Raw genomic sequence first — 54,515 nt, 5'->3', positions numbered from 1 at the left:
GACGAGGTCCGCGGACCTCGTTCGCTTCATTCCTTGCGTTCGAAGGTGCCGCTCTTGCCGCCGGACTTGAAGAGCAGGCGCACGCCGTCGATGACGATGTCCTTCTGCACGGCCTTGCACATGTCGTAGAGCGTCAGCGCGGCCGTGGAGGCGGCCACAAGGGCCTCCATCTCGACGCCGGTGGGGCCTGTCGTGCGCGCCTCCGCGGTTATGCGGATGACGTTCTCGGCCTCGTCCACGTCGAAGAGCACGTCCACGAAGGAGAGCGCCAGCGGATGGCACAGGGGGATGAGCCCGGCCGTCTGCTTGGCGGCCATGATGCCCGCGATCTTGGCCGTGGCCAGGGCGTCGCCTTTGGGCAGGGCCTTCTCGAGAAGCATGCCCATGGTGCGCGGCGAGAGGTGCACGGCCGCCCCGGCGCGGGCCACGCGCCGGGTGTCGTCCTTGCCCCCGACGTCCACCATGCGGGCCTCGCCCTTGTCGTCGATGTGGCTGAGCGCCTCGGAAGTCTCGGATGCGGACATCGGCAGCTACTCCCCGGACACCTTTTTGGCGGCCTTGTCGAGGAACTTCTTGACCTTGGCCATGGGTTTCTCTTCCTCGGCCCGCTCGAACTCGCGCAGGAGTTCCTCCTGCTTCTTGTTGATCTTCTTGGGAATGCGCACCGCGACCTCGACCAGGAGATCGCCGGACGCTCCGCCGGAGACGTGGGGAAGGCCAAGGCCCCTGAGTTGGAAGACCTCGCCGCTCTGGGTCCCCTTGGGGATGCCCATGGGCACGGAACCGTCCAGCGTGGGCACCTCGATGCGGTCGCCCAGAATGGCCTGGATGACGGAGATCTCGACCTTGACCACCAGATCCTGGCCCTGGCGGCTGAAGGTCTTGTCCTCGTCCACATACATGACCACGTAGAGGTCGCCCGAGGGACCGCCGTACATGCCGGGCTCGCCCTCGCCGCGCAGCCTCAGACGGCTGCCCGTGTCCACGCCGGCCGGAATGCGCACCTGCAGTTCGCGCACTTCCTGCACGGTGCCCTGGCCCATGCAGCGGGTGCAGGGATCGTGGATGATGGTGCCCTCACCCTTGCAGCGGGGGCAGGGCATGGCGATGCGGAAGAAGCCCTGGGACTGCTGCACCTGTCCGGTGCCCCGGCACTGGGGGCAGGTCTCGGGCGAGGTTCCGGGCTTGGCGCCGCTGCCGCCGCAGTCGGGGCACTTGGCCTTGCGCGGAATCTTAAGCGTGACCTCGCTGCCCTTGGCCGCGTCGTGGAACGACAGCTTCAGGTTGTAGCGCAGGTCGGCTCCTGCCGTGGGACGCGGTCCGCCGCCGCGGGCGGAAAAGCCGAAGAACTCGCCGAAGATGTCGGAGAAGGTGCTGAAGATGTCTTCGCTGGAGGAGAAGCCCGCGCCGAAGTCGCCGCCCTGGTGGCCGAAGCGGTCGTACTGCGCGCGCTTCTGCTGGTCGCGCAGGACCTCATAGGCCTCTGCGGCCTCCTTGAACTTGGCCTCGGCCTCCGCGTTGTCCGGGTTTCTGTCCGGATGGAACTCGAAGGCCAGCTTGCGGTAAGCCCGCTTGATCTCTTCCTCGGAGGACTCCCGGGTAACCCCGAGCACCTCGTAGTAGTCGCGCTTGGAAGCCATGCCTACTGCTTCTGCTCCTCAAGGAAGATGCCTGCCTCGGGAATGCTGTCGGCAGGGAGGACCTTGGCTGCCGCGATCTCGCGCAGTGCGGCCACGACTTCCTTGTTCTTGGTTTCGACCAGGGGGCTGTAGCCCTCCCGGTAGTTCTTGACCCGCTTGATGGCCATCTGGGTGATGAGGAAACGGTTGTCCACCCGCTCGAGGCAATCTTCGACGGTGATACGCGCCATGTGGGTACTCCTTGGGAAACAGAAAATAACGTGGAGAATCCCCCTGGCAAGGGGCTCTCCCTCATTTTTCCGAAAGACCGTTCGTTCGATTCTTCCGGCGAAAGCGGTTACTCCTACGTGATCCCCCCACCTGCGGTCAAGGGCACCCGCACACCCTGGGCAGCAGGCATCCCGGGCCAGGCGGTTCCGTCCCGAGGCACGGAAAAGCCCGCCGCGCGCGGCGAAGCCGCCGGACTTGCCCCTGCCTCTCTTTCCGGCTACAAGCCGCCTCGAATCCGAATCGTCCGCACCCGATCCTCCCTGCGCTCCCCAAGGCTGTCTTCCGTCCGCACCGACGGCGGCCCCTTGGGCGAAAACACCAGCGACTGAAGCATAGAGGCAGAAGCATCGGCCGCCCGAGACGGGAGACGGAGAAGCGCGCAAGCGTCCGCGGAGGCGAAGAGCATGGGAACCATCGGCAGACTCAACTACGTGCAGAAGCATTGCCTGGGCAGGACCGGCCTGTTCATGAAGGAGACCGGCCAACTCAGGGAGGGCGCGCGCCTGGGCATAGCCCTGTCCGGGGGCGTGGACTCCATGCTCATGACCAAGCTCCTGCTCCTGCGCCGCCAGATCGTCCCCTTCTCCTTCGAGCTCATGGTCCTGCACGTCAACCCGGGCTTCGACACGGCCTGCCACGCCCCCATCGCGCAGTGGTGCGCCGCGAACGGGCTGGCCGCGCACTTCGAGGTCATGAACATCGGCCCGGAGGCGCATTCCGAGAAGAACCGCAAGAAGTCGCCCTGCTTCTACTGCGCCTGGTTCAGGCGCAAGAAGCTCTTCGAGCTCTGCAAGACCTACCGCTTGAGCCATCTCGCCTTCGGCCACACGGGCGACGACCTGGTGGCCACGCTGTTCATGAACATGACCAAGACGGCGACCATGAAGGGCATGTCCGGGCGGTCCGAATACTTCGGCGGGGAGCTGACGCTCATCCGCCCCATGCTGCTCCTGCACAAGAAGGAGGTCATCAAGGCGGCCAGGGCCTGGGACCTTCCCGTGGTCAAGAACCCCTGCCCGTCCTCGGGCAGCAGCGAGCGGGCCGCCGTGGAGCAGCGCCTGCACGAGACGTTCGTCGAGCGCAAAACCTGGGAGAACGTCTTCCGGGCGGTCACCCGCTGGCAGCTTGACTCGGACCGTTTGATCCTCTAAACAAGTCGTGACGAGGCCCCGGCGAATGCGTCCGGCCCCCGCCCCTCGGGCAGGGTTGGCGACTACCAAGGAGCCATGATGCTTTCAAAAAAATATCAGGTTGTCATTTTCCGTGATGGCGTAGGCCAGTGCCGGAAACTTCGCTGCAGCGCCTGGATGGTCGTGGCGCTGCTTTTTTTTGTCGTCGCCCTGGCCGCGGGCAACGTTTTCCTCTGGCAGTACTACAGCCAGTATTCCTCCCTTGAGAGCAACCTTCTCGACTCCGAGAAGACCGTGCACGAGCAGAAGACCCAGCTGCTCTCCCTGGCCTCCAAGATCAAGAACATCGAGAAGGACCTCGGCCGCATCCGGACCTTCGACGCCAAGCTCAGGGTCATGATGAACACCGATCCGAACCAGCCGCAGGCCGTGGCCGCGCTCGGCGGTCCCGAGACCAACACCTTCTCCAAGAACTACCTGACGCTCTACCGCCAGGAACTGCTCGCCCGCAAGATGCACAGCTACCTGCACCAGCTCTCCACGGACACCCGCCTCGAGGAGGTCCGCCAGCAGGAGCTCATGCAGGACATCCGCAAGAACCGCGAAAGCCTGGCCTCCACGCCGTCCATCTGGCCCGTGGAGGGCTGGATAACCTCGCCCTTCGGCTACCGCACCTCGCCCTTCACGGGCACGCGCGAGTTCCACAAGGGCCTGGACATCTCCTGCCCCATGGGCTCGCCGATCTACGCCCCGGCCAAGGGCAAGGTCGCCTTCGCGGGCCGCGATTCCGGCTACGGCCTGTCCATCACCCTGGAGCACGGCGCCGGCCTCAGCACCAAATACGGCCACCTGCACCGCCTGGCCATCAAACCAGGGCAGACAGTCAGCCGCGGCGAGCTGATCGGCTACGCGGGCACCTCAGGCCGCAGTACCGGCCCGCATCTGCACTACGAGGTGCGGCTGAACGGCGTGCCGGTCAACCCCATGCGCTACATCCTGAACTGACCCGGGCCCCCATGCGGCCCGCCGGGCACTGCGCCCGCGTAAGCCTTTCGACTCCCCTCCCGCCCGGCCGGAGGGGAGTTCGTTTTTTGGCGCCCGCCCTCGGCGCGGGCGCTCCCGCCCGGCCAAATCCTTGACGGAGCGGCCGCCGCCAGGACGCGGGAGAAGTGCCGCCTGAAGTACGCCACGGCCGCGAGCCGCCCCCGAAGACCGCATGTTTCCGCCGTTGCGCGAAGCCGGGGCAGGCCGCGCCCGAGGCTTCACACGCGTGGTCCGCTTCTTGCTCGACAGTCGCGCGATGGACATCTTCAACTTCAACCCCGCCACCGTCTTCAGCTTCCTGCTGACCTTCATGCGTGTGAGCCTCGTGGTCTTCCTGCTCCCCTTCTTCGGCGGGCAGAGCATCCCCGTGACGGTCAAGGCCGCGCTGTGCATGGCCCTGACGCTGGCGCTGTGGCCGCAGTTGAGCTTTCCCGGCCAGGCCATGCCGGCCGACATCTGGGCGATCATGCTCATGCTCGTCGGCGAGCTGGTGCTCGGCATGCTCCTCGGCCTCGTGGTCCAGTTCATGTTCGCCGCCATCCAGATGGGCGGCGCCATCATCGGCTTCCAGATGGGCTTCACCATGGTCACCGCGGTCGACCCCATGTCCGGCCAGCAGGAGCCCGTGACCTCGCACTTCCTGTACATGGTGAGCCTGATGACCTTCCTGACCCTGGACGGCCACCTCTACCTGCTCTCCGGCCTGGCGCAGAGCTTCCAGCTCATTCCGCCCGGCGGGCTCATCATGTCCGGCCGCCTCGGCTACCGGGTCGTGGATCTTGCGGGCAGCATCTTCGTCATGGGCATCAAGGTGGCCGCGCCGGTCATGGTGGCCATGCTCCTCATCGACGTCTCCCTGGCGCTCATCTCGCGCGTGGCCCCGCAGATGAACCTTCTGTCCTTCGGCTTCCCGGTGAAGATCGGCGTGGGCTTCCTCTTCCTCGGCTTCACCTTCACCTACCTCTCGCGCTACGTGGGAGAATTCATCGCCGGCATCAACACGAGCATGGACGTGATCCTGCGCATGGCCGCAGGATTGAACGTCCACTAGGCGGCGGCGATGGCCCAGAAAGACCCGAGCAGAACAGAAGACGCGACCGCAAAGCGGGTCAAGAAAGCCCGCGATGACGGATCGGTCGCAAAAAGCCAGGAGTTCAGCAAAAGCATCCTCATGCTTGCCGCCACCGTGGGCTGCTACTTTCTCTTGCAGCACATGGGCAAGGAGATCATGAACCTCTACCGCTGGTTCTTCCAGGAGGGGCTCCTCAAGCAGCTCACCGAGCAGTCCGTCTATTCCATCTTCGTCATGGTCTCCGTCCGCCTGGCCGTGATCCTTCTGCCGATTTTCTTCCTTCTCGCGTTCGTGGCCTATCTCACCATGCGGCTTCAGGTGGGCAAGTTGTGGTCGCCCAAGGTCCTCGAGTTCAAGTTCAAGTTCCTGGACATCGCCTCCGGGCTCAATAAAATGATGCTCTCCCCCCAGACCTTCGTGAACCTGGGGAGAAGCCTGCTGCAGGCCGTGGCCGTGGCCCTGGCGCCCTACTTCGTGCTCAAGCACGAGGCCCCGAACCTCCTGCCGCTCTTCTACGCCAGCCCCTCGGCCATCGCCGCCTACATCCTGCAGCTGCTCTACAAGATGTTCACCTACGCGATGCTGCCCATGCTCATCATCGGCGTCATCGACCTCATCTACCAGCGCTGGAACTACAAGGAACAGCTCAAGATGACCAAGCAGGAGGTCAAGGACGAGCGCAAGCAGATGGAAGGCGACCCGGTCGTCAAGCAGAAGCAGCGCCGCAAGATGCTGGAGTCCATGGCCCAGCGCATGCTCGAGAAGGTGCCCAAGGCGGACGTGGTCATCACCAACCCCACCCACTTCGCCGTGGCGCTCCAGTACGACGCCATGACGGCTCCCGCCCCGGTGGTGGTGGCCAAGGGCGTGGACCACCTGGCCGAGAAGATCAAGGAGGTGGCCCGCGAGCACGGCGTGCCCATCCGCGAGAACCGGCCTCTGGCACGGGCATTGTATAAGCAGGTGGAACTCGGGGAAATGATCCCCGAAGAGATGTACCAGGCCGTGGCCGCGATCCTGGCCCAGATCAGGCGGGTCAAGCGCGGCGGCTAATTCCGGACGCGACGGAATACGAACAGGAAGGATGTCGGAAAAATGGCTTCATCGGACAAGTTCGCGGGAATGAACATCGACTACCAGAAGTTCGCCAAGCAGGGCGACATCATGCTCGCCGCGGGCGTGATGCTCATCCTGTTCATCATGCTCGTGCCGGTTCCCTCGATCCTGCTCGATTTCATGCTCACCATCTCCATCTCCATCTCCCTGGTCGTCCTGGTCACGACCATGTTCATGAATTCCCCCATGGAATTCTCCATCTTTCCTTCGGTCCTCCTGGTCACCACCATGCTCCGCCTGGGTCTGAACGTGGCCACCACGCGTCTCATCCTGCTGCACGGCAACGAGGGCCCGGACGCTGCGGGCTCGGTCATCCAGTCCTTCGGCGAGTTCGTGGTCGGCGGCAACTACCTCATCGGCATCGTCATCTTCCTGATCCTGTTCATCCTGAACAAGGTGGTCATCACCGCGGGCACCACGCGTATCGCGGAAGTCGCGGCCCGCTTCACCCTGGACGCCATGCCCGGCAAGCAGATGGCCATCGAGGCCGACCTGAACGCCGGGCTCCTCGACGAGAAGGAGGCCACCCGCCGCCGCGAGACCGTGCGCAAGGAGGCCGACTTCTACGGAGCCATGGACGGTGCCTCCAAGTTCGTCCAGGGCGACGTCAAGGCGGGCATCATGATCACCGGCGTGAACATCGTCGGCGGGCTCTTCATCGGCATCGTCATGAAGGGCATGAACTGGATGGACGCGGCCAAGACCTACACCCTGCTGACCATCGGCGACGGTCTGGTGGCCACCATCCCGAGCATCATCATCGCCACCTCGGCGGGCATCATCGTCTCCCGCGCCGCGGCGGAGGCGAAGATGGGCGAGGAATTCATCGGTCAGTTCACCATGCATCCGCGCGCCCTGCGCCTCGTATCCGTCATCCTGGTCATCTTCGGCATCGTGCCCGGCATGCCCACCATTCCCTTCCTGGGACTGGCGGGCCTGGTCTTCTTCGTCTCCAAGGTGGCCGCCAAGAACGTCGCGGAGATGGATACCGACTCCAAGGACAAAAAGAAGGAAGCTCCGGCCCTGGACACTCCCGAGGAGGTCCAGGCGCTCCTGCCCCTGGACGCCCTGGAACTCGAGGTGGGCTACGGCCTCATCCCGCTCGTGGACGAGGAGCAGAACGGCAACCTGCTGGCGCGCATCCGCTCCATCCGCCGCCAGTTCGCCCTGGACATGGGCGTCATCGTTCCGTCGCTGCACCTGCGCGACAACCTGCAGCTGAACCCGGGCCAGTACTCCGTGCTCATCAAGGGCAACGAACTGGCCACGGCGGAGATCCTGGTGGATCACCTGCTGGCCATGGACCCGGGCGACGTGAAGCACCGCATCAAGGGCGTGGAGACCCGCGAGCCGGCCTTCAACCTTCCGGCGCTGTGGATCCCCGACAGCCAGAAGGAAGAGGCCATGCTCGCCGGCTACACCGTGGTCGATCCTTCAACGGTCATCGCCACGCACCTTACCGAGGTCTTCAAGCGCAACCTGCACGAGTTCCTCGGCCGCCAGGAGGTCCAGGCGCTGCTCGACAACCTGCACAAGCGCGCGCCCAAGGCCGTGGACGACCTCATCCCGAACATCATGCACCTGGGCACCGTGCAGAAGGTCCTGCAGAACCTGGTCAAGGAGAACATCTCCATACGCGATCTCCTGACCATCGTCGAAGCCCTCGCCGACTACGGCCCGGGCATCAAGGACCCGGACCAGCTCACCGAGTACGTGCGCTCGCGCATGGGCCGCACCATCGTCAAGCAGTACCAGGCCAAGGACGGCACCCTGCCCATCCTGACCCTGGACCAGGGCATCGAGCGGCTCCTGCAGGAATCGCTGCGCCAGACCGACCAGGGCGCCTACCTGGCGCTCGACCCCTTCAAGGCGCAGCAGATCATTCAGGCCATCAACCGCGTCACGGAAGCGGCGCTGGTCCACGACGGCCAGCCGGTCCTGCTGACCTCACCCGTAATCAGGCCTCACTTGGCCCAGATTGTGCTTAGATTCATCCCGACGCTGCCCGTGGTCTCCCAGGCCGAGATCCCGGCGGAAATCCGACTGCAAACCCTGGCCGTGGTGGATCTGAACAATGCGGGTTAAGACCTTTCGCGGAAAGAACACGAAGGCGGTCCTGGAACAGGTCAAGCGCGAGCTCGGCCCCGAAGCGATCATCCTCTCCACGCAGAGCAGGCGCGAGAACGGCATCTGTTTCTGCGAGGTCATGGCCGCGGTGGAGCAGGATGCCGGACAGGACGCGCCGTCCGCCACGCAAAGCCTCGCCGGGGGCTCCCCGGCGTCGGAAGCGGAGGACGTCATGAGCCTCAAGCGCGAGTGGAGCCAGATAAAAGACGTGCTTCTCGGCCTGGCCGGCGACCGCATGGACCTCTCCCTGCTCTCCCCCAGGCAGCAGCAGGGCCTGCGCTTCCTGGAGGAGGACGGCGTGGAGCGGCAGGTGATCATCCGCCTCTTCGCGCGACTCTCCCGCGATCGTCATGCCTCCCTGCTGCAATCGCTGGGCGAGGTCGTCGGCGTCAGACCGCTGACGCCCGGCGCCTATCCGCAGAAGATCCAGGCCCTGTCCGGCCCGAGCGGCGTTGGCAAGACCACCCAGCTCGTGCGCATGGCCCTGGCCTGCCAGAAGGCCACCCCCAAGGCGGGCATCTGCCTGGTCAACGCCGACTGCGACCGCGGCAAGGGCCGCCTTCTGCTCAAACACTACGCGCAGCTCTCCGGCATGGCCTACCGCGAGGTGCACGGCCGCGACGACGTGCAGAGCCTGCTCGGCGAGTTCACGCGCTTCGACCGCGTGTTCATGGACCTGCCGAGCCTGCCGCGCGGCGAGCGCCTCTCCGACTCCCTGGCCGTGCTCGGGCTCTCGAACCTTTCCGAGCTCGCCGTGCACCTGCTGCTCTCGCCGCACTACGCGCCCGCGCAGATGCGCATCTTCCTGGACACCTACAAGACGGCGAAAACCGTCTCCCTCATCTGGACGAAGCTCGACGAAGCCTGTACTTTCGGTTCCATGGTCAACGCCGCCGAGCACACGGGGCTGCCCGCCAGCGCCCTGGTCAGGGGGCCGGGCCTCAAGGACGCCCTGGCGCTCACGGAGAGCATGGCGCTGTGGAAGCTGCTCTTCAAGCACGAGCTGCCCGCGGCCAGGAGCGAGGCTCCGCACGCTCCCGCACGACGCGGCGCCCGCAAGCCCGCATCGCGCACCGCGGCGGCCTGAGGCGCGATACGGACATGCAAACGACACGCACCATGCGGACCGACAAGAATTCCAGGGCGAAGGACCCGAAGTCGATGGCGAACTACCCTCTCGTGCTCTCCGTGACCTCCGGCAAGGGAGGAGTGGGCAAGACCAACGTCTCGGTCAACCTGGCCTGCCGCCTGGCCGCCATGGGCCGCCGCGTGGTGCTTCTGGACGCCGACCTCGGCCTGGCCAACGTGGACGTGCTCCTCGGGCTCGCGCCCACGCACACCCTTTTCCATCTTTTCCACGAGCAGACGCCCATCGAGGACATTCTGCTGCCCACGGAATACGGCTTCACGATCCTGCCCGCGGCCTCGGGCGTGGCCGACATGCTCTCCCTGTCCACGGGCCAGAAGCTCGAGCTCCTGGAAGCCATGGACGGCCTGGAAGACCAGGTCGACTACCTGATCGTGGACACCGGCGCGGGCATCAACGACAACGTGCTCTATTTCAACTTGGCCGTGCAGGAACGCCTGCTGGTGGTCACGCCGGAGCCGACCTCCCTGACCGACGCCTACGCGGTCATCAAGGTGCTCAAGAACAGCCACGGGATAGACAAATTCAGGATTCTGGTGAATATGGTCCCGGACGCGCGGACGGCCAGGAACGTCTTCACCACGCTGTACAAGGCCTGCGACCACTTTCTTGACGGCGTCTCCCTGGACATGGTGGGCTACCTGCCCATGGACGTCGAGGTCAGACGCGCCGTCATCGACCAGATCCCGTTCAGCACACGCACGCCGGACAGTCCGGCGGCCAGGCAGATGGCAGAGATCGCCCGCGCGGTGAACAGATGGCAACCAGCGACAAGGCTCGATGGAAACATCAAATTCTTCTGGAAAAAGATCCTCTTCCAGGAACAGTCCGTGGCTTAGGCTCGAAAACGGCGACGCCGCCTTCGACGACCTGCCCCCCAGGGACAAGGAAGAGGTCGTTCGCCATTACGCGCCCAAGATCAAGATCATCGGCCTGCGCCTGAAGGCCAAGCTGCCCAAGAGCATCGAGCTGTCCGAGCTGATCAGCGCCGGCTCCATGGGGCTGCTCGAGGCGCTCAAGAAGTTCGATCCCGCGCACGGCATCAAGTTCGAGACCTACGCCGAGAACCGCATCAAGGGCGCCATGCTCGACGATCTGCGGCGCATGGACTGGTTCTCGCGCAACCTGCGCCAGAAGATGCGGACCATCGAGGAGGCCTCGCGGCGCATGGAAGGCGAGTCGGGGCGGACGCCCTCGGTGGAGGAGCTGGCCCGCGAGACCGGCCTCACCGAGCGGGACGTGGACTACAGCCTGGAGATGCTCCAGAACCAGGTCTGCGTGAGCCTCGAGACGCTGTCCGAGAACCTGGCTAGCATGAAGAAGGCGAGCCACGAGAACGATCCCTACAACCTGGCCGCCTTCCAGGAAATCGTTGACAAAATCGCCATGCTCATTGATGAATTGACCCCGCGAGAGAAGCTCGTCCTGTCGTTGTACTACGGGGAGGAGCTGAACATGCGCGAGACGGCCGAGGTCATGGACATCACCGAGGGACGCGTCTCGCAACTGCATTCACAGGCATTGAGCAAGCTGAGAGGGCTGTTCCGTACGCAGTACGGGGGAGACTTCAGGTAAACGACGGGAGAGCCTATGGCCATGAACTACAATATGCGCATTCTCGTGGTGGACGACTTCTCGACCATGCGCCGTATCGTGCGCAACATCCTGCGCCAGATCGGTTTCCAGAACATCGTCGAAGCCGACGACGGCTCCACGGCCTGGGAGACCCTGAACAAGGACAAGATCGACTTCATCGTCTCCGACTGGAACATGCCCCAGATGTCCGGCATCGAGCTCCTGCGCAAGGTTCGCGCCAGCGAAGAGTTCGGCGACCTGCCCTTCCTCATGGTCACGGCCGAGGCGCAGCAGGAGAACATCATCGAGGCGGTGCAGGCCAAGGTCTCCAACTACATCGTGAAGCCCTTCACGGCGGAGACCCTGGGCCAGAAGATCCAGAAGATTTTCGACAAGTAGTTCGGCCCTGATGGGCCGTCCTCGAAGGGGCGCGGATGGTGCTGATGGTCCCCGGCGACGACGACCCGCTCGGCGTTGACGAGCCCGAGGGCGGCAAGGCCGGCGAAGAGAAGGCGAAGCTCGACGAGAGCGACCTGGACCCCGGGCAGGAAGTACCCAGGGCCCTGCAGAAGGTCGAGCTCGACCTCGACGACGCCCCCTTCCTCGAGGACGAGGACGAAGAGGAGCCCGCCGCAGCGGCAGCGGAGGAGGCTCCCAAGGAGATCGGCCTCGAGGAGAAGAAGCCCCGCTCTGCTCCCTCCTGGCTCAAGAACAAGAAGCTCCTCTTCCTTCTGGCCGCGCTCCTGCTCGTCGGCGTCGGCGCGACCCTCTTCCTCCTGCTGCGTTCCCCGAGCAAGGCACCTGCCCCGCCACCGCCGCCTCCGGTCGAGGAACACGCCGAGAAGCCCGCGGAACATACGCCGCCGCCTCCACCGCCCAAGCCCACGGAATTCACCGTGTCCTTCGAGCCGTTCTGGGTCGAGAAGATCGATGCGGACAAGAGGGTTCACTTCTTGCATATTTCTTTTGCAGTGACGACCAAGAGCGAGCAGACGGAGCGGGAGATCAACGCCAAGATGCTGATCCTCCGGGATGCCGTGTACTACTACCTGAAGAACAAGGACTACGCCTTTCTGGCAGATACGGGGAACCTGGAGGCGATCAAGGCGGACATCCTGCAGATCGTCAACAAGTTCCTGGGCACAGACCAGCTCAGTATCCTGCTGATCAAGAAATATCTGGTGCAGTGATGGGCAACGACGTCGATCTGATCCTGCTGATCCAGCAGCTCCCGCACCTCTCCAAGATAGTGACGGCCTCGCACGTCCATCCGGAGACCCAGCGGGCCAATCTCTACGAGCAGGTCCAGGAGCACCAGGAACTGTCGCACGATCAGGTGCAGGAGATCGAGAAGAAGGAGAAATCCAAGCAGGTGGAGGAGGACGACTCCAATTCCGGCCAGCAGATGCACGGCGAACACGAACGCCGCGAGGAGGAGCCGGAGGAGCCGGACCAGCCCGCCTCCAACGCCTCGCCCTGGTCGGGCAACCTCCTGAACCTCAAGGTCTGACGCCATGTCCATGGAAATGCTGCTCATCCTCCTCTCGCTCTTCGAGATCCTCCTGCTCGCCCTGGTGGTGGTCTTCTTCCTGCGCCTGCGCAAGAGCGAGGAAGTGCTCTCGCGGCTGCGCGACAAGCAGGACGACCTGCTCAACAAGCTGCGCTTCAACTCGCAGATGGAGCGCGAGCTGGTGACCTCCTTCGAACAGCGGCAGGTGGAGCTGGCCGCCCTGGACCAGGCCCTGGAAGCCCGCGCCAAGGATTTGACCAAGCTCCTCAAACAGGCCCAGGAGATGGCCCGCTCCCCCCAGTTCCTGCGCGAGATGGTGCTCACCGGGCACCGCAGGGGCAAGTCCCCCATCGAGCTCGCCCGGGCCTCGGGCATGTCCGTGGACGAGGTCGAATTCATCATCGAGCAGGACGGCGACTAGCACCCCGCGGCCGCCACGGCCGCGCCAATCGTGGGCTGACCTCCCACACCGGCGACGAATCCCATGAACGACTCCGCAAACGACCGCGCAGCCCAGTTCCGGGCCCGGCATTCCCCGGGCGACGTGGTGCGCGGCCGGATCGCCGAGGAAGAGCGCCCGGGATTCTACTGGATCGAGATCCACGGCGTGCGCCTCCTGGCGCACCTCGACCCCGGACTGCGCCCCGGCCGCCTGCTGGCCTTCGAGATCACCTCCCTGTGGCCGGAGATCGTGCTGCGGCTCCTCACGGACGACGGCTCGTCCGGCCCCACGCCCCAGGGCCTCGCGGCCGACTGGCTGGCGGCGCGCGCCGCGCTCGAGGACGCGCTCGCCCACGCGTCCGAGGCATGCGAATCCAGCCCCCTTTCCCTGCAGGACGGCAAGCTTGCCGCCCTCTTTCCCAGGCGCTCTCCCCTCGCCACGGCCATGGCCCGCGCCCGCGCCTCGCTCGCCGTCCTGAACGACAACCTGCTGCGCCCCCGAGGCGCCGTGCTGGACTACTTCCCGCTTCTGCTTCCCGGCGCGCCCGGGGTGGAGCGCCTGACGGTGCGCCAGCCCGACGGCATGCTGCGCCTTCTCGCCGACGCCGTGCACCCGGACGCCGGACGCGTCCGTTTGACCGGAGCGGCGCGCGGCGCTGACGCCTCCTACCGCGTCCAGGCCGAACATCCTGAGGCCCTGCCCCGGCTTCTCTCCTCCCTCGAAGCTATCCTCGTCCTTGCGGACGCTCCGCGCTGGTCCCTGCTGGGCGCAACCGCCCTGACCTCCGCCCCCCAGCCCCTGCTCGCGCCCTTCCTCGGCCCGTCCTCGGCCCTCGGCCTGCGGCGCCGCTACGTCTGAGCAAGCCTCTCCCCTTCTCTCGCGCCTGCCCGGATCACGATCAGTTCGCGGTTCCTGCAAAGCCCGTGTCCCCTTCGCGGCTCGAATCGCCCGCCACATCACGAGTTCATGCTCCCGCAGCAGACGGCGCTATTCACGCAACAAATTAATATTTCTAGACAAATATATTTTTCATAAGTTTCCTGCCACTTTTAATTGACAATGATTCTCAAGTTCACTTAAAAAGGACTCACGACGGCGGTCATGGAACCCGCCGCCGAAACGGCAAACGACACGGGAGAGATGACCATGTGTGCATGCAAGACCCTCGGCGGACTCATCAGGGCCGGAATGGACAGCTTCAACGCCGGCGACGGCGACGCGGCCCTGGAGCAGCTGAACGACGCCCTGGCCCTGTCCGGGAGGATCGGAAGCCAGGTTCACCAGGCCAAGATCCGCTGCAACCTCGCCCTGGTGCTGTCGCATGCAGGCAACATCTCCGCCGCCGTCCGGCATTACCGCACGGCGATCTCCCTGGTCGAAGGCCGGCTCGGAGCGGACCATCCGCTGCTCGACCGCATGAGGCGCAGCGTCGGAACCTTCCTTACCGACGCCGCCTGACCTTCCGCAGAATCCCGCCGACTCGCCACACCTCCGTCCATGCCCATCGGGGGGCGCCGCCGCCACCGGCGCCCCCCTCCTTCCTTCTCGACGTCTTGACAATCAGGGCCAAAGACCCCACGTTCCGGTTCCCGAAAGACCGAGGAATCATGCCCGACACCACGACAGTCCTGCCGCCCATCGCCCCGGACCGGCCCTGGCTCGCCCCCCTGGCCGGCTACTCCGACCTGCCCTTCCGCCTGCTCTGCCGCGAGCACGGCGCGGCCTGCTGTGAAACCGAAATGGTCAGCGCCAAGGGGCTGCTCTTCACCTCCAAGGGCACCGCGCGGCTCCTGGCCACCACCCCCGAGGACGCGCCTCTGGTGGTCCAGCTCTTCGGCGCCGATCCCGACATCGTGGCCCGCGGCGCGGCCTTCGTGCTCGAGCGCGGCCACGCCCTGCTCGACCTGAACGCCGGCTGCCCGGTGCCCAAAGTGGTCAAGACAGGTTGCGGCGCGGCCATGATGCGCGAGCCCGAGCGCCTGGCAGCCGTGGCCGAGGCCATGGTGCGCGAGGCGGGCGAGGGTCGCGTGGGCGTGAAGATCCGCCTGGGCTGGACGCACGACGAGCAGACCTTTCTCGAAGCGGCGAAACGCCTGGAGGACGTGGGCGTGGCCTGGCTGACGCTGCATCCCCGCAGCGGCGCGCAGGGCTATTCCGGCGAGGCCCACTGGCCGAGCCTCGGGGCCGTCAAGGCCGCGGTGAACGTGCCGGTGATCGCCAGCGGGGACCTTTTCACGGCCGAGGACGCGGCCCGCTGCATCGCCCAGACCGGCGTCGACGGCGTCATGTTCGCCCGCGGGGCGCTCAGGCATCCCGGCATCTTCGAGGACCTGCGCGAGCTGCTTGCGGGCCGCGCTCCCGCGCCGCTCACCGGCACGCGCATCGCCTCCTTCATCCGCCGCCATGCGGCGCTCATCCGCGACCACGGCGCGCCGCGCAAGGACCTGCTCAAGCTGCGCACGGTCATCCCCCGCTTCGTGCACGGCCTGCCGGGCTCCAAGGAGATCAGGAAGCGCATGATCCTCTGCCACTCCTGGGATATGGTCCATGAGCTGGCCGAGATGCTCGAGGCGCTGGACACGGCCCAGGACAGTCCTGAAGACGTTTCCCCGGCCCCGGCCGTCGCCCTCTCCGCTGAGGTTGCCCCGGGAAGCGAGGCGACGTAACGTGTCGCGCGATCCGAACGACCGGCGCTCCGGCGCCCCCTGGAGGAGACTATGGAGATAGTCCGGGCCGAGACGGCCGGTTTCTGCATGGGCGTGGCCCTGGCCCTGCGCAGGCTGGACAGCCTGATCGAGGAGGCGCCGGTCGGTCCGGTGGCCACCTTCGGTCCGATCATCCACAACCCCCAGGTCATGGAAGACTATGCCCGCCTGGGCGTGAGCGTGGCGAAGAGCGTCGACGACATCTCGGCCGGGAGCAGCGTGGTCATACGCGCGCACGGCATCCCCCGCACCACCGAGGAGGCGCTTTGCGACCGCGGCGCCCAGGTCATCGACGCCACCTGTCCCCGGGTCAAGAAGGCCCAGATCCTCATCTCACGCATGGCGGCCGAGGGCCGCATCGTGCTGCTCTACGGCGAATCCGAGCACCCCGAGGTCAAGGGACTGGTCAGCTACGCCTCGGCAGGCGCCTTCGTCTTCGAATCGCCCGAGGAGCTCTACGATTTTCCCTTTGAATCCGGCGAGCGCTATTGCCTGGCCGCCCAGACCACGCAGGACAAGATCGTGTTCCGCGAGCTGGCCGACAGGCTGAAGGACCGCAAAGACCTCGACGTGGCCGTGCTGCAGACCATCTGCGACGCCACGCGCGACCGCCAGAAGGAGGCCATCGACATCGCCCGCGGGGTGGACTTCATGGTCGTGGTGGGCGGCCGGGATTCCGGCAACACCAGGCGGCTGGCCAAGGTCGTGGAGGCCGGGGGCACGCCCTGCGTGCACGTGGAGACGGCGGCCGAGCTTCCCCTGGACCGCATCCGGGGCACCCACCGGGTGGGCCTCACGGCGGGCGCCTCCACCCCCAAGAAACTCATTGACGAGGTCGAGGCCGTCCTGAAGAATCTCTAGCCTGGGCACGCGAAGGCGCGGGCACCGCAAGGACACGGGGGGGGAAGATGAGCCAGACGAACATCCTGCTCGAGGCGGGCACCAACGAACTCGAGATCGTCGAATTCTTCATCGACGAGCCGGACGAGGCGAAGGCGTCGGAAGCCTTCTACGAAGGCTACTACGGCGTGAACGTGGCCAAGGTGCTGGAGATCATCCGCTTGCCCAAGATCACGGTCCTGCCCAACGTCAGCCATCCGAGCATCCTCGGCACGTTCAACCTCCGCTCGCACGTCATCCCCCTGGTGGACCTCTCGCTGTGGCTCGGCAAGCGCCGCGTGGAACGGGAGCCGCCCAAGGTCATCGTCACCGAGTTCAACAAGGTCACCACGGCCTTCCTGGTCTCGGGCGTGAACCGCATCCACCGCATGTCCTGGGAGAAGGTCGAGTCGCCCAGCGGCTACGTGGCCGCCTTCTCCTCCAACTCCATCACCGGCGTGGTCAAGATCGACAACCGGATCATCTTCCTCCTGGACCTGGAGAAGATCGTCACCGAGCTGAACCCGCAGCTGGGCCTTCGGCTCGACGCGGACGTGGACTACAGCACGGGACGGCGCTGGCGCGCCCTGGTGGCGGACGATTCGGCGCTCATCCGCGAGATGCTGCGCGACCTGCTCGAGAAGGCCAACTTCGACGTGGAGGTCACGACCAACGGCCGCGAGTGCTGGGAGAGGCTGCAGGCCATCAAGGCAACGGCCGAGGGCGACGGCCGTCCCCTGACCGACTACCTGCAGGTGGTCGTGGCGGACATCGAGATGCCCGCCATGGACGGCCACCATCTGACCAAGCGCATCAAGGAGGACAAGACCCTCGCGCAGCTGCCGGTCATCCTCTTCTCCTCCCTCATCACGGACAAGCTGCGCCACAAGGGCGAGGCCGTGGGCGCGGACGACCAGATCGCCAAGCCCGAGGTCGGCCAGCTGGCCATGCGCGCAAAGCGCCTCATCGAGGAGAAGCTGGGAGGCCAGACGACCGCAAAACCTGCCCCTGCCGCGGTCTGAACCGTTCTTCTCCGTCCGAAACGAAGCGGGCCGCCGGATTTCTCCGGCGGCCCGCATTTTTTTCAAGCTCGCGATGAAGATGCGAGGTCAGCAGATCCGCGGCAGCTGCTCGCCCTCGAGCATGCCGAGCAGGCGTCTGCCGCCGAGCGGCGTCTCCAGCGCGACCTTGCCCGCGTGGTCGGCGACGACGCTGCCGATGCGGCATGCGCCCGCGCCAAGGGGGTCGGCGCGCATGACGGCGAGGGCCTCGTCGGCCAGGGCCTCGGGCAGGATGCAGATGAACTTGCCCTCGTTGGCCAGGTACAGCGGGTCGAGCCCGAGGAAGGAACAGCCCGAGCGCACCGCGTCGCTTATGGGCAGCTCGGTCTCGCGCACCAGGATGCCCGCGCCGGACGAGGAGGCGATCTCGTTCAGGGTGGTCGCCAGGCCGCCGCGCGTGGGATCGCGCAGGACGTGGATCTCCGGGAGAGTGCGCAGGAGCTTCTCGATGAGGTGGTTCAGGGCTGCTGAGTCGCTCTGCACCGGGGCGTCGAAGGACAGGCCCTGGCGGCGCGAGAGGATGGTCAGGCCGTGGTCGCCCATGCTCCCGGAGACGAGCACCGCGTCGCCCACGGCCGCGCGGTCGCCGCTCGGCGTGGGATCGACGATGATCTCGCCGATGCCGGTGGTGTTGATGAAGATGCGGTCCGCCGCGCCCTTGGGCACCACCTTGGTGTCGCCCGTGACGATGGCCACGCCCGCGCGCTTGGCAGCCGTGCCCATGGAGGCCACGATGCGCTCGAGGTCGGCCATGGGCAGACCTTCCTCGATGATGAAGCCGCAGGTGAGGTAGCGCGGCACCGCGCCGAGCATGGACACGTCGTTGACCGTGCCGTGCACGGCCAGCGAGCCGATGTCGCCGCCCGGGAAGAAGATGGGGTCCACGGTGTAGCTGTCCGTGGACATGGCCACGCGGCCCGTGATGTCGAGCACCGCGGCGTCGTTCAGGCGCGAGAGCTCCGGGTTGTCGAAGTGCGTGAGGAAGAGCTCGGCGATCAGGCGCTGGGAGGCGCGGCCGCCGCTGCCGTAGTCGAGGAGGACCTTGTCCGGCATCTTCAGGACTCCAGGTTGTACTTGAAGTAGGCGGCGCAGGAACCTTCGGTGGAGACCATGCACGGCCCCACGGGCTTGGCCGGGGTGCAGACCTTCTTGAACAGGGGGCACTTGTTGGGCGGCAGCTTGCCCTTGAGCACGTCGCCGCAGCGGCAGCCCGGCAGGGGCGGCACGTCTCGAAGCTCTATGCCGAGCGCCTTCATGGCGTCGAAGCGCTCGTACTCGCCGCGAAACGCCAGCCCGCTGCCCGGGATCACGCCGATGCCGCGCCAGCGCGCGTCGCAGGTCTCGAAGACGTCGGCCATCAGGGCCTGGGCCTTGCGGTTGCCCTCGTCCGCGACCACGCGGGTGTATTGGTTGAGCACGGCGGGCTCGCCCTTCTCGAGCATTTCCTGCAGAAGGATCAGGGCCTGCAGGATGTCCAGCGGCTCGAAGCCCGCGACCACGGCCGGGGTCTTGAACTCCTCGGCCAGGAAATCGTAGGCGCGCGCGCCGATGACCGCCGAGACGTGGCCCGGCAGGATGAAGGCCTCCACGGCCATCTCGGGATCGGAGAGCAGGGCGCGCAACGCGGGCGGCACGAGCTTGTGGAACGAGAGGACCTTGAAATTCGAGAGCCCCTGGGCCTCGGCCATCTTCACCGTGGCCGCGATGCCGGGGGCGGTGGTCTCGAAGCCGACGCCGATGAAGACCACCGTGTCGTTCGGGTTCTCGTGGGCGATCTTCAGCGCGTCCGGGGGCGAATAGACGACCTTGACCCGCGCGCCGTCCGCCTGGGCGGACTTGAGGCTGCCGCCGCCGGGACCCGGCACCTTCATCAGGTCCCCGAAGGTGGCCATGATGACCCCGTCCTTGCCCGCGGCCTCCATGTAGGCCGCGACTTCGGCGTCGTGGGTCACGCAGACCGGACAGCCGGGGCCGGTGAGGTGGACGATGTTCTCGGGAAGCAGCGAGTGCAGGCCGCTCTGGAAGATGGCCACGGTATGGGTACCGCAGACCTCCATGAAGCGCACGCCACGGCCCGCGGCCCGGATCTTCTCGAGCAGCGGACGGGCTATGGCGGGATCGCGAAAACCGGAGAAGAAATCCACGTGTGCTCCGCTGATGGCCGCCCGGGGCGGATTGAGATGACAAGAGGATTAGGGCCGACTGCTACCCCCCCGTTCCGGTTGCTGTCAATCATGGAAATTTTTCCCGCTTCGGGGTAACCTGCCGGAACACGCGCAACCACCGGCCGGACGCCGTAACAGCAAGCCGGACTGAGGACATGACCAGCGAGAGCAGTTCCCCTCCCCTTTTCACCTGCCCGGGCCTCTTCACGAGCCGCCTGGAGCCGGACTGGCTCGTGCCCACCGACGAGCAGTGCACGGCGTGGTGGGACCGCTACGAGATGCCCCCGCACATCCGCGAGCACAGCCTGGTGGTGGCCCGCGTGGCCGAGACCCTGGCGGTGCTGGCCGAGCGCAAGGGGCTGCCGGTCTGCGTGCAGAGCGTACGCGCCTCGGCCCTGCTGCACGATCTGGCCAAGCACTACTGCATCCTGCACGGCGGCTCGCACGCCCAGATCGGAGGGGCCTGGGCCATGGATCTGACCGGCAACCCGGTCCTGGCCCAGGGCATCGTCCACCACGTCTACTGGCCCTTCGAGATGGACGTGGCGCGCTACTTCATGCCCCTGGCCGTGCTGTACGGCGACAAGCGGGCGAAACACGACGAACTGGTCTCCGTCCATGTGCGCTTCGACGATCTCCTCGTGCGCTATGGACACACCCCTGAAATCCAGGAAAAAATCCGCTGGACGGTCGAACAGGCGCTGGAAGTCGAACGGCGCCTGGGCGATCTCCTCGGCGAGGATCTCGATGCGTATCCTTTTGATAGCGGGCGGCTGGTCGAACGAGCGTGAAGTCTCCCTGTCCGGGGCGGCCCAGATCGAGAAGGCCCTTTCGCGCCTCGGCCACCAGGTCACCCCGTTCGATCCCCTGCCGGGCTTCGACGGCCTCATCGAGACCGCGAAAGACCACGACTTCGCATTCCTGAACCTGCACGGCTCGCCGGGCGAGGACGGCCTGATCCAGGCCATGCTGGACGCGGCGGGCGTGCCCTACCAGGGCTCGGGCCCCAAGGCCTCGTTCCTGGCCCTGCACAAGGCCGCGACCAAGCAGATCTGCCGCGCGGAGGGCATCCCCACGCCGAACTGGGCCTTCGTGCCCGTGGTCCCGGCCGCGGGCTGGCTCTGCCCCCTCGCCTACCCCCTGTTCGTCAAGCCGAACAACGGCGGGTCGAGCGTGGACATGCAGCGGGTCGACTCGGCGGAAAAGCTCGGCCCGGCACTCGACGCGCTCTTCTCCAAGGGCAAGGAGGCGCTCCTCGAGGAGGCCGCGCCCGGCTTCGAGATGACCTGCGCCGTGCTCGGCGAGGAGGCCCTGCCCACGATCCTCATCACGCCCAAGCTCTCGGGCGAGTTCTTCGACTACCGCAGCAAGTACGAAGACGGCGGCGCGGACGAGATATGCCCCGCCCCGGTGGACGACGACCTCAATGCGCGGGTGCGCGAACTGGCGCTGCGCGCCCATCTGGCGCTCGGCTGCGAGGGCTATTCGCGCTCCGATTTCATCGTCACCGAGTCCGGCCCGGTGCTGCTGGAGACCAACACCCTGCCCGGCATGACCGCCACGAGCCTGGTGCCCAAGGCGGCGGCCGCGGCGGGCATGAGCTTCGACGAGCTGATCGCGCGGCTCATCGAGCTCGGCCTCGCGCGCTCCGCGCGCAGACAAAGGGCCCAGGCCGCGGCCGAGGACGTCACCGACATCTTCGCGGACGAGGACATCTGATGCGGCGCCCGGGCCTGTCGTCGGCCCTCACCGTCTACGACCTGCTCTGGCGCGGCCTGCCCGTGGTGCTCAAGCGCAATAAGCGATTGCGCGAGGGCTGGGACGAACGCCTCCTGAAGACTCCCCTGCCCCGGGCGGATATCTGGCTCCAGGCCGCCTCGGCGGGCGAGGCCTATCTCGCCCGGACCATCCTCGCCGCCCTCTCGGCCGCGTTGCCGCAGGGCGCGCGGGTGCGCGCACTGGTGACCACCAACACGCGCCAGGGCCGCGACCTCCTGGAACGCGCCGCGGGCGAGCTGGCCGACGCAGCCGCTGCCGTGACGCTCCTGCCCGCCTATTGTCCCTTCGACCGTCCCTCCCTCATGCGCAAGGCCTTCGGCCAGGTCATGCCCAGGTGCCTCGTGCTGCTCGAAACCGAGATCTGGCCGGGTCTCCTCGCTGCCGCGGCCGGGGCAAACGTGCCCGTGGTCATCGCCAACGCCCGCATGTCGCCAAAGACCCTGGCGCGCAACCTGCCGTTCGCGAACCTGCTTCGACCCTTCGGACCGGCCGAGGTGCTGGCCATCTCCGAGAAGGACGCGGCCCGCTTCGCCACCCTCTTCCCGGCCGCGCGCACCAAGAACGTCTCCAACGTCAAGTTCGACCAGCTGACCCTCGGCGAAACGCCCAAGGCGGCCTCGGCCCTCGCCTCCCTGCTCCCGGAGCAGTCGCCCTTCGTGGTCCTCGGCTCCGTGCGCGAGCAGGAGGAGGAGCAGGCCGCCCGCGCCGCTGCGGACATCCTCGCGGCCCGGCCGGACGCGGTGATCGGACTCTTTCCGCGCCACATGGAACGGCTCGCCGCCTGGGAGGGGCGCCTCGCGGCCTTGGGGCTGCCCGTGGTGCGCCGCAGCGCCCTCACCGGTCGGGCCATGCCGGGCGCAACGATCCTCTGGGACGTCTTCGGCGAGCTGACCACCGCCTACTTCCTGTCCGGGGCCGTGTTCGTGGGCGGCAGCCTGGCCCCCCTGGGCGGCCAGAACTTCCTCGAGCCCCTGGCCGCCGGGCTCGTGCCGGTCTCCGGCCCGTACTGGAAGAATTTCGCCTGGGTGGGACGCGAGATCGTGCAGCAGGGGCTGCTCCGGGAAGTGCCGGACGGCCGCGCCCTGGCGGGTGCCCTGCTGGACCTGCTCGACGCGCCGAGGCCGCGCGAGGAGGTGCGCGAGGCGTTTGCGGCCTACGTCGCCACCCGGCGCGGCGCGGCCGGATGCATCGCCTCCCGTCTTGCAGAGCGTCTCGGTTTCGCGTAAAAGTCATTCGCTTTGGCCGCCAACACCTTGCCCCCCTGCTACGGGATCATCCCAGCGCGCTACGCATCGACGCGCTTTCCAGGAAAACCGCTGGTCGAGATCCTGGGCAAGCCCATGTTCTGGCACGTCTGGGCCAGGGCCTCGCGCTGCCCTGAGCTGCGCACGGTGGTCCTGGCCACGGACGACGAGCGCATCGAGGCCGCGGCGAAGAAGCACGGCGTGCCCGTGGTCATGACACGCTCCGACCACGTCAGCGGCACGGACCGGGTGAACGAGGCGGCCGCGCTCCTCGGAGTCGAGGAAGAGGCCGTGGTGGTCAACATCCAGGGTGACGAACCGGCGCTCGACCCGGCCATGCTCTCGCACCTGGTCGCCCCCTTCGCCGACGAGGCCGTGCGCGCCGCCACCCTGGCCCACGCCATCGACGCCGAGCGGGCCGCGGTCCCCGATCAGGTCAAGGTGGTCTTTACGGTGCGACGGGACGCATTATACTTCTCCCGCGCTGCCGTGCCCCATCCCCGGAATGCCGACGGGGCGGGTTTCTTCGGCCATATCGGCATGTACGCTTTCCGGCGTTCGACGCTTGCGCGCTTCACCACCCTCCCCCAGGGAGAGCTCGAGAAGCGCGAGAGCCTCGAGCAACTGCGTCTCCTCGAGAACGACATCCCCATCCGGGTCGTGCTCGTGGAGACTGGCACGCGGGGCGTCGACCGCCCCGAGGATCTGGCGGCAGTGACCGCCCTGCTTTCCGAGCACCACAGGGAGTGATGCAGATGGACGCGATTTTGGCACTCGAGGACGGCACCTGGTTCAAGGGCTCGTCCTTCACCGGCGACGGCGAGACCGGCGGCGAGGTCATCTTCAACACCGGCATGACCGGCTACCAGGAGATCCTCACCGACCCCTCCTACGTCGGGCAGATGGTCTGCATGACCTATCCCCACATCGGCAACTACGGCGTCAACCTCGACGACGTCGAGTCCAGCCGCATCCGCGTGGAGGCCTTCATCGTCAAGGAGTGCTGCAAGACGCCCTCCAACTGGCGCGCGAAGAAGAGCCTGCCCGAGTACCTGAAGGAATACGGCGTCATGGGCATCGAGGGCATCGACACCCGCGCCCTGACCCGCCACCTGCGCCTGCACGGCGCCATGCGCGGCCTCATCTCCACGCGCGAGAGCGATCCCGAGCGTCTGATCGCCCGTTGCCGCGAGCTGCCGACCATGGAAGGCCAGAACCTGGCCGAGCGCATCACGCCGAAGAAGCCCTACGTCTGGAGCGAGCAGGGACCGAAGGACGTGGAGCTCGTGAACGGCAAGTACGAGTGGCCCGGCCCCGGCCCGCGCCTCGTGGTCTTCGACTTCGGCATCAAGTGGAACATCCTGCGCCTGCTCACGGCCCAGGGCTTCGACATGCTCATGGTGCCCTCCTCCTTCACGGCGGAGCAGGTGACGGCCCTTTCCCCGGACGCCATCTTCTTCTCGCCCGGCCCCGGCGATCCCGCGACGCTGCAAGGCCCCATCGCCGAGATCAGCAAGATGACCGACGCCTACCCGCTCGGCGGCATCTGCCTGGGACACCAGCTCCTGGGCTCGGCGCTCGGCGGCTCGACCTTCAAGCTCAAGTTCGGCCACCACGGCGTCAACCATCCGGTCAAGGACCTGATCACCGGACGTATCGAGATCTCCTCGCAGAACCACGGCTTCTGCGTGGACATCTCCTCCCTGCAGGACGTGGAGATGACCCACGTGAACCTGAACGACCAGACGCTCGAAGGCTTCAGGCACACGAAAAAGCCCATCATCACCCTGCAGTACCATCCCGAAGCGGGTCCCGGGCCGCACGACGCCCAGTTCTTCTTCACCCGCTTCAGGAACCTGGTGCGCGAATCGACTGGAAAATAAACAGGATTCGGTCTATCAGAAGGCTTCCGGAGCGCTGAAACAAGGGTAGGAGTCATGTCCGCGGAACTCATCAAGGCCAGGCAGCTGATCAACAAGATCAGTTCCAACCTCAAGCAGAAGAAGCTGCAATCCGCGGCCCAAAGCCTTCAGGACGCCCTGCTGATCATCCTCAAGACGCCGCTCATGAAGAACGAGCGCGAGGAGTTCACGCAGCTCATCGAACAGGCCGTCTACCATCTGCGCGGCGACCGTGAATTCGCCAAGGCCTACCCGCTCCAGCTCGAATACACGCCTGGCGAAGAAAAGCAGCTGTATACGCAGATGGTCGAGGCGGTGAAGGAGCTCTCGGCCTCCTCCACCGAGGAGGCCCAGGCGCTTCTGGCCCTGATGGCCAAGCGCAAGGAGGACGGACTCAAGAAGGTCGAGGCCCAGCTCGCCTCGGGCAAGCATGCGGAGGCCAAGCAGTCCGCCGACAACCTGATCCGCGAATTCGCCAGCGACACGGACCTCAAGGCCGAGGTGGCCGACCTCTTCCTCAAGCACGAGCTCTACCAGGAAGCCTACGGCTACCTCGAGGAAGCCCTCAAGAACGATCCCGGCGCCGCCCACCTGTACAACCGCATCGCAATCGTCCTGCGCAAGATGAAGGACTACGCCACCGCCGAGCAGTACTACAGGAAGGCCCTGCAGTGCTGCCAGCACGACGAATACCTCTTCTTCAACATCGGCCGTCTCTATCACGACTGGCAGAAGTGGAAGCACATGGCCGAGATGGCCAAGCGGGCGCTGAAGATCAACCCCGGATTCGAGCAGGCCCAGAAGATGCTGCAGTTCGCCATGAAGAAGCTGGAACAGGACGGCTAGTCGGGTTCATCGCCCTCCGGCCTGCCGTGCGGCTCGCGGCACGCGGCCATGAAGGCCGCAGCTCCCCTCAGATCGTCCACCACCACGTCCGCCCGAGCCTTTCCGTCCTGCTCGGCGCGCCTCCCCTTGCCGGTGCGCACGAGGATGCTCGACCGACAGCCCGCCGCACGTCCGGCCTCGATGTCCTCGGGCTTGTCGCCCACGAAGAAGGATTCCCGAAGATCCAGCTCGAGGTCCGCCGCTGCGCGCTCGAGAAGCGCCGTGCCGGGTTTGCGGCAGTCGCAGCCGTCCTCGGGAGCGTGCGGACAGAAGTAGATGCCGCCCAGGCGCACGCCCTGCTCCGCCAGGAGAAGGGACATGCGCGCGTTGACGGCGTGAGCGTCCTCTTCGCGGAAATATCCCCTCCCGACGCCCGACTGGTTGCTCACGACGACGAGGACGAGCCCCATCTCCTGCATGGCCAGAAGCCCCTCCGCCGCCCCGGGGAGCAGATCCACGCCCGCCGGATCGGAAAGATAGTGCTTGTCCGCGATGATCGTGCCGTCGCGATCGAGGAAGGCGGCCCTGCAAAGCCGCATCACAGGCCGCCTCCGGTGGCGCTCGCGGGCAGGCTCGTCAGGTCCAGGGCCATGCCCACCGCGGCGCGCATCCCCCCGTCGTCCGCCATTCCCGTGCCCACGAGGTCGTAGCCGGTGCCGTGGTCCGGCGAAGTGCGCACGTAGGGCAGGCCGAGGGTCACGTTGACCGCTTCCCCGAAGTGCAGGAGCTTCAGCGGGCCGAGCCCCTGGTCGTGGTACATGGCCAGCACGGCGGAGAACTCGCCCCGCACGGCGCGGCCGAAGACCGTGTCCGCGGGCAGCGGACCGACGGCATCGATGCCCGCGGCACATGCCTCCTGCACGGCCGGGCCTATGACCTCGATCTCCTCACGGCCGATGCGGCCGGACTCGCCGGCATGGGGATTCAGGCCGCACACGGCGAGCGGCGCCGAAAGCCCGAGCCGCAGCGTGAAATCCTGAAGCAGGGACAGGCAGTGCAGGATGCGCGGCCCGGTGATCATGGAGGGCACCTCGCGCAGGGGCGGGTGGGTGGTCACGAGCGCCACGCGCAGCTTCGGCCCGGCCAGGCACATGCATACGTCCGTGGGCGCGAGCCCCGCATGCTCGGCGAGGAATTCGGTGTGGCCGGGAAAATCGAAGCCCGCAGCCATGAGCATGGCCTTGTTGAGCGGCGCGGTGACCAGGGCCCGGCCGAGCCCCTGGCGCATGAAGCGCGCTGCCAGCGCCAGGGAGAGCCCGGCCGACCGGCCGCCCTCGGGCCGCGGAGCGCCGGGGGCACAGGGATAATCCTCGAGCCCGTCAGGTATGAGCAGGCAGATGCCCTCTCCGGCCTCCTCCGCGGAACCCACGCGGCGCCAGAACTGCGCCATGCCCAGGGCGTGGGCCTGCTGCAGCAGGGGCTCGTGCGGGCCGATGAGCAGCACCGGACCGTGCACGAAGCCACCGCCGAACACGCGGCAGACGAGCTCCGGCCCCAGGCCGTCGGGGTCGCCCAGGGTGACGACCAGGGGGCGTTCGCGCACCATCGCCACGATCCTCCTCTACTGCTTGAAGGCCATGGCGGCCAGGGGCGGCAGGGTCAGCTCCAGATGGTAGGGCCAGCGCGCTCCGAATCCGGACTCTTGGGCCACGGCGCCATGGTAGTTGCCCACGTTCGAGCCGCCGTAGAACTCGGAATCGGAGTTGAATATCTCGCGCCAGTGGCCGGGCGCGGGGCAGCCCACACGGTAGCCCTGCCGCACCACGGGCGTGAAGTTGAAGATCCAGAGCACCGGGGTGCCGTTTCGGTCCTTGCGCATGAAGCTCAGGATCGACGACTGCCAGTCGTGCAGGTCGACCCACTCGAAGCCCTGCCACTCGAAGTCGACCTCGTGCATGGCAGGCTCCTCGTGCAGGAGCCGGTTCAGATCGCGCACCGTGTTCATGATCCCCTGGTGCGCCGGATAGTCGAGCAGGTTCCAGTCCAGCGGCGCCATGCAGTTCCACTCGTTCCACTGCCCGAACTCGCTGCCCATGAAGATGAGCTTCTTGCCCGGATGGGCCCACATGTAGCTCAGGAAAAGCCGCATGTTGGCGAACTGCTGCCAGTAGTCGCCGGGCATCTTGGCCAGCAGGGCGCGCTTGCCGTGCACGACCTCGTCGTGGGAGATGGGCAGCACGAAGTTCTCCGTGAAGGCGTAGAGCATGGAGAAGGTCAGGCTGTTGTGGTGCCAGGAGCGGTGGACGGGTTCTTTCGAGAAGTACTCGAGCTGGTCGTGCATCCAGCCCATGTTCCACTTGAAGGAGAAGCCGAGTCCCCCGGTGTAGGTGGGACGCGAGACGCCCGGCCAGGAGGTGGACTCCTCCGCGATCATGGCTGCGCCCGGGAACTGGTCGTGTACCACGGTGTTCAGTTCGCGCAGGAGGTTCACGGCCTCGATGTTCTCCCGCCCGCCGTGCTCGTTGGGGATCCACTCCCCTTCCTTGCGCGAGTAGTCGAGGTAGAGCATGGAGGCCACGGCGTCGATGCGCAGGCCGTCGAAGTGGAACTCCTTGAACCAGTAGAGCGCGTTGGCCAGCAGGAAGTTGCGCACCTCGTGGCGGCCGTAGTTGAAGATGTAGGTCCCCCAGTCCGGATGCTCGCCCTTGCGCGGGTCGGCGTGCTCGTAGAGCGCGGTGCCGTCGAAGCGGCCCAGGCACCAGTCGTCCTTGGGGAAATGCCCCGGCACCCAATCCAGGACCACGCCGATGCCCTCCTGGTGGCAGCGGTCCACGAGGTACTTCAGGTCCTCGGGCGCGCCGTAGCGCGAGGTGGGCGCGAAATAGTGCGAGGTCTGGTATCCCCAGGACTGGTCGAGGGGATGTTCGGCCACGGGCATGAACTCGATGTGCGTGAAGCCGAGGTCGCGCACGTAGGGCACGAGCCTGTCGGCCAGGGCGCGGAAGTCGAGGAACATGCCGTATTCGTGCCCGGCCCAGGCCCAGGAGCCCGGATGCACTTCGTACATGGACACGGGCTTGGCGAACGGCAGTCCCTCCTCGCGGCGCATGCGCAGCCACTCCCCGTCGTTCCACTCGTAGTTGTCGAGCGGCCAGAGCACCGAGGCGTTCCCGGGACGAAGCTCCGCACGGAAGGCCATGGGGTCCGTCTTGGTCAGGACGTGCCCCTCCCGGGTCGTGACGGCGAACTTGTAGAGCGCTCCCTGCGCGACGTCGAAGGCCGTTCCGGCCCAGACGCCGGAGACGCCGACCGGATAGAGCGGATGGCTCCCGGGGGTCCAGTCGTTGAAGCTGCCGACCACGCTGACTGCCGCCGCGTTGGGAGCCCAGACGGCGAATCGCCAGCCCTGTCGGCCGTCTTCCTCGGTCACGGGATGGGCGCCGAGGATGCGATAGAGATCCCAGTGCTGCCCCATGCCGAAAAGATGGAGGTCGAAGGGAGGAATGTAGGCTGGAATGGTGTTCTGCTGCATGGCGGACCCGCTGTTTTTGAAGGCAATACTCTGCCCTTGCGCCGCCGGGCGGATTCCCGGCGGAGCAGGCAAGGGAAAGATTTCCCGAAAGACTGGAGCTAAACGGTCACGACCGAGTTCTCGCAGTTGCCGAAGGGGCTGTACTCGTAGCCGTCGGCCTGCCCGTCGTTCTGCCAGTCGCGGCCGTCGACGAGGTAGCGGAACTGGTAGCTCCGGCCGGTGTCGAGGTCGAGCGTGCGGGTGAAGCTGCCGTCCTTGAGCTTGCGCATGGGCGTGGAATCCACCTTCCAGCCGTTGAACTCGCCGACCAGAAAGACCTTCTTGGCATCCTTGGTCACGCCGGAATCGATGTTGAACGTCACTTTGCAGACGGGCTTATTCTTCAGGAATTTCTTTGAGAGGGCCACGATCGTTCCTCCTGATGTCTTCCATATCGATAACAAACACTTCTATCGACCTTAGCAGAAAACTACTTCTTTCCGTTGTCGCCCGCAAGTGGCTCGGCGACTATTTGAAGAAATTGCCGGGCGTCGCTTGGCCGAGCGAACGGTAAAGCTCCTGGTACTGCTCCGCCGACCTGTCCCAGCAGAAGTCCCGGGTCATGGCGCGGTGCACCATGTCGTTCCAGAACTCCCTGTCCTCCCATCGTTCGACGGCCGTGTGCACGGCGTCGAAGAAGAGCCTGCTGTCGGCCTTCTCGAAGGTGAAGCCCGTGGCCTCCGGATGCGGATAGGCGGTGATGGTGTCGCGCAATCCGCCCACGGCCGTGGCCACTGGCGGAGTGCCGTAGCGCAGGGCGTACATCTGGGTCAGGCCGCAGGGCTCGTAGCGCGAGGGCATGAGGAAGATGTCGCTGCCCGCCTGGATGCGGTGGGCCAGCTCCTCGGTGTAGCCGATGATAACGTGCAGCTGCCCCTGGTACTCCTCCATCATCTCGAGGAGCCTGGCCTCGTAGTCCAGGTTGCCTTCGCCGAGCACGAGCAGCCCCACGCCGAGATCCATGATCTCGGGCAGGACGTCGAGGAGCATGTCGATACCCTTCTGGCGCCGCAGACGGCCGATGAAGCCCAGGATGGGCCGGTTCTCGAGCATGTCCGAGAGGTAGTATTCCCGGATCAGCTTCTTCTTGCACCACATCTTGCCGGTCATGCGCTCGGTCGAGTAGCTCGACGGCAGGTATTTGTCCCTGCGCGGATCCCAGACGTCGTAGTCCGCGCCGTTGATGATGCCGATCAGGCGGTCGGAGCGCTTGTTGAGGATGCCTTCAAGACCGCAGCCGAATTCCGGGGTCAGGATCTCGTCGGCATAGGACGGGCTGACCGTGCTGATGGCATCCGCGAAGGCGATGCCCGACTTGAGCAGGTTGAAGTCCCCCCAGAACTCGCAGCCGTCCATGTTCCAGGCCTCGTGCGGCAGGCCGGAATCGAAGAAGAGCCGGGAGGAGAATCGCCCCTGGAAGGCCAGGTTGTGGATGGTCATGACCGTCTTGCACTCGCGCCAGTAGGGATCGGTGCGGCGCAGATAGTGGATCCAGGTGGGCACGAGGGCGGACTGCCAGTCGTTGGCGTGGATGATGCCGGGCACGCGGCCCAGGCGCTTCAGCCATTCGACCGCGGCGCGGGAGAAGAAGGTGAAGCGTTCGCAATTGTCGAAATAGTCGCCCTTGTAGGTGTTGTAGTAGTGGCGGCGGTCGAAGTACTCGTCGCGCGCAACGAACCACACGGTCACGCCGTAATACTCGGCCTGGTATATCTCCGCGGTGATGGGCGGCCAGGGATAGCCCACGTGGCAGTCCGAGGAAACGAGGCGCGGATCGAACTCCTCGGCCTTCATGCGTCCGTACATGGGCGAGATCACGCCGACGCGAAGGCCCAGCCTGGCGAGTGCCGGAGGCAGCGCGCCGAGAACGTCGGCCAGGCCGCCGGTCTTGGAGAAGGGATACATCTCCGAGGTCACGAAGACCACGTCGTAGCGCTCGATTGCGGCGGGGGTCATCTCTCTTTCCTATCTCCTGCTCGGTGTGCCGAGAACGTAGCGGTTCGCGTGCGCGATCGTGTGCGCGAAATCCCGCAGGATCTCCGCGTGATCGAAGACGATGGGCGAGGGCAGCGCGTCGAGCGGGAAATAGACGGCGCTGCTCGCGTCGTCCCCTCCGGTGGGATCGCCCGGCGTTTTCGGCAGCGCGGTGAAAACCACGCTCATGGTGTGGTGCCGCGGGTCCCGGTCCGGTCGGGAGTAGACGCCCAGGATGCCGGAGAGCTCGACGTCCAGGCCGGTCTCTTCGCTCGCCTCGCGCACGGCGGCCGTCTCCACGGTCTCGCCCTCGTCCACGAAGCCGCCCGGCAGAGCCCAGCCGAGGGGTGCGTTGCGGCGCTCCACCAGGACGACCCCCCGCCAGGGCAGGTAGACGACCACGTCCACGGTGGGCAGGGGGTTGGCGTACAAAGAGATATCCTGCCCGCAGTGCGGGCAGGGAAAGGTCTTCAGCATCTTTTCACACTCCAGAGCGAGAATCCGGAACGGCAGACCGGAAAGCAAACGACAGCGTGCATTTCCGACCTTCGACACTAGGCCAAATAAAATGCCGTGACAAGATGATGAGGAAGAAAGGGGGAAAAATCATCCTTGCGTCATGCGGCGTTCAATTTTTTAAACGCCGCCTGGGCGCCCCCATGACCGGCCGGAAAGAAGCACTTTCGACCTCAAAGACGGACGGGACGACTGCGGCCGAAGTCCGTTCGCGCAGAGCCGGACGAGGCGGGGTGGGAAAAGGGGCTCCCGCGGCTGCAGCCCGAAAGACCGGAAGACGATCTCCCTCCACAAATGCCGAAGCCGGCTGCACAGGACCACCCTGTACAACCGGCTTCAGCAAAAGAAGGAAGGTAATTCGAGATAAGCAGGGAGCGTGCCAATCTCCGTATTTAAAAAATATTAGTAATATTTCAGCATGTTACATTCAAAACGCAAGACAGATGAAGCTTCCGGAACGTGCTGTTTTTTGTACCGGGGCCGTTTTACCGGGAAGCCCGGTACAAAAAATGAGCCCCAGCTCTCCCCGTTCTCCAGGGAACGGTCCGAGGCGGCGCGGCCCGATGCCGTCGCCCAGCCGCCCAAAAGCGTCCAGCGGATTGAGAAGCAGGGAAAGCGGGATGGGAGAGGGCTTTTGGGGACATTTGCGACGCAGGGGCCACAAATGCAAAACCGGCTTTGGCAGGACCACCCTGCAAAGCCGGTTTCGGCAAAAAAAGGAAGGAAGGTACAGAAAGATTAGCAGGGATCGTGCCAACGCCGAGGAGCAGGAATCTTTTCCTGCAATTCAGTTGCGTTACAAGAAAAAAGCATCAGTTCCAGTACTCCGGGTCGTGTAAAATTTTGTACCGTATTCCCGGAAAGGGCCATTTCGAGGCAAATGCCGGTTCAAGGATTTTTACGCTCGCCCGGCTTGGCCACCAGAGTGAACCCTGCCTCCTCGAGCTGCTCCTTGGAAATGGCCCCGTCACGCAGCACCTGAAGCTCCCTGGTGCCTACGCAGCGCACCACGGTGGAGGCGAGGCCGCCAGCGGGCCAGGGCTTGCCGCGCAGGACATGGTCCACCTGCGCGACGAGTTCGGGGTCCAGGTCCTCGGGGCGTCCGGCCCCGGGCCGACCGCTTCTGTTGGCGCTGGTGGCGATGAGCGGCGTGTCCGCGCGCAAACAGAGCTCGCGCGCCAGGGGGTGGGCCGTCAGGCGAACGGAGGTGAAGCCGTGCGGGTCGCGCACCAGGCTCGGCAGCTTGCGGCCCGTGGGCACGAGCACGGAAAGCGGCCCGGGCCAGAAGGCCTCCGCCAGCCTGGCGAAGGCCTTGGAGAACCAGCCGGTGACCATTGCCAGCTGCTCCATGCTGCCGATGATGATGGGAAGCGGTTTGGTCTTGGGCCGCGCCTTGATGCGCACGATCTCCTCGACCGCCTGGGCGTTGAAGGCGCTCGCGCCGATGGCGTACAGGGTCTCCGTGGGATAGATCAGGCACTTGCCGTCCCTGATGGTCTCGATGGCCTGTTCCATGCCGCCTCCCGCCGGGACCGCCGGGGCCCCGCATCGTTCTCGTTCGTCGCGCCCCGCCGTGTCAGTCGCGGCAGGAGTCTAACGGCTGCACCAGTCGCGGTACAGCGTCTCAAGCTCGTCGTCGGAATAACTCGGGCGGTCGTACATGCCCTTGGCGCTACGCTGCCGCCAGGTCTCGTAAAGGATGAGCGCGGCGGCCACGGAGACGTTGAAGCTCTGCACCATGCCGCTCATGGGGATGTAGACCATGCCGTCGCAGTGCGGCAGAAGCTCGGGCCGCACGCCGGAATGCTCGTTGGAGAGGATGACGGCCACCGGGGAGGTCAGATCCCACTCGGTCAGGGGCCGCGCATCCTCGGTGAAGCCCGTGGCCAGGAGGCGCATGCCGTCCGCCTTGAGTGAGGCGGCCATCGCGGCGGCGTCCGTGTGGGCCATGCGGCGCACCCATTTTCCGGCCGAGGCCGAGGACTTGCGCCCGATGTCCGGGAAGGCCTCGTCCTTGTAATAGAGGTGCACTTGCGGCACGCCGAAGGCGTCGCACGAGCGCAGGATGGCCGAGACGTTGTGCGGGTCCCAGACATGATCGATGACCAGGGTCAGGTCTTTCTGGCGCTTTTCGAGCACCTCCCTGATCCTGTCCTTGCGGCGTTCCGTGATACGAGTGCGCATGGCCGGGCTTGATACCCGACCCCCGGCCCAGTGGCAAGGGCCGCACCGGCTTGACAGCTCCCCCCGGCCCCACGTAGGCAACTCGCGGCCCCGCCCCGTGCGCGGTCCCACACACCCATGAACGACGTCGCAATCCTCATCGCCGCCTACGGCACCACGGCCGCGAACGCCCGCGAGGGTTACGGCGCCCTGGCGCGCGAGATCGCGGCGGCCTTCCCCGGGATTCCCATTGCCTGGTCCTTCACCTCGGCCAAGGTGCGCGAGAAGGTCGCCTGCGCGGGCAGCCCCGCCGCCTCGCCCGCCGAGGCGCTGGCCGCCCTGCGCACCTCGGGCGTCAGGCGCGTGGCCGTGCAGTCGCTGCACGTCATTCCGGGCCAGGAGTTCGCCGGGACCGTGGCCGCCTGCCGCGAAATGCAAGGCGGCCCCGATCCGTTCACGGCCGTCGAGATCGGCGGCCCGCTCCTCGACACCCCCGAGGACGTGGCCGCGGCCGCGGCCGCCCTGCCCGGCTTCCTGCCCGCCGAGCGCGCCCCGGACGAGGCCGTGGTCCTCGTGGGCCACGGCAGCGAGGCAGGCGGCGACGCGCAGTACGCAGGCTTTCTCGCCCGCGCCCGCGCGACCGACCCGCTCGTGCGCCTCGGCCTGCTCACGGGCGGCCCGGGGCCGGGCGAGCTCGCGGGCGAGCTTCGCGCCGAGGGGGTCAGCCGCGTCTGGCTCCTGCCCTTCATGTGCGTGCCCGGCTTTCACGCCCGCGAGGACGTGGCGGGCACGGCCCCCGCCTCCTGGCGCTCCGTCTTCAAGTCGCACGGTCTCCATGTCCGCGCCCTGACGCTCGGGGCCTCGGGACATCCTGGTTTCCGCGCCCTGTGGCTCGGCCACCTGCGCGCCGCCATCGAGCGCCTCGCGCGCGCTTGACATCCCCTCCCCTCTGGGACCATATCCATCCCGTTGAGACGCGCATCCGCGCTTAATAGGGAATCCGGTGCGACGCCGGAGCGGCCCTCGCCGCTGTAATCCCGGCCCCCCGAACGGGGGGAAATCGGCCCCTCCAGGCATGCCACTGCCGCGATCCGCGGCGGGAAGGCGGAGCGGGCTCCGGGAGAGCCAGAAGACCTGTCTCGACATCATGCTGCGTCTTCGCGCCGGCAACGGGGGCAAATGCCTGCGCGACCTTCCCCGCGATCCTTGCCCGAACGGACGAACGAACGTCCGAAGCGGCGGGGATTTTTTCATTGGCCCCGGAAAATCGTAGGAGGCTCTCATGCCCGTGCGTTCGATCCGGAACACCCTTCTGGCCGTCTTCCTTCTGCTCTTCTCCCTGCAACCGGCCCTGGCCGCCCACGGCAAGCCGCGCCCGGACAAGACCGGCATCCTGCTCGTCGCCTTCGGCTCGAGCGTGGACGAGGCACGCGCCTCCTACGGCAACGTCGAGGCCATGGTCCAGCAGGCCTTCCCCGGAGTGCCCGTGCGCTGGGCCTTCACCTCGCACATCGTGCGCGACCTCGTGACCAAGGAGACGGGGCGGCGGCCCGATTCCCCGGCCATGGCGCTGGCGCGTATGGCCCAGGAAGGCTTCACCAGCGTCGCGGTGCAGCCCCTGCACGTGATCCCGGGCATCGAGTTCCATGAGCTCGTGCGCACCTGCATGGCCATGCAGGGCCTCACGGACGGTCCGGCGCACGTTTCCGTGGGCCTGCCGCTCCTCTCCACCGAGCACGACCTGGCCCAGGTCGCCGAGGCCCTGGCCGCGCAGTATCCCCTGGCCGAGAAGGAGGCCGTGATCTTCGTGGGACACGGCACCGCGCACCCGGCCAGCGTGGCCTATCCGGCCATCCAGTACGACCTGTGGAACGTGTCGCCCTCCTACTTCGTGGGCACGGTCGAAGGCATGCAGGACGAGGACGGCATCATCGCCAGGCTGAAGACGCTCGACGTGCGGACGGTCCGCCTCGTGCCGCTCATGGCCGTGGCCGGAGACCACGCGCACAACGACATCGGCGGCGACTCCCCCGACTCCTGGGCCGGACGGATGAAGGCCCAGGGCTACGACGTGCAGGTGAAGATGTCCGGCCTGTCCTCCCTGGACAGCGTGGCCAGGCTGTGGGTCGAGCACCTGCACACGGCCATGTCGGCCCTCCCTTCGCCGCGCCAGCAGCAGTGAACGAAGCGGAATCCGTCACCCTGCCCGGCCTGCTGGCCGCCGAGCGGCGGCGCGCCGCACGGCGCACGTGCGGCGCGCTGCTCCTCGGAGCGCTGTGCCTGGCCTCGCTGCCCCTGGCCTGCGCCATCGGCCCGCTGCACGTGCCCGAGGCCGACGTCTGGCGCGCCCTGGGCACCCTCTTCGCCCCGGGCGGACAGCCCCCGGCAATGGACCCGGTGCTGCGGAGCGTGGTCCTGGACCTGCGCCTGCAGCGCGGGCTCCTGGCCTTCTGCGTGGGCCTGGCGCTGGCCGTGTCCGGCTGCGTCTTCCAGGGCGTGCTGCGAAACCCGCTGGCCGACGCCTTCACCCTGGGCGTCTCCACCGGCGCGGCCTGCGGCGCGAGCCTGGCCATCTTCTTCGGCCTTGGCGCGCGCACGGCCCTGACGCTCCTCGGCCTGCCCGTGGGCGTCTTGCCCCTCGCCGGGCTTTGCGGCGCCATGGCCGCGCTGGCCGCTGTCCTGCTGCTCGCCAGGGCGGCACGCGGCCCGGGCCGCGAGACCCTGGTCCTGGCCGGAATCGTGGTCGCCACGGTACTGGCCGCCTGCATCGCCCTGCTCAAGGCCCTGAACGAGGAGTCCACGGCCAACATCGTCTTCTGGCTCATGGGCAGCCTGCAGGGCCGGGGCGCGGGCCATCTGCTGCTTCTTCTGCCGTATCTGATCGCAGGGCTCGCGCTCCTCGGCCTGTGGGCGCGCGACCTGGACGCGCTCTCGCTCGGAAGCGCCCAGGCCGGGCTCCTCGGCGTGGACGCGCCGCGCGCCCGGCGCCGCCTGCTGGTGGCCGCGAGCCTGCTCGCGGGCGCGGCAGTGTCCGTATCCGGAGTCATCGGCTTCGTGGGGCTCGTGGTGCCGCACATGGCGCGACGCATGGTCGGCGCGGAGCACAGGCCCCTGCTCGTCTTCTCCGGGCTGCTCGGCGGCCTCACCCTGCTCTGGGCGGACGTGCTTGCCCGCTCCATGCTGCCCGGCGGCCTGGAGCTGCCCGTTGGCGTGGTCACCGCGCTGTGCGGCGGCCCCTTCTTCTGCCTGGTGCTGGTGCGCCGGGGCCGGAGGGAGGCATGACCGCCATCATCCAGGCAGGCGGACTTCACGCCGGGTACGACGGCCGCACCGTGCTGCAGGGGCTGGACCTCGCGGTCGAGCGCGGGACCATGGTCGGCGTGCTCGGGCCCAACGGCGCGGGCAAGAGCACCCTGCTCGCGGCCCTCGCCGGACAACTCGCGCCGGAGGCGGGCACGGTCCAGGTGGACGGACGGGACCTCGCGGGCCTCTCCCCGCGCGAGCGCGCCCTGCTCATCGCCGCCGTGCCGCAACGGGCCGATCCGGGCCTCGGCCTTCGCGCGCTGAACGTCGTGCTCATGGGCCGCCAGGCACGCCTGCCCCTGCTCGGGGGGTGGTCCGAGGCGGACTACGACGCAGCCTGGGCGGCCATGCGCGAGACCGGGGTGGAGCGTCTCTACGACCGGCCCGTTGACCATCTCTCGGGCGGCGAATTCCGGCGCGTGCTCATCGCCCGCGCCCTGGCCCAGGAAACGCCCCTGCTCCTCCTGGACGAGGCGGCCGCGGGTCTGGACGCCGCGTCGCGCATGGCCGTGCACGACCTGCTGGCCGCGCGCTGCCGGGCCGGAACCACGGTGGTCTCGGTCATGCACGACCTGAACCTGGCCGCGCTCTACTGCCGACGGCTCGTCTTCCTCAAGAACGGACGCATCGCGCGCCAGGGCGAAACGCCCGAAATCTTCACGCGCGAAATTCTCATGGAGATATATGAAACCGACGTGGACATCGTACACCACCCGCGCACGGGTGCTCCGCAGGCTCTGTTCGTGCCTGCTGCTCCTGCTCCTGCTGCCTAGCCCGGCCAGGGCCGGGATCAGCCTCACCGACGCCACCGGGACCACGGTCCGCCTGGACGGCCCGGCGCGACGCATCGTCACCCTGTACGCGGGCTTCGACGACATCCTGGCTGCGCTCGGACGCGCGGACAGGATCGTGGCCCGCACCAAGACCGAGGCCGCGCTGCCCGCCCTGGACAAGCTGCCCACCGTGGGCACCCACCTGCGGCCCAACCTGGAGCTGGTCATGGGCGCCAGGCCCGATCTGGTGCTGCAACTCGGCGGGCGCGAGGCCGCGCTGGCCGAGGTACAGGAGCTGCGACGCCACGGCCTTTCGGTAGTCGTGCTGCGCATGAACTCCTTCGACGAACTCTTCGACGCCTACCGTGCCCTGGGTGAGCTGACCGGAGCGGAGGACGCGGCCGAAGAGGCGGTGTCCGGGATGCAGGCGCGCCTTGCGCGCGTGGCCGAGGCCGTGGCCGGACGGCCGGAACCGAGCGTCTTCTTCGAGGTCCGCTATCCGCCTCTCCTGGCGGCCGGGGCCGGAAGCATGGCCGGAGAGATCGTGCGCCGCGCGGGCGGCCGCAACTGCCCGGCCGATCGGCGCAACCATGTGCCCCTGGGGCTCGAGGCGCTGCTCGCCCTGCAGCCCGAGGCCTACGTGGTCCAGAAGGGGCCCATGAATCCGGAACCCCAGCCGCCTGCCGAACGCGACCAGTTCAGCGAGCTTTCCGCGGTGAAGAACGGCCGGGTGCTGACCGTTGACGAACGCCGCTTCTCCCGGCCCGGCCCCGGAAACGTGCAGGCCGTGGAGGAGCTCGCCGCCTTCCTGCATCCGGAATGCGCCGCAGCGCTCACTGACGGCACGGGCGAGGTGAAGCAATGAGCACGCTCGGCACCCTGTACGCCGTGGGCGTGGGCCCCGGCGATCCGGAGCTCATGACCGTCAAGGCCGCGCGCATCCTGGCCGCGACCGCCACCGTGTTCACCGCGGCCTCGCCGCGCAACGGGCAGTCCCACGCCCTGGAGATAGCCCGCGTCCACCTTTCGGAGGGCGCGCGCGTGGAGCGCCTGGAATTCCCCATGACCCGCGACGAGGTGATCCTCGCCGCGGCCTGGGAAGAGGCGGCGCGCAAGGTGCTCGCGGTCCTTTCCAGGGGCGAGGACGCCGTCTTCCTGACGCTGGGCGATCCCATGACCTACAGCACCTTCGGCTACCTGCTGCGCACCCTGCGGGCCCTGGAGCCCGAGGCGCCCGTGCAGGCGGTGCCCGGGGTGACCTCGTACCAGGCCGCGGCCGCGGCCGCGCTGACGCCCCTGGTGGAAGGCGAGGAAGGCCTGTGCGTGATCTCGGGCATCGCCGCGGAGGAGAAGCTCGAGACCACGCTCGCCACGGCGGACAACGCCGTGGTGCTCAAGGCCTACCGCAACCTCCCCACCATCCGCAAAGTCGTCAGCCGCCTCGGCCTGTCCGAACGCGTGCAGGCCGTCTCCTGCCTGGGCATGGCGGACGAGGCCCGCTACCAGGGCCTGGACGAGGTCCCCGAGACGCTGCCCTACTTCTCCCTCTTCCTGCTGCCCAAAGAGCGGAAAAAATAGCCCGACAAAAAAACGAGGGGGACGGCATGCCGTCCCCCTCGCGAAAAATCACCCGCAGGTTTATCCGTCAGAACTTGATCGACGCGGCGGCCGTCCCGGCCATGCCCGTGGCCTCGCAGTTCACGGCGCGCTCGCCCGCGCTGCGCACGAACTCGCGCAGGAAGTCCGCCTGCCCCGGCGTGAGACGGCTGAACTGCCCGCCCACGTAGCCCTTGTCCACGCGCACGATGCGCACGGCCAGACCATCCAGGAGCAGCCTCGAGCCGAGAAAGAGGTTCACGAGGATCTCGTTGCCGGGCTTCAGGTCGCGGGCCACGGCATTGAGCGAGACGCCGTCCGCGCTGATGTCGCGCACGCTGATGCTCACGGGCTTGTCGGCCACCTTGGCGCGCAGCAGGGGCACCTCGACGCGCAGGGCCGAGCGCTTGTCCGCGCGGGCGCGGCCGGCGGCCGCGACCTTCAGTATCTTGTCGAGAAAGGACATTGCGTTCCAGGATTTCGGTTCAGCCGGCCGCCCGCCAAGCAGCGACGCGCGGCGCCGTGAAAGACGCCGCACAAAGCGGCGCTCCCCCTCCATGGCACCTGCCTGTACGCCAAGGAGAGCCCGCGCGCAAGCCCCCTCGAAAACGCCGCCCCATTCGACCTAGCGCGCGTCCACCCAGCGGATGAGCCCCAGGGAACGCGGGTCGATGAGCAGCGGATGGAAGGGCAGGATGCGGATGGTGAAGCCGAAGCGCCCGGCCTCCGCGGGCATCAGTTCGCCCTTGTAGACGTGCCAGTCGTCCTCGGTCTTGCCCTCGGACTGGAGCTCCACGGTCCGTCGCTGGACCATCTCGCCGTCCTGATTGATCTGCCCGGCGTAGAGTTCCGCCTTCACGTCGTCGGTCGTGAGCCCGTCGAGCCAGATCTCCGCCTCCACGACGAAGGGCTCGCCCACGAAGACCTGCTCCGGCACCTCGGTGCGCACGTTGCGGATGTGGATCTCGCTCCACTTGGTCATCAGATCCATCCGCCAGGCGGCGAGCTCCTTGGCCTTGGCGAAGTCGGCCTGGGCCAGCTTGTGGTAGTTCTCGAAGGCGGGCAGGTAGGCCTTGCGCATGTAGTCCTCGACCATGCGGTGGGCGCTGAACACCGGCCCGAGCTGCACCAGGGCGTTCTTCATGCGCCTGACCCAGCTGCGCGGCAGGTTGCCGTGGCCGCGCTCGTAGAAGTCCGGGACCACGTCGGTCTCGAGCACGTTGAACAGGGTGTGGCTCTCCACGAAGTCCTGGTAGCCCCAGTCCTCGTAGATCTCGCCGCGCCCGACGCCGTAGCCCACGGAGTTGTCGGACTGGTAGGCCTCGGCCCACCAGCCGTCCAGGGTGCTGACGTTGAGCACGCCGTTGGACATGGCCTTCATGCCCGAGGTGCCGCAGGCCTCCAGGGGCACGCGGGGGTTGTTGAGCCACACGTCGCCGCCCTGCACCATGTGCTTGGCCACGTCCATGTCGTAGTCTTCGATGAAGACGATCTTGTTCTTGAGCTCCGGGGTGCGCGAGAGCTGCACGATCTGCTGGATGAGAGTCTTGCCCTCGTTGTCCTGGGGGTGCGCCTTTCCGGCGAAGATGAACTGGACCGGCTTGTCCGGATTCGAGAGCAGGCGCTTCAGCCGCTCCACGTCCATGAACAGGAGGTTGGCCCGCTTGTAGGTGGCGAAGCGTCGGGCGAAGCAGACGGTGAGGGCGCGAGGGTCCAGGAGCTCCTGGGCCTCCTCGATCTCCCTGCGTCTCGCGCCGCGGCGGCGCAGGCTCTCGGCCACGCGGTAGCGCACGTAGTCGATGAGCCGCTCGCGCAGCCGCTCGTGTGTGCGCCAGAGCTCGGAGTCCGGGATGTTCTGCGCCTGCCGCCAGACGCGCGAGCAGTCCGGGTCCTCCTTCCAGTTCACGCCCAGGTAGCGGTCGTAGAGCGCGGCCATGTCCGGGGCCACGAAGGACGGCTGGTGCACGCCGTTGGTGATGGCGTTGATGGGCACGTCGTCCACGGGATACTGCGGCCAGACCTTCTTCCACATGTTGCGCGAGACCTTGCCGTGCAGCTCCGAGACGCCGTTGTTGAAGCGCGAGAGGCGAAGCGCCAGCACTGTCATGCAGAAGGACTCAGAGTCGTCGCGCGGATCCTCGCGGCCGAGCGCCAGGAAGACCTTGAAGGCCAGGCCGATGCTCTTGGCGTAGCCCTCGAAGTAGCGCTGCATGAGCCCCGGGTCGAAGCGGTCGTTGCCCGCGGGCACCGGGGTGTGCGTGGTGAAGACCGAGGTGGAGGCGGCAAGCTCCATGGCCGCCTCGAAGGAGAGCTTGTCCTCGCTCATGAACACCCGGATGCGCTCGAGTCCGGCAAAGGCGCTGTGTCCTTCGTTCATATGGATGACCGTGGGCTTGAGCCCCATGGCCCACAGGGCGCGGATGCCGCCCACGCCGAGCAGTATCTCCTGGCGGATGCGCATCTCCCAGTCGCCGCCGTAGAGCTGGGCGGTGATCTCGCGCAGATCCGGATCGTTGGCCTCGATGTTCGTGTCCAGGAGGAAGAGCTTGATGCGGCCCACGTCCACGCGCCAGATCTGGGCCTGGCAGGAACGCTCGGCCAGCTCCACGCCGATGGTCAGGGGCTGGCCGTCGTCCTGCTTCACCAGGGAGATGGGCAGCTGCTCGAAGTCGGCGTCGGGATAGCGCTCCTGCTGCCAGCCGTCCGGGGTCAGGTACTGGCGGAAATAGCCTTTCTTGTAGGCCAGGCCGATGGCCACCAGGGGCACGTTCAGGTCCGAGGCGGACTTCAGGTGGTCGCCCGCGAGGATGCCGAGCCCGCCGGAATAGATGGGCAGGCTCACGTCCAGGCCGAACTCGGCGCTGAAATAGGCCACGGCCGGGCCGTCCCTGTCGTGATCGGGAAAGGAGACGGGCGTGGCCGCGCGGGAAAGATAGTCGTGCAGGCTCTTTTGGGCGTCGCGCACGCGTTCCACGAAGAACTCGTCGCGCGACAGCTCCTCCAGCGTGCGCTGGGGCAGCTGGTTCAGGAAGGCGACGGGGTTGCCGTAGCAGGCGCGCCACAGGTCCAGATCTATCTGCGCGAAGAGGTCGGCGACCGCATCGTTCCAGGAGAACCAGTAGTTGTAGGCGAGCTCCCACATGGCTTCCAGCTTGGGGGGAAGCCGCGGTACGACGCTGAAGCTGCGAATGGGGCGCATGTTCGTTCCTCCGGTATCTCCGTCCTCGATGGCGGACGGTTCCTTATCCTAGTGCCCAAAGCAGACCCAAATTGCAATGGGCGAGGCGGCGGGCCTGTTGCCTTTTACGGATCAAACGCATACGGTCGCCCCCTTGCCCGCCCCTGCGGGACATTTCGGAGAAACGCATGACCCAGGCCACGATCCCATTGGAAGTCAGGTTCAAATTCCTCCACCCTGTCTGGGAGGAACACGGCTGCGAGTACTCCACGGAGCACTCCGCGGGGCTCGACCTGCGCGCCTGCCTCGACGAGGATTCCATTACCGTGCCCGCGGGCGGACGTGCCTTCGTGGGTGCCGGGGTGGCCATCGAAATCTCCGAGCCGGGCTGGGCGGGCTTCGTCTTCTCCCGCAGCGGCCTCGGCGCCAAGGACGGCCTGACCGTGGCCCAGGGCGTGGGCGTCATCGACCCCGACTACCGGGGCGAGATCAAGGTCTGCCTGCTCAACACATCGGGCGAGCCCCGCGTCGTCACGCGCGGCCAGCGCATCGCCCAACTCGTCTTCATGCCCTTCCGACGAGCCGGCGTCGTCGCGTGCGACGACCTCTCCTCCACGGCGCGGGGAACAGGTGGCTTCGGACACACGGGCAAACTGTAAATCAGTCAGTGAGACGATCATGAAAACATCCTTCGACGAATTGAAGACCTGCGAGCTTTCGGCGGTCTGCCACACCTACGGCCGGTACCCCCTGGACATCGCCCGGGGCTCCGGCTCGCGGCTCTACGACATGGCGGGCAAGGAATACATCGACCTGCTCTCCGGCATCGCCGTGACCTCGCTCGGCCATTGCCATCCCGAGATCACCCAGGTCATCTGCGAGCAGGCGGGGAAGCTCGTCCACGTCTCGAACCTCTTCTACCAGCAGGAGCAGGTGGCCCTGGCCGAGCGCATCCTCGGCACCTGCCACAGCGACAAGGTCTTCTTCTGCAACTCCGGCGCGGAGGCCAACGAGGCGGCCATCAAGCTCGCCCGGCGCTACCACCGCACCGTGCGGGGCACCAAGGCCTACGAGGTCATCACCCTTGCCGGATCCTTCCACGGCCGGACCCTGGCCACGCTCACGGCCACGGGCCAGCAGAAGGTCAAGGACGGCTTCGATCCCCTGCCCGACGGCTTCGTGACCGTACCCTGGAACGACCTTGCGGCCCTCGAGGAGGCCATGGGCGAGATGACCGCGGCCGTGCTGCTCGAGGTCATCCTGGGCGAGGGCGGCGTGCGGCCGCTGCCGCCCGAGTACCTGCGCGGCGTGCAGAAGCTCTGCCAGGAGCGGGGCGTGCTCTTCATGGTCGACGAGGTCCAGACGGGCCTTTGCCGCACGGGCAGCTTCTGGGCCTTCCAGGAATACGGCCTGACCCCGGACGTCTTCACCTCGGCCAAGGCCTTGGCCAACGGCCTGCCCATGGGCGCCATGCTGGCCACGGACGAGGCCGCCCGCGCCTTCAAGCCCGGCAGCCACGCCACCACCTTCGGCGGCGGCGCCCTGCTCTCGCGCGTGGCCGACAAGGTCATCGAGATCATGGAGCGCGACGGCCTGGCCGAGCGGGCGAGGGAGATGGGCGAGTACGCCAAGGAGCTCTTCAGGGGCGTGTCCGCCGCCGTGCCCGGCGCCATCACCGACGTGCGGGGCCGCGGCCTGATCATCGGCATCGAGCTCGCCAAGCCCGGCAAGGAAGTCTGGGAACACCTCCTGGACAAGGGTTTCATCCTGAACCTGACCCAGGACAAGGTGCTTCGGCTCCTGCCTCCCCTGACCATCGAACGCTCGGACCTGGACCTCTTCGCCCAGGCCCTGAGCGATGTCCTGAAGGCCTCCTAGAGGCCATCCGCAACGCCTTTCGGCGGCCCGGCCGGGAAAGTTCCCGGCCGGGCCGAACCGGAAGCGCGCCGTCCCCAAAGAGGAGTCCACCGTGGACAAGTTCGAATTCGCAGTGCTCCAGGACGACTACGAGCGCGCCATAGCCTTTCTCACGGAGCGCGTGCCCCAGGGCTGGGAGGAGAATCTCTCCCCGGTCGACGGCCGCACCTGGTTCACCTTCCATCTGGAGGACCACCCGCTGGCCGAGGAGCTCGCCCGCGAGCTTGCCGCCGCCTTCCCGGGAAGCGACCTCAAGAGAAGCGAGGTCGACCCGCAGGACTGGGCCATGGCCTGGCGCGACTTCTTCACCCCGGTGCAGACCGGGGAGACCTTCGAGGTGCTGCCGCCCTGGCTGGCGGAACAGCGCGACGCGCGGCGCAAGAGCATCATCATCGAGCCCAAGATGGCCTTCGGCACCGGCCATCATCCGACCACCGCGCTCTGCCTCGCGGCCATCGGCAGCCTCGCCGAGTCCGGCAGGCTCGACGCGAAGCCGGAATTTCTGGATCTCGGCACCGGCTCGGGCATCCTGGCCATCGGCCTCGCCCTGCTCGGCTGCCGCGGCGTGGCCCTGGACATCGACCCCCAGGCAGTGGCCTGCGCCGAGGAGAACCTGGCCGCCAACCATGTCGCGGACATGGTCTCCACGGCCGTGGGCAGCATCGACTGCCTGCGTCCGGAGCGGACCTTCGGGCTCATCGTGGCCAACATCCTCTCCGGTCCGCTGATCGCCCTCTCGCGTCCGGTCCACTCCCATCTGGCGCCGGGAAGCGCGCTCGTGCTCTCGGGCATCCTCACGGAGCAGGCCCCCTCGGTCGCCAGGACCTACGCCCAGTTGGGGCTCGGCGAGCCGAAGACGCACATCGAGGGGGAATGGGCGGCACTCGTCTGGGCCTAGGACGGCCGCGGCGAGATGCGACAGTGCTGTTTTTCCCGAGGACTTCTCCGTGTCAGGTCTTTCGTGCGCACGGCTCCGCCGGGGCGGTTGCGCTTCCGGCCGTTCGGCCGTACCCTGTGCCGCCGAAGACGATGAATACGCGCCGCACGCATCGGCCACCCCATTCCAAGGCAAGATGAAGACCAACCCCATCCGCCTCTTCTACGAGACCCTCCGCGAAGCCTTCGGCCCCTGCGACTGGTGGCCTGCGGACTCGGCCTTCGAGATCGCCGTGGGCGGCATCCTGACGCAGAACACCAGCTGGATGAACGTGCAGAAGGCCATCGCGACCCTGAAGGAGGCGGAGGCCCTGACTCCGCGCGCCATGCGCACCCTCGCGCCCGAGGAGCTCGCGGAACACATCCGGTCTGCCGGATACTTCCGGGTCAAGGCGGCGCGCCTGGGCAACTTCCTCGAATTTCTCGCCGCCGAGGCGCCCTCGGAAGAGGCGCTCGACGACTCTGCCCTGCCCTACCTGACCGCCCAGGAGCTCGCGCCCCTGCGCGAGAAGATCCTGGCCGTGCGCGGCATCGGGCCGGAGACGGCGGACAGCATGCTGCTCTACGCCCTGCGCAAGCCGACCTTCGTGGTCGACGCCTACACCGCGCGCTTCATGCAGCGCCACGGCCTCGTTCCCGAGGACGTCGGCTATTACGAACTGCAGGAGGCCTTCACCGACGCCCTGCCCACGGACGTGGCCCTGTTCAACGAATACCACTCCCTGATCGTGCGCCTGGGGCAGGTCTACTGCAAGAAATCCAAGCCCCTGTGCGGCGAGTGCCCGCTCGGCCGGTTCCTCGAGGGCGCGGCATGAGGCGGCTCGTCTCCCTCGTCCGGCGGCTCCGCCTGTCCCTGGGCCTCGGACTCGTCCTGGTCGCGCTCGCCGCTGCCCCCCTGTCCGCGGCGCGCGCCAAGTCCTCGGACAAGGGGCAGGTCAACAAGCTCAAGCAGTCCATCGAGCAGCAGAATGCCCGCGCCAAGCAGCAGAAGGAATCCCTGAGCAAGCTCTCGCAGCGGGAGCGCGCGCTCTTCGGCAAGCTCGCCGGGGCCGAGGACCGGGTCAACTCCCTGACCGCGGACATCATGCGCCAGGAGCGCGAGATGGCCGCGGTGGAGAAGAAGCAGAAGGAGATCGCGGCCGAGCACGACCGCATCGAGGACGAGCGGACCGCGGTCCTGCGCGACCTGGGCCGCATCCTGGCCGCGCTCTGGCCCCTGCACCTCGAGAACGCCACGAACAAGCTGAAGGGCCTCTCCTCCTGGGAGGAGGCCGACCGCCGCTTCACCTGGCTCTCCGCCCTGTACGGAGCCGGCGGCGACAAGCTGGCCGCCCTGGCGGCGCGCACGAGCGAGCTGGCGGCCAACATGGCCGAGCAGGATCGGTTGCGCGCGGACGTGCAGAAGAGGCTCGACACGATCAACTCCCGCAAGGACGACCTTCTGGAGCAGAAGCTGGCCCTGTCCAAGGACATCCAGAAAGTGCGCGCCGAGAAGGTCAGCCAGGAAGAGGAGCTGAACCAGATCGTGTCCACCGTGGAAGGCCTCAAGTACCGCCTGAAGGTCCTGACCAGCAGGGACCTCGGCGACTTCAAGGGCAGCCTGCCGTGGCCCGCGGACGGACGCCTCGCGGTGCGCTTCAATCCCGGGGGCAACCCTCCCGTGCGCGGCCTCGGCATCTCCGCGTCCGACAACACGCAGGTGCGCGCCGTGTCGTGGGGCAAGGTCGTGCACGACGACGTTCTGCGCGGCTTCGGCAAGGTCATCATCCTGTACCATGGCGGAAACTACTACAGCCTGTACGCCTATCTCTCCGAAAGCGACGTTCGCATGGGGCAGGAAGTGGAGAAGGACGAGGTCCTCGGCCGGGTCGGTTACTACCCGGAAATCAAAGGCCCGGGCCTTTATTTTGAATTGCGCTGGCACGAAAAAGCCGTTAACCCACTCGAGTGGCTGAGCGCCCGCAAGAAGTAGCTTCCTGGAGGATATATGCGCATCAAACGGTGGCTGGTCGTATTTACCGTGTTTGTCATGCTGATGTCCGCGCAGGTGGGCACGCTCCATGCCGACAGCACCAATTCCCAGCCCAATCCTCAGGGCAACACCCAGGCCAGTTCCCAGGCCAGTTCCCAGGAAGACCGCTACGACGCCCTGAAGCGCTTCAGCCAAGTCCTCGGCCTGGTCGAGGACTATTACGTCCGCGACATCTCCCGCAAGGAACTGATGGATGACGCCATCAAGGGCCTTCTGCAGCAGCTCGATCCGCACTCCGCCTTCATGACCCCCGAGGAATTCCGCGACATGCAGGTCAGCACATCGGGCGAGTTCGGCGGCATCGGCATCGAGATCACCATGGAGAACGGCCGCCTGACGGTCGTCTCGCCCATCGAGGACACCCCGGCCTACAAGGCCGGCCTCAAGCCCGGCGACATCATCCTCGAGATCGACGGCCATCCCACGGCCGACATGTCGCTGCTCGACGCCGTGAACAAGATCCGCGGCCGCAAGGGCAGCAAGGTCAACCTGACCATCCTGCACAAGGAATCCCAGAAGCCCGAGACCGTGGCCATCGTGCGCGACACGATTCCCATCCTCAGCGTCAAGAGCGAGGACGAGCTCGGCAAGGGCATCCTCTACGTGCGCGTGACCAAGTTCAACGAGAACACCACTCGCGAGCTGCACGACAAGATCGCCGAGTTCCGGCGCAAGAACGGCGCCATCAAGGGCGTGATCCTCGACCTGCGCAACAACCCGGGCGGCCTGCTCAACCAGGCCGTGTCCGTGGCGGACACCTTCCTCACCGGCGGCCTCGTGGTCTACATCCAGGGCAAGGATCCCGCCTCGCGCAAGGACTTCAACGCGGCCGCGCAGACCACGGACGTGCAGGCGCCCATGGTCACGCTGATCAACGCGGGCTCTGCTTCGGCCTCGGAGATCGTGGCCGGCGCCCTGCAGGACCGCAAGCGCTCCCTGATCGTGGGCGAGCGCAGCTTCGGAAAGGGCTCGGTGCAGACGGTCATCCCGCTCTCCGACGGCTCGGGCATCAAGCTGACCACTGCGCTCTACTACACCCCCTCCGGCCGCTCCATCCAGGCCGAGGGCATCGTTCCCGACGTGGCCGTGCCCTTCGAGGCTCCCCGCGAGGAGCAGCCGCAGGACCTGAACGTCCTGCGCGAGAAGGACCTGAGCCACCACCTCCAGAACGGGGCCGACGAAGGCAAGACCGCCGAGCCGACGGACAGCAAGGCGGCCGCCATGCTCAAACGCGACAACCAGCTCAGACTGGCGGTCGAGCTCGTGAAGGAGCTCCCCCGCATCAAGGCTCTGCAATAGCACTGAAATGACACGCAAATCGTCCAGCAAACGGGACCGTTCCTCGAAAGGGGGCGGTCCCGGTTTTCTTAGGCGCCACTGGCACTGGCTGACCGTGGCCCTGGCCGGGGCCGGGCTTCTTGCCACCATGCTCGTGCTTTTGAAGCCCACGGGCCCCCTCTCCACGCTCCTGCCGCAGAGGTCCACCACCGAACGGCCGGTGGAGCAGCCCAGGACGGCGGACAGGGACCAGGCGGCGGGCCAGCAGGCCTCCGCCCCGAAGCCCAGGCAGGACGAGGCCCAGACGCCCCAGGCGACGCCCGCCACCCCCGAGCCCCAGGCCGGGAACGAGAGCGAGCAGCGCCCCTTCGAGGAGTACGGTGCGTCCTTCGAGGACGACCTGAAGAAGATCGACTTCTCCCTGCTCACCACCCTGCGCCAGCTCGACATCGGGCCGCAGCACTACTCCCTGATAGAAGTGACGCGCCAGCACGAGGGCGATGCGGACTATCTGAAGCAGTCCATCTCCGTGCAGTTCGCGCACGATCCGTCCGAGTTCGCCGCCCCCCTGCGCGCCAACCTGGCGAAATGGGCGCCCGCGGCCAAGATCGAGCGGACCGCCCGCGACACCCTGACCATCAGCCTGCAGGGCACCGAGACGCACATCCTGCGCTTCACCCAGCCGGACGGTCCGGCGGCCAAGCCCACCGGAACCGGCGTCCTGGCCATCGTCATCGACGACCTCGGGGAGAACGTGCGCATGGCCGAGGCCCTGGCCGCGCTCCCCTACCCCGTGACCTTCGCCATCTGGCCCCAGGCCTCGCACACGCAGGCCACGGCCGAGATCGCCCACAAGCACGGCCTTGACGTGATCATCCACCAGCCCATGGAGCCGAACAACTTCCCGCGCATCAAGCCCGGGCCCGGCGTGGTCCTCACGCGCATGAGCGACGCGGAGATCGCCCGCATCATCGAGCACAACATCACCCTGGTGCCGGGCGCCATAGGCATGAACAACCACATGGGGTCCAAGTTCACCTCCTCGGCGCGGGGCATGCGCGTGGTCATGTCCGTGCTCAAGAAGCACAACCTCTTCTTCCTGGACAGCCGGACCAGCAGCCGCTCGGCCGCACAGGCCGCCGCCGCGCAGTACGACGTCCGCTTCGTCGGCCGCCACGTCTTCCTGGACAACATCCCCAACGAGGATGCCGTCATGCTCCAGCTGCTGAAGGCCGAGAACATGGCGCTCAAGAACGGCTTCGCGGTGGCCATCGGCCACCCGCATCCCGGGACCCTGGCCGCCCTCAAGCGCTGGTCCTCGGAAGCGGCTCCCGGACTGCGCATGGTCGCCGTGTCCAGCCTGGCGCGCGATCCGTCCAAGAGCCTCGCCTCGCGGAAGTAGCCGTCCGCGCCAGGGCTTGACTGTTCCGGCGAAAAAGGAAAAAAGTGACTGCTTTGCGGGTGGTGGGGCGGCTTCGTTTCACCACCCCGGTCGATCCCGCACCACACCCCTGAGACCGGAGGCACATCCATGAAAAGGCTCCTCGCCCTCGTCGTGGCCCTTGCCGCGGCCCTGCTTCTCCAGGGCCACGAGGCCCAGGCCAAGAAGTTTCTCGTCTGCACCACGCAGATCGTCGAGCACCCCGCGCTCGATGCCGTGCGCGAAGGCTTCAAGGACGAACTGAAAGAAAAGGGCCTGGACGTGGACTACAAGGTCTACACCGCACAGGGCTCCATGGACATGGCCATCCAGATCGCCAACCAGATCAGGGGCGACAATCCCGACCTGATCCTGGCCATCGCCACGCCGACGGCCCAGGCCGTGGCCCAGAAGATCAAGGACATCCCCATCCTGATCAGCGCGGTGACCGACCCCGTGTCCGCCGGCCTGGTCAAGAGCATGGACAAGCCCGGCGCCAACATCTCCGGCATGACCGACAAGAGCCCGGTAGACCGCCAGATCGGCCTGATCAAGGATATCCTGCCCAAGATCAAGACGCTCGGCGTGCTCTACAACGCGGGTGAGGCCAACTCCGTGGTCTCCTTCAACCAGATCAAGGACGAGTGCGCCAAGCAGGGCATCGCCGTCGAGCCGCGCACCGTGTCCACCTCCGCCGAGGCCTACACCGCGGCCAAGAGCCTGGTCGGCCAGGTCGACGCCATCACCATTCCCACGGACAACACCGTGATCTCGGCCCTCGAGTCCGTGGTCAAGGTCTGCGAGGAGAACAAGATCCCCCTCTTCGCGGCCGACACCGACTCCGTGCAGCGCGGCGTGCTCGCGGCCATCGCCGTGGACTACTACCGCATGGGCCGCCAGACCGGCGACATGGCCTACCGCATCCTGACCCAGGGCGCCAAGCCCGCGGACATGCCCGTCGAGAGCCTCAAGAATCTGATGCTCTACGTCAACCTGTCCATGGCCAAGAAGTACGGCGTGACCGTGCCCGAGTCGCTCATCAAGCGGGCCGACAAGGTCCTCAAGTAGCATTCCGACCACACCGGAAGGGGCGCGGCCGATGCAGCGCCCCTTCCTCATGATCCGCAGGCGAAACCGACACATGACCGCATACGCTTTCTTCGGCGCCCTGGAGCAGGGCTTTGTCTACGGCCTCATGGTCCTGGGCGTCTACCTGACGTTTCGGGTCCTCGACTTTCCCGACCTCACGGTCGACGGCAGCCTGCCGCTCGGCGCCGCGGTCACGAGCGTCGCCATCACCGCCGGGCACAACCCCTTCATCTCCCTGCTCTATGCCGCGGCCGCGGGCTTTTTGGCCGGAGCAGTGACGGGCATCCTGAACACCAAGTTCAAGATCCTGCACCTGCTGGCCAGCATCCTGACCATGATCGCGCTCTACTCGATCTCCATCCGGATCATGGGGCGTCCGAACCTGACGCTCCTCGGCAAGCCCACGGTCATGGACCACGTCGTGGCGATGGGCGTGCCGCCGTACCTGGCCTCGGTGCTCCTCTTCGGCGTCGTGGCCCTGATCGCGGTCGTCGGGCTCATCTGGTTCCTGCACACCGAGATCGGCCAGGCGATGCTGGCCACGGGCGACAATCCCCAGATGATCAGAAGCCTCGGCGTGAACACGGACACGGTGATCATCTGCAGCGTGGGTCTGTCCAACGCCCTCGTGGCCCTGGCAGGCGGCCTCGTGGCCCAGAACCAGGGAGCGGCCGACGTGAACATGGGCGTGGGCACCATCGTGGCGGGCCTGGCCTCGGTGATCATCGGCGAGACCCTGCTCGGCTGCCGCACCGTGGTCCGCGCCGTGATCGCGGCCATCGTCGGCTCCGTGCTCTACCGGCTGGCCATCGCCTTCGCCCTGGCCATGAAGATCGGCGACTTCACCTTCCAGCCCAGCGACCTGAAGCTGATCACCGCGGTGCTCGTCGTCCTGGCCCTGACCGCGCCGCAGATCAAGAAGACGTTGAAAAGCAAATGCTCGTTCTAGACTCCATCATCAAATACTTCCACAAGGGCAGCGTCAACGAGGTGCTGGCCCTGAACGGCATCAGCCTGAAGGTCGAGAAGGGAGACTTCATCACCATCATCGGCTCCAACGGCGCCGGCAAGTCGACCATGCTTTCGGCCATCTCGGGCGGCTTCCCGCTCGACTCCGGCCGCATGCTCCTGGCGGGGCAGGACGTCACCTCCTGGCCCGAGCACAGACGAGCCAGCTTCATCGGCCGGGTCTTCCAGGACCCGCTGCTCGGCACCTGCGCGTCCATGACCATCGAGCAGAACATGGCCCTGGCCATGAAGCGCGGCATGCGGCGCGGGCTCGCCCGCGGCGTGAAGGCGCGCGACCGCGAATTCTTCCGTGAACAGCTCGCCCAGATCGGCCTCGGACTCGAGGACCGGCTCGGTGATCGCGTGGGACTGCTCTCCGGCGGGCAGCGGCAGTCCCTGACCATGCTCATGGCGACCATGGTCGAACCGCGCATCCTGCTTCTGGACGAGCACACAGCGGCCCTGGACCCCAAGACCGCGAACCAGATCCTCCAGCTCACCGAGGAGATCGTTCGCACCCACCACCTGACCACGCTCATGGTCACGCACAACATGAACCAGGCCCTGTCCCTCGGCAACCGCCTGATCATGCTGCACCGCGGCGAGATCATCCTGGACATCCAGGGCGAGGAAAAGGCCACGCTGCAGGTGGAGGATCTCCTGGCCCGCTTCTACAGCATCAAGGGAGAAGTCTTTTCCTCGGACAAGATGCTCCTCGTCTAATCCAACCCATCCATCACCGTCATCACCGGAGGAAGACAACAATGATCCAGCGCACCCTTTCCATCATCAAGCCCGACGCCACGGCTCGCAGCCTGGACGGCGCCATCCTCAAGATGATCCAGGAGGCCGGCCTCAAGGTTGTGGCCATGAAGCGGCTGCACCTTACCGCCGAGCAGGCGGGCGGCTTCTACGCCGTGCACAAGGAGCGCCCCTTCTACAACGACCTGTGCTCCTTCATGAGCTCCGGCCCGGTCCTGGTCTCCGTTCTCGAGGGCGAGGACGCCATCGCCCGCTACCGCACCCTGATGGGCGCCACCAACCCGGAGAAGGCCGAGGAAGGCACCATCCGCAAGGCGTACGCGCAGAACATCGAGGCCAACTCGGTGCACGGCTCCGACGCGCCCGAAACCGCGGCCTTCGAGATCTCCTACTTCTTCAGCCAGCTCGAGATCGTGGGGTAGCGCCATGGCCAGCATCGGCTTCATCGGCACGGGGAACATGGGGTCGGCCATCATCCGGGGATTGGCCAAGTCCGGGCACGAGATCCACGGCACGGACATCAGCAGGAGCAAGGTGGAGGAACTCGCCCGCGACTGCGGGCTCGTTCCCGCCGCCGCTCCCGCGGACGTCGTCGCGGCCTGCACCTACATCGTTCTGGCCGTGAAGCCGCAGCACATGCAGGCCATGCTCGGCAGCGTCGCGCCGAAGCTCGGCGCGGAAAAGCGCCTCATCTCCATCGCGGCGGGGCTGACCTCCGAGAAGCTGCGTGCCTGGTCGGGCGGCGTCTGCCCCGTCGTGCGCGTCATGCCCAACACCCCTGCCCTGGTGGGCCGGGGCGTCACGGCCGTGTGCTTCGGAGAGGCCTCGGGAATCAGCGAGGCCGACCGGAACGTGGTGCGCGAGATATTCGGCGCCGTGGGGCAGGTGCACGAGCTGGCGGAGAAGGACCTCGACGCCTTCACCGCCGTGGTCGGCTCCGGCCCGGCCTATGTCTTCTACTTCATGGAAGCCATGATCGAGTCCGCCGTGGCCCTGGGGCTGCCCCGGGACACGGCCACGGACATGGTCAAGGCCCTGTTCGCCGGATCCTGCGCGCTGGCCGAGCTGGACGGGCGCCATCTCTCCATCCTGCGCGAGATGGTCACGAGCCCGGCGGGCACGACCATCCAGGCGCTGATGCACATGGACCGCACCGGCACGCGCGGACACATCATCGACGCCGTGGGCGCCTCCTACAGGCGCAGCCTCGAATTCGGCAAATAGGAGAGCCCGCGGCGTTCAGGCGAGGAATGCAGAAAGCCCCCGGGGGAGGACCTCCTGGGGCTTTCTGCATTCGTTATGCGGAAGCGCGGCCTACTTCTTGCGGCCCGTGCGCTTCTCCCACAGCTTCATGTCCTTCATCTTCT

56 protein-coding genes and 1 riboswitch are annotated in these 54,515 nt (G+C 66.8%); of the genes, 41 read left to right on the top strand and 15 right to left on the bottom strand.

Annotation, left to right across the window (positions count from 1 at the left end; translation table 11 throughout):
- Positions 1 to 26 precede the first annotated feature (26 nt).
- Genes moaC through rpoZ form a run of 3 tightly spaced genes read right to left on the bottom strand, consistent with a single transcriptional unit; the run spans position 27 to position 1,870 of the window.
- Positions 27 to 524, bottom strand: a complete 498-nt coding sequence (gene moaC, locus DSX2_RS08265) for a cyclic pyranopterin monophosphate synthase MoaC (protein WP_020880717.1) — start codon at positions 522 to 524, stop codon at positions 27 to 29.
- 6 nt (positions 525 to 530) lie between these two features.
- Positions 531 to 1,640 (bottom strand): molecular chaperone DnaJ, encoded by a 1,110-nt coding sequence (gene dnaJ, locus DSX2_RS08260; RefSeq protein ID WP_020880716.1) that lies wholly within the window; start codon positions 1,638 to 1,640, stop codon positions 531 to 533.
- A 2-nt stretch (positions 1,641 to 1,642) separates the two neighbouring features.
- The gene (rpoZ, locus tag DSX2_RS08255) at positions 1,643 to 1,870 is read right to left on the bottom strand and encodes a DNA-directed RNA polymerase subunit omega (RefSeq protein WP_020880715.1); all 228 of its coding nucleotides are present in this window, start codon (positions 1,868 to 1,870) and stop codon (positions 1,643 to 1,645) included.
- Positions 1,871 to 2,314: 444 nt separating this feature from the next.
- On the opposite strand from rpoZ, the gene DSX2_RS08250 reads away from it, so the two are divergent.
- From DSX2_RS08250 to DSX2_RS08170, 17 genes are all read left to right on the top strand, one after another.
- On the top strand, positions 2,315 to 3,061 hold the full coding sequence (locus DSX2_RS08250) for an ATP-binding protein (protein WP_020880714.1): 747 nt from the start codon (positions 2,315 to 2,317) through the stop codon (positions 3,059 to 3,061).
- A 78-nt stretch (positions 3,062 to 3,139) separates the two neighbouring features.
- Complete coding sequence (locus DSX2_RS08245; protein ID WP_020880713.1) at positions 3,140 to 4,045, top strand: M23 family metallopeptidase; 906 nt, start codon at positions 3,140 to 3,142, stop codon at positions 4,043 to 4,045.
- 295 nt (positions 4,046 to 4,340) lie between these two features.
- Positions 4,341 to 5,135 carry a flagellar biosynthetic protein FliR gene (fliR, locus tag DSX2_RS08240; RefSeq protein ID WP_035041419.1) on the top strand — a complete coding sequence of 265 codons (795 nt, stop codon included), beginning with the start codon at positions 4,341 to 4,343 and terminating at the stop codon, positions 5,133 to 5,135.
- A 9-nt stretch (positions 5,136 to 5,144) separates the two neighbouring features.
- Positions 5,145 to 6,209, top strand: coding sequence for a flagellar biosynthesis protein FlhB (gene flhB, locus DSX2_RS08235; protein WP_020880711.1), 1,065 nt, complete (start codon positions 5,145 to 5,147; stop codon positions 6,207 to 6,209).
- Between the two features lie 42 nt (positions 6,210 to 6,251).
- Positions 6,252 to 8,357, top strand: a complete 2,106-nt coding sequence (gene flhA / locus DSX2_RS08230; RefSeq protein WP_020880710.1) for a flagellar biosynthesis protein FlhA — start codon at positions 6,252 to 6,254, stop codon at positions 8,355 to 8,357.
- Positions 8,347 to 9,486: a GTP-binding signal recognition particle SRP54 G- domain-containing protein gene (locus DSX2_RS08225; protein ID WP_020880709.1), complete on the top strand. Its 1,140-nt coding sequence runs from the start codon at positions 8,347 to 8,349 to the stop codon at positions 9,484 to 9,486. The genes flhA and DSX2_RS08225 overlap by 11 nt, the downstream gene beginning before the upstream one ends.
- A gap of 74 nt (positions 9,487 to 9,560) precedes the next feature.
- The gene (locus tag DSX2_RS08220) at positions 9,561 to 10,385 is read left to right on the top strand and encodes a MinD/ParA family protein (protein WP_020880708.1); all 825 of its coding nucleotides are present in this window, start codon (positions 9,561 to 9,563) and stop codon (positions 10,383 to 10,385) included.
- The gene (locus DSX2_RS08215; protein WP_020880707.1) at positions 10,327 to 11,121 is read left to right on the top strand and encodes a FliA/WhiG family RNA polymerase sigma factor; all 795 of its coding nucleotides are present in this window, start codon (positions 10,327 to 10,329) and stop codon (positions 11,119 to 11,121) included. Before DSX2_RS08220 ends, DSX2_RS08215 begins: the two co-directional genes overlap by 59 nt.
- Before the next feature lie 15 nt (positions 11,122 to 11,136).
- On the top strand, positions 11,137 to 11,520 hold the full coding sequence (locus DSX2_RS08210) for a chemotaxis response regulator CheY (protein ID WP_020880706.1): 384 nt from the start codon (positions 11,137 to 11,139) through the stop codon (positions 11,518 to 11,520).
- A 35-nt stretch (positions 11,521 to 11,555) separates the two neighbouring features.
- Positions 11,556 to 12,311: a flagellar basal body-associated protein FliL gene (gene fliL, locus DSX2_RS08205; protein WP_020880705.1), complete on the top strand. Its 756-nt coding sequence runs from the start codon at positions 11,556 to 11,558 to the stop codon at positions 12,309 to 12,311.
- Complete coding sequence (locus DSX2_RS08200; protein WP_020880704.1) at positions 12,311 to 12,631, top strand: hypothetical protein; 321 nt, start codon at positions 12,311 to 12,313, stop codon at positions 12,629 to 12,631. The genes fliL and DSX2_RS08200 overlap by 1 nt, the downstream gene beginning before the upstream one ends.
- A 4-nt stretch (positions 12,632 to 12,635) precedes the next feature.
- Positions 12,636 to 13,052 carry a hypothetical protein gene (locus DSX2_RS08195; RefSeq protein ID WP_020880703.1) on the top strand — a complete coding sequence of 139 codons (417 nt, stop codon included), beginning with the start codon at positions 12,636 to 12,638 and terminating at the stop codon, positions 13,050 to 13,052.
- 63 nt (positions 13,053 to 13,115) lie between these two features.
- Positions 13,116 to 13,931, top strand: coding sequence for a hypothetical protein (locus DSX2_RS08190; RefSeq protein WP_020880702.1), 816 nt, complete (start codon positions 13,116 to 13,118; stop codon positions 13,929 to 13,931).
- Between the two features lie 288 nt (positions 13,932 to 14,219).
- Entirely contained in the window at positions 14,220 to 14,531 is a 312-nt protein-coding gene (locus DSX2_RS08185; protein ID WP_172640017.1) for a tetratricopeptide repeat protein, read from the top strand.
- Positions 14,532 to 14,680: 149 nt separating this feature from the next.
- Positions 14,681 to 15,739, top strand: coding sequence for a tRNA-dihydrouridine synthase (locus tag DSX2_RS08180; protein ID WP_020880700.1), 1,059 nt, complete (start codon positions 14,681 to 14,683; stop codon positions 15,737 to 15,739).
- A 51-nt stretch (positions 15,740 to 15,790) separates the two neighbouring features.
- Positions 15,791 to 16,639, top strand: coding sequence for a 4-hydroxy-3-methylbut-2-enyl diphosphate reductase (ispH, locus tag DSX2_RS08175; RefSeq protein WP_020880699.1), 849 nt, complete (start codon positions 15,791 to 15,793; stop codon positions 16,637 to 16,639).
- 47 nt (positions 16,640 to 16,686) lie between these two features.
- Positions 16,687 to 17,679 (top strand): chemotaxis protein, encoded by a 993-nt coding sequence (locus DSX2_RS08170; protein WP_020880698.1) that lies wholly within the window; start codon positions 16,687 to 16,689, stop codon positions 17,677 to 17,679.
- Positions 17,680 to 17,766: 87 nt separating this feature from the next.
- On the opposite strand, the gene hypE is transcribed toward DSX2_RS08170, so the two are convergent.
- Positions 17,767 to 18,771 (bottom strand): hydrogenase expression/formation protein HypE, encoded by a 1,005-nt coding sequence (hypE, locus tag DSX2_RS08165; RefSeq protein WP_020880697.1) that lies wholly within the window; start codon positions 18,769 to 18,771, stop codon positions 17,767 to 17,769.
- A 2-nt stretch (positions 18,772 to 18,773) separates the two neighbouring features.
- Positions 18,774 to 19,862: a hydrogenase formation protein HypD gene (gene hypD, locus DSX2_RS08160; protein WP_020880696.1), complete on the bottom strand. Its 1,089-nt coding sequence runs from the start codon at positions 19,860 to 19,862 to the stop codon at positions 18,774 to 18,776.
- 176 nt (positions 19,863 to 20,038) lie between these two features.
- On the opposite strand from hypD, the gene DSX2_RS08155 reads away from it, so the two are divergent.
- Genes DSX2_RS08155 through DSX2_RS08130 form a run of 6 tightly spaced genes read left to right on the top strand, consistent with a single transcriptional unit; the run spans position 20,039 to position 25,653 of the window.
- Positions 20,039 to 20,674 carry a metal-dependent phosphohydrolase gene (locus DSX2_RS08155; protein ID WP_020880695.1) on the top strand — a complete coding sequence of 212 codons (636 nt, stop codon included), beginning with the start codon at positions 20,039 to 20,041 and terminating at the stop codon, positions 20,672 to 20,674.
- The gene (locus DSX2_RS08150; RefSeq protein ID WP_020880694.1) at positions 20,631 to 21,602 is read left to right on the top strand and encodes a D-alanine--D-alanine ligase; all 972 of its coding nucleotides are present in this window, start codon (positions 20,631 to 20,633) and stop codon (positions 21,600 to 21,602) included. The genes DSX2_RS08155 and DSX2_RS08150 overlap by 44 nt, the downstream gene beginning before the upstream one ends.
- Positions 21,602 to 22,888 (top strand): 3-deoxy-D-manno-octulosonic acid transferase, encoded by a 1,287-nt coding sequence (locus DSX2_RS08145; protein ID WP_020880693.1) that lies wholly within the window; start codon positions 21,602 to 21,604, stop codon positions 22,886 to 22,888. Before DSX2_RS08150 ends, DSX2_RS08145 begins: the two co-directional genes overlap by 1 nt.
- Positions 22,889 to 22,915: 27 nt before the next feature.
- Positions 22,916 to 23,656, top strand: a complete 741-nt coding sequence (kdsB, locus tag DSX2_RS08140) for a 3-deoxy-manno-octulosonate cytidylyltransferase (protein ID WP_035041407.1) — start codon at positions 22,916 to 22,918, stop codon at positions 23,654 to 23,656.
- 5 nt (positions 23,657 to 23,661) lie between these two features.
- Positions 23,662 to 24,789, top strand: coding sequence for a glutamine-hydrolyzing carbamoyl-phosphate synthase small subunit (carA, locus tag DSX2_RS08135; protein WP_020880691.1), 1,128 nt, complete (start codon positions 23,662 to 23,664; stop codon positions 24,787 to 24,789).
- Between the two features lie 54 nt (positions 24,790 to 24,843).
- Positions 24,844 to 25,653: a tetratricopeptide repeat protein gene (locus tag DSX2_RS08130; RefSeq protein WP_020880690.1), complete on the top strand. Its 810-nt coding sequence runs from the start codon at positions 24,844 to 24,846 to the stop codon at positions 25,651 to 25,653.
- On the opposite strand, the gene gmhB is transcribed toward DSX2_RS08130, so the two are convergent.
- The 8 genes from gmhB to DSX2_RS08090 all read right to left on the bottom strand — a co-directional run bounded on the left by gmhB (position 25,650) and on the right by DSX2_RS08090 (position 33,877).
- Positions 25,650 to 26,231 carry a D-glycero-beta-D-manno-heptose 1,7-bisphosphate 7-phosphatase gene (gene gmhB, locus DSX2_RS08125; RefSeq protein WP_020880689.1) on the bottom strand — a complete coding sequence of 194 codons (582 nt, stop codon included), beginning with the start codon at positions 26,229 to 26,231 and terminating at the stop codon, positions 25,650 to 25,652. The two genes, DSX2_RS08130 and gmhB, sit on opposite strands and share 4 nt — an antisense overlap.
- Positions 26,231 to 27,238 carry a 4-hydroxythreonine-4-phosphate dehydrogenase PdxA gene (gene pdxA / locus DSX2_RS08120; protein WP_020880688.1) on the bottom strand — a complete coding sequence of 336 codons (1,008 nt, stop codon included), beginning with the start codon at positions 27,236 to 27,238 and terminating at the stop codon, positions 26,231 to 26,233. The genes gmhB and pdxA overlap by 1 nt, the downstream gene beginning before the upstream one ends.
- A 15-nt stretch (positions 27,239 to 27,253) precedes the next feature.
- A complete protein-coding gene (glgB, locus tag DSX2_RS08115) occupies positions 27,254 to 29,164 on the bottom strand; it encodes a 1,4-alpha-glucan branching protein GlgB (protein WP_020880687.1) in 1,911 nt (636 codons plus the stop codon).
- Positions 29,165 to 29,262: 98 nt separating this feature from the next.
- Complete coding sequence (locus tag DSX2_RS08110) at positions 29,263 to 29,571, bottom strand: isoamylase early set domain-containing protein (RefSeq protein WP_020880686.1); 309 nt, start codon at positions 29,569 to 29,571, stop codon at positions 29,263 to 29,265.
- 100 nt (positions 29,572 to 29,671) lie between these two features.
- Positions 29,672 to 31,159, bottom strand: a complete 1,488-nt coding sequence (glgA, locus tag DSX2_RS08105) for a glycogen synthase GlgA (RefSeq protein ID WP_020880685.1) — start codon at positions 31,157 to 31,159, stop codon at positions 29,672 to 29,674.
- A gap of 9 nt (positions 31,160 to 31,168) precedes the next feature.
- Positions 31,169 to 31,654 (bottom strand): NUDIX hydrolase, encoded by a 486-nt coding sequence (locus tag DSX2_RS08100; RefSeq protein WP_020880684.1) that lies wholly within the window; start codon positions 31,652 to 31,654, stop codon positions 31,169 to 31,171.
- Between the two features lie 927 nt (positions 31,655 to 32,581).
- Entirely contained in the window at positions 32,582 to 33,208 is a 627-nt protein-coding gene (locus tag DSX2_RS08095) for an L-threonylcarbamoyladenylate synthase (protein WP_020880683.1), read from the bottom strand.
- 78 nt (positions 33,209 to 33,286) lie between these two features.
- Positions 33,287 to 33,877: a TrmH family RNA methyltransferase gene (locus tag DSX2_RS08090; RefSeq protein ID WP_020880682.1), complete on the bottom strand. Its 591-nt coding sequence runs from the start codon at positions 33,875 to 33,877 to the stop codon at positions 33,287 to 33,289.
- Positions 33,878 to 33,994: 117 nt separating this feature from the next.
- Here DSX2_RS08090 and DSX2_RS08085 point away from each other — a divergent pair, with 117 nt between their 5' ends.
- The 6 genes from DSX2_RS08085 (at position 33,995) to cobI (ending at position 39,510) form a co-directional block, all read left to right on the top strand.
- On the top strand, positions 33,995 to 34,792 hold the full coding sequence (locus DSX2_RS08085) for a sirohydrochlorin cobaltochelatase (protein ID WP_020880681.1): 798 nt from the start codon (positions 33,995 to 33,997) through the stop codon (positions 34,790 to 34,792).
- Positions 34,793 to 34,811: 19 nt separating this feature from the next.
- Positions 34,812 to 35,013: riboswitch (cobalamin riboswitch) on the top strand.
- A 125-nt stretch (positions 35,014 to 35,138) separates the two neighbouring features.
- A complete protein-coding gene (locus DSX2_RS08080) occupies positions 35,139 to 36,038 on the top strand; it encodes a sirohydrochlorin cobaltochelatase (RefSeq protein ID WP_020880680.1) in 900 nt (299 codons plus the stop codon).
- Positions 36,035 to 37,138 carry an iron ABC transporter permease gene (locus DSX2_RS08075; RefSeq protein ID WP_020880679.1) on the top strand — a complete coding sequence of 368 codons (1,104 nt, stop codon included), beginning with the start codon at positions 36,035 to 36,037 and terminating at the stop codon, positions 37,136 to 37,138. Before DSX2_RS08080 ends, DSX2_RS08075 begins: the two co-directional genes overlap by 4 nt.
- Positions 37,135 to 37,932, top strand: coding sequence for an ABC transporter ATP-binding protein (locus DSX2_RS08070; RefSeq protein WP_020880678.1), 798 nt, complete (start codon positions 37,135 to 37,137; stop codon positions 37,930 to 37,932). The genes DSX2_RS08075 and DSX2_RS08070 overlap by 4 nt, the downstream gene beginning before the upstream one ends.
- A complete protein-coding gene (locus DSX2_RS08065; RefSeq protein WP_152512884.1) occupies positions 37,844 to 38,797 on the top strand; it encodes an ABC transporter substrate-binding protein in 954 nt (317 codons plus the stop codon). The genes DSX2_RS08070 and DSX2_RS08065 overlap by 89 nt, the downstream gene beginning before the upstream one ends.
- Positions 38,794 to 39,510 (top strand): precorrin-2 C(20)-methyltransferase, encoded by a 717-nt coding sequence (gene cobI / locus DSX2_RS08060; protein ID WP_020880676.1) that lies wholly within the window; start codon positions 38,794 to 38,796, stop codon positions 39,508 to 39,510. Before DSX2_RS08065 ends, cobI begins: the two co-directional genes overlap by 4 nt.
- A gap of 67 nt (positions 39,511 to 39,577) precedes the next feature.
- Here cobI and DSX2_RS08055 read toward each other — a convergent pair whose 3' ends face one another.
- Positions 39,578 to 39,994, bottom strand: a complete 417-nt coding sequence (locus DSX2_RS08055; RefSeq protein WP_020880675.1) for a PilZ domain-containing protein — start codon at positions 39,992 to 39,994, stop codon at positions 39,578 to 39,580.
- A gap of 159 nt (positions 39,995 to 40,153) precedes the next feature.
- Positions 40,154 to 42,727, bottom strand: coding sequence for an alpha-glucan family phosphorylase (gene glgP, locus DSX2_RS08050; protein ID WP_020880674.1), 2,574 nt, complete (start codon positions 42,725 to 42,727; stop codon positions 40,154 to 40,156).
- A 167-nt stretch (positions 42,728 to 42,894) separates the two neighbouring features.
- On the opposite strand from glgP, the gene dut reads away from it, so the two are divergent.
- The 12 genes from dut (at position 42,895) to proC (ending at position 54,372) form a co-directional block, all read left to right on the top strand.
- Positions 42,895 to 43,365: a dUTP diphosphatase gene (gene dut / locus DSX2_RS08045; RefSeq protein ID WP_020880673.1), complete on the top strand. Its 471-nt coding sequence runs from the start codon at positions 42,895 to 42,897 to the stop codon at positions 43,363 to 43,365.
- Between the two features lie 19 nt (positions 43,366 to 43,384).
- Positions 43,385 to 44,584 (top strand): aspartate aminotransferase family protein, encoded by a 1,200-nt coding sequence (locus DSX2_RS08040; protein ID WP_020880672.1) that lies wholly within the window; start codon positions 43,385 to 43,387, stop codon positions 44,582 to 44,584.
- Positions 44,585 to 44,675: 91 nt separating this feature from the next.
- The gene (locus tag DSX2_RS08035) at positions 44,676 to 45,521 is read left to right on the top strand and encodes a 50S ribosomal protein L11 methyltransferase (protein ID WP_020880671.1); all 846 of its coding nucleotides are present in this window, start codon (positions 44,676 to 44,678) and stop codon (positions 45,519 to 45,521) included.
- A gap of 175 nt (positions 45,522 to 45,696) precedes the next feature.
- Positions 45,697 to 46,374, top strand: a complete 678-nt coding sequence (locus DSX2_RS08030; RefSeq protein ID WP_020880670.1) for an endonuclease III domain-containing protein — start codon at positions 45,697 to 45,699, stop codon at positions 46,372 to 46,374.
- Positions 46,371 to 47,531: a murein hydrolase activator EnvC gene (locus tag DSX2_RS08025; protein WP_020880669.1), complete on the top strand. Its 1,161-nt coding sequence runs from the start codon at positions 46,371 to 46,373 to the stop codon at positions 47,529 to 47,531. Before DSX2_RS08030 ends, DSX2_RS08025 begins: the two co-directional genes overlap by 4 nt.
- A gap of 15 nt (positions 47,532 to 47,546) precedes the next feature.
- Complete coding sequence (locus DSX2_RS08020; RefSeq protein ID WP_020880668.1) at positions 47,547 to 48,890, top strand: S41 family peptidase; 1,344 nt, start codon at positions 47,547 to 47,549, stop codon at positions 48,888 to 48,890.
- 7 nt (positions 48,891 to 48,897) lie between these two features.
- Positions 48,898 to 50,271: a divergent polysaccharide deacetylase family protein gene (locus DSX2_RS08015; protein WP_020880667.1), complete on the top strand. Its 1,374-nt coding sequence runs from the start codon at positions 48,898 to 48,900 to the stop codon at positions 50,269 to 50,271.
- A gap of 129 nt (positions 50,272 to 50,400) precedes the next feature.
- Positions 50,401 to 51,357, top strand: a complete 957-nt coding sequence (locus tag DSX2_RS08010; protein ID WP_020880666.1) for an ABC transporter substrate-binding protein — start codon at positions 50,401 to 50,403, stop codon at positions 51,355 to 51,357.
- A gap of 73 nt (positions 51,358 to 51,430) precedes the next feature.
- A complete protein-coding gene (locus DSX2_RS08005; RefSeq protein ID WP_035041397.1) occupies positions 51,431 to 52,327 on the top strand; it encodes an ABC transporter permease in 897 nt (298 codons plus the stop codon).
- On the top strand, positions 52,315 to 53,109 hold the full coding sequence (locus DSX2_RS08000) for an ABC transporter ATP-binding protein (protein WP_020880664.1): 795 nt from the start codon (positions 52,315 to 52,317) through the stop codon (positions 53,107 to 53,109). Before DSX2_RS08005 ends, DSX2_RS08000 begins: the two co-directional genes overlap by 13 nt.
- 41 nt (positions 53,110 to 53,150) lie before the next feature.
- On the top strand, positions 53,151 to 53,570 hold the full coding sequence (gene ndk / locus DSX2_RS07995; RefSeq protein WP_020880663.1) for a nucleoside-diphosphate kinase: 420 nt from the start codon (positions 53,151 to 53,153) through the stop codon (positions 53,568 to 53,570).
- Between the two features lie 4 nt (positions 53,571 to 53,574).
- Positions 53,575 to 54,372 (top strand): pyrroline-5-carboxylate reductase, encoded by a 798-nt coding sequence (gene proC / locus DSX2_RS07990; protein ID WP_020880662.1) that lies wholly within the window; start codon positions 53,575 to 53,577, stop codon positions 54,370 to 54,372.
- Positions 54,373 to 54,515 lie beyond the last annotated feature (143 nt).

The organism is Desulfovibrio sp. X2 (assembly GCF_000422205.1).
Classification (GTDB): Bacteria; Desulfobacterota; Desulfovibrionia; order Desulfovibrionales; family Desulfovibrionaceae; genus Alkalidesulfovibrio.
Note: the sequence above shows the minus strand (reverse complement) of the source record. Positions and strands in the feature narration are given on the sequence as shown.

What these genes read in the sequence shown, in the direction of transcription:
- DSX2_RS08005 (WP_035041397.1), top strand. Translation starts at nt 51,431, where the DNA reads ATGACCGCATACGCTTTCTTCGGCGCCCTGGAGCAGGGCTTTGTCTAC.
- DSX2_RS08040 (WP_020880672.1), top strand. Translation starts at nt 43,385, where the DNA reads ATGAAAACATCCTTCGACGAATTGAAGACCTGCGAGCTTTCGGCGGTC.
- carA (WP_020880691.1), top strand. Translation starts at nt 23,662, where the DNA reads ATGGACGCGATTTTGGCACTCGAGGACGGCACCTGGTTCAAGGGCTCG.
- fliR (WP_035041419.1), top strand. Translation starts at nt 4,341, where the DNA reads ATGGACATCTTCAACTTCAACCCCGCCACCGTCTTCAGCTTCCTGCTG.
- DSX2_RS08015 (WP_020880667.1), top strand. Translation starts at nt 48,898, where the DNA reads ATGACACGCAAATCGTCCAGCAAACGGGACCGTTCCTCGAAAGGGGGC.
- rpoZ (WP_020880715.1), bottom strand. Translation starts at nt 1,870, where the DNA reads ATGGCGCGTATCACCGTCGAAGATTGCCTCGAGCGGGTGGACAACCGT.
- DSX2_RS08030 (WP_020880670.1), top strand. Translation starts at nt 45,697, where the DNA reads ATGAAGACCAACCCCATCCGCCTCTTCTACGAGACCCTCCGCGAAGCC.
- pdxA (WP_020880688.1), bottom strand. Translation starts at nt 27,238, where the DNA reads ATGGTGCGCGAACGCCCCCTGGTCGTCACCCTGGGCGACCCCGACGGC.
- DSX2_RS08245 (WP_020880713.1), top strand. Translation starts at nt 3,140, where the DNA reads ATGCTTTCAAAAAAATATCAGGTTGTCATTTTCCGTGATGGCGTAGGC.
- DSX2_RS08095 (WP_020880683.1), bottom strand. Translation starts at nt 33,208, where the DNA reads ATGGAACAGGCCATCGAGACCATCAGGGACGGCAAGTGCCTGATCTAT.
- DSX2_RS08180 (WP_020880700.1), top strand. Translation starts at nt 14,681, where the DNA reads ATGCCCGACACCACGACAGTCCTGCCGCCCATCGCCCCGGACCGGCCC.
- moaC (WP_020880717.1), bottom strand. Translation starts at nt 524, where the DNA reads ATGTCCGCATCCGAGACTTCCGAGGCGCTCAGCCACATCGACGACAAG.
- DSX2_RS08250 (WP_020880714.1), top strand. Translation starts at nt 2,315, where the DNA reads ATGGGAACCATCGGCAGACTCAACTACGTGCAGAAGCATTGCCTGGGC.
- glgB (WP_020880687.1), bottom strand. Translation starts at nt 29,164, where the DNA reads ATGCAGCAGAACACCATTCCAGCCTACATTCCTCCCTTCGACCTCCAT.
- cobI (WP_020880676.1), top strand. Translation starts at nt 38,794, where the DNA reads ATGAGCACGCTCGGCACCCTGTACGCCGTGGGCGTGGGCCCCGGCGAT.
- DSX2_RS08195 (WP_020880703.1), top strand. Translation starts at nt 12,636, where the DNA reads ATGTCCATGGAAATGCTGCTCATCCTCCTCTCGCTCTTCGAGATCCTC.
- DSX2_RS08070 (WP_020880678.1), top strand. Translation starts at nt 37,135, where the DNA reads ATGACCGCCATCATCCAGGCAGGCGGACTTCACGCCGGGTACGACGGC.
- DSX2_RS08130 (WP_020880690.1), top strand. Translation starts at nt 24,844, where the DNA reads ATGTCCGCGGAACTCATCAAGGCCAGGCAGCTGATCAACAAGATCAGT.
- dut (WP_020880673.1), top strand. Translation starts at nt 42,895, where the DNA reads ATGACCCAGGCCACGATCCCATTGGAAGTCAGGTTCAAATTCCTCCAC.
- DSX2_RS08080 (WP_020880680.1), top strand. Translation starts at nt 35,139, where the DNA reads ATGCCCGTGCGTTCGATCCGGAACACCCTTCTGGCCGTCTTCCTTCTG.
- proC (WP_020880662.1), top strand. Translation starts at nt 53,575, where the DNA reads ATGGCCAGCATCGGCTTCATCGGCACGGGGAACATGGGGTCGGCCATC.
- DSX2_RS08055 (WP_020880675.1), bottom strand. Translation starts at nt 39,994, where the DNA reads ATGTCCTTTCTCGACAAGATACTGAAGGTCGCGGCCGCCGGCCGCGCC.
- DSX2_RS08170 (WP_020880698.1), top strand. Translation starts at nt 16,687, where the DNA reads ATGAGCCAGACGAACATCCTGCTCGAGGCGGGCACCAACGAACTCGAG.
- DSX2_RS08010 (WP_020880666.1), top strand. Translation starts at nt 50,401, where the DNA reads ATGAAAAGGCTCCTCGCCCTCGTCGTGGCCCTTGCCGCGGCCCTGCTT.
- ndk (WP_020880663.1), top strand. Translation starts at nt 53,151, where the DNA reads ATGATCCAGCGCACCCTTTCCATCATCAAGCCCGACGCCACGGCTCGC.
- DSX2_RS08000 (WP_020880664.1), top strand. Translation starts at nt 52,315, where the DNA reads ATGCTCGTTCTAGACTCCATCATCAAATACTTCCACAAGGGCAGCGTC.
- glgA (WP_020880685.1), bottom strand. Translation starts at nt 31,159, where the DNA reads ATGACCCCCGCCGCAATCGAGCGCTACGACGTGGTCTTCGTGACCTCG.
- DSX2_RS08185 (WP_172640017.1), top strand. Translation starts at nt 14,220, where the DNA reads ATGTGTGCATGCAAGACCCTCGGCGGACTCATCAGGGCCGGAATGGAC.
- DSX2_RS08225 (WP_020880709.1), top strand. Translation starts at nt 8,347, where the DNA reads ATGCGGGTTAAGACCTTTCGCGGAAAGAACACGAAGGCGGTCCTGGAA.
- ispH (WP_020880699.1), top strand. Translation starts at nt 15,791, where the DNA reads ATGGAGATAGTCCGGGCCGAGACGGCCGGTTTCTGCATGGGCGTGGCC.
- DSX2_RS08220 (WP_020880708.1), top strand. Translation starts at nt 9,561, where the DNA reads ATGGCGAACTACCCTCTCGTGCTCTCCGTGACCTCCGGCAAGGGAGGA.
- gmhB (WP_020880689.1), bottom strand. Translation starts at nt 26,231, where the DNA reads ATGCGGCTTTGCAGGGCCGCCTTCCTCGATCGCGACGGCACGATCATC.
- DSX2_RS08155 (WP_020880695.1), top strand. Translation starts at nt 20,039, where the DNA reads ATGACCAGCGAGAGCAGTTCCCCTCCCCTTTTCACCTGCCCGGGCCTC.
- DSX2_RS08150 (WP_020880694.1), top strand. Translation starts at nt 20,631, where the DNA reads ATGCGTATCCTTTTGATAGCGGGCGGCTGGTCGAACGAGCGTGAAGTC.
- DSX2_RS08210 (WP_020880706.1), top strand. Translation starts at nt 11,137, where the DNA reads ATGGCCATGAACTACAATATGCGCATTCTCGTGGTGGACGACTTCTCG.
- DSX2_RS08100 (WP_020880684.1), bottom strand. Translation starts at nt 31,654, where the DNA reads ATGCTGAAGACCTTTCCCTGCCCGCACTGCGGGCAGGATATCTCTTTG.
- hypE (WP_020880697.1), bottom strand. Translation starts at nt 18,771, where the DNA reads ATGCCGGACAAGGTCCTCCTCGACTACGGCAGCGGCGGCCGCGCCTCC.
- glgP (WP_020880674.1), bottom strand. Translation starts at nt 42,727, where the DNA reads ATGCGCCCCATTCGCAGCTTCAGCGTCGTACCGCGGCTTCCCCCCAAG.
- DSX2_RS08025 (WP_020880669.1), top strand. Translation starts at nt 46,371, where the DNA reads ATGAGGCGGCTCGTCTCCCTCGTCCGGCGGCTCCGCCTGTCCCTGGGC.
- DSX2_RS08065 (WP_152512884.1), top strand. Translation starts at nt 37,844, where the DNA reads ATGAAACCGACGTGGACATCGTACACCACCCGCGCACGGGTGCTCCGC.
- DSX2_RS08190 (WP_020880702.1), top strand. Translation starts at nt 13,116, where the DNA reads ATGAACGACTCCGCAAACGACCGCGCAGCCCAGTTCCGGGCCCGGCAT.
- flhA (WP_020880710.1), top strand. Translation starts at nt 6,252, where the DNA reads ATGGCTTCATCGGACAAGTTCGCGGGAATGAACATCGACTACCAGAAG.
- DSX2_RS08215 (WP_020880707.1), top strand. Translation starts at nt 10,327, where the DNA reads ATGGAAACATCAAATTCTTCTGGAAAAAGATCCTCTTCCAGGAACAGT.
- DSX2_RS08085 (WP_020880681.1), top strand. Translation starts at nt 33,995, where the DNA reads ATGAACGACGTCGCAATCCTCATCGCCGCCTACGGCACCACGGCCGCG.
- DSX2_RS08090 (WP_020880682.1), bottom strand. Translation starts at nt 33,877, where the DNA reads ATGCGCACTCGTATCACGGAACGCCGCAAGGACAGGATCAGGGAGGTG.
- DSX2_RS08020 (WP_020880668.1), top strand. Translation starts at nt 47,547, where the DNA reads ATGCGCATCAAACGGTGGCTGGTCGTATTTACCGTGTTTGTCATGCTG.
- DSX2_RS08145 (WP_020880693.1), top strand. Translation starts at nt 21,602, where the DNA reads ATGCGGCGCCCGGGCCTGTCGTCGGCCCTCACCGTCTACGACCTGCTC.
- DSX2_RS08200 (WP_020880704.1), top strand. Translation starts at nt 12,311, where the DNA reads ATGGGCAACGACGTCGATCTGATCCTGCTGATCCAGCAGCTCCCGCAC.
- flhB (WP_020880711.1), top strand. Translation starts at nt 5,145, where the DNA reads ATGGCCCAGAAAGACCCGAGCAGAACAGAAGACGCGACCGCAAAGCGG.
- dnaJ (WP_020880716.1), bottom strand. Translation starts at nt 1,640, where the DNA reads ATGGCTTCCAAGCGCGACTACTACGAGGTGCTCGGGGTTACCCGGGAG.
- fliL (WP_020880705.1), top strand. Translation starts at nt 11,556, where the DNA reads ATGGTGCTGATGGTCCCCGGCGACGACGACCCGCTCGGCGTTGACGAG.